This window comes from Citrobacter sp. RHBSTW-00029 (assembly GCF_014104295.1).
Classification (GTDB): Bacteria; Pseudomonadota; Gammaproteobacteria; order Enterobacterales; family Enterobacteriaceae; genus Citrobacter; species Citrobacter youngae.
The window spans coordinates 170450-228120 of sequence record NZ_JABXRT010000001.1 but is presented as its reverse complement, the minus strand read 5'-3'; the positions used below and the strand labels follow the sequence as shown (position 1 = coordinate 228120).

Below are 57671 nucleotides of genomic sequence, written 5' to 3'. Positions count from 1 at the left end.
ACGCCTCCACCGGTACTGCGCAGGCGGCATTGCCCCCGTCGATACTCAAGGTCGAGGTACATCAGCCGTTCGCGAAAATCCCGTCGCAGGGTACGGACTGACACACCAAACTCTGCAGCCAGCCGCGCCATGTTCAGCGTTTCACCGGCAACCAGGCGGCTGATTATCAGTGACAGCCTGACAGCCAGCCGGTCATGACGGCGCTCTGCCTGTGTCATCTTGAATCTCCGTAATAGTCAACTGACTGAATATGAAATGATTCTAAAGAGGGGGATGGACAGGGTATGGACATGGAATGAACTATTTTTTATCTGCCCCCGGAAGCAGGCCCGACGCGGCACACCGTGAAATGCGGTGATAAAACACTCAATCCAATGAGGGGGAAACGGACAGGGGGTGTCCTTTGTTTACATGGCGATAACACTCTCAGGACTGAAACCCACTCAGCATCGCTTCTGCCATCACCCAGAGAGCCCGGTTGAGCTTCACATCTCCGTCGATACCACGCACTGCGCGGGTATGTGTTCGCCCGCCTTTCGCACTCCGACCACTGAGCCCGCCCTTAATCAGGTTCTCCTGAATACGCTGATATGTGGTCCACAGATCATTGCTCTCATCCTGCCAGCGGCGTGGGGAGAGTATCTGAGGTGCTGTCACCGGCTGGTGGTCCTCACCGAAACGGTACGTCAGTGCAGCCTGTGCCAGAGCCTGTTGTGCAGGTGGCGGCAGCATCAGCGACTGCATGGCATCCCGCTTCTCTTCTACACGGTCAAAAATACCAAGTACTTCATACGCCCCCTCAATCACCTGACTCACGACATCTCCTTTGTGCGGCACACGCACCTCGCCAAACGACTCACCGCAGACAAGCCCGTTCTGGCATACCGCGCGGAATAATCCCGGCAGCATCTGATACGAGCTGGTGCCGTCATGAGAGTTGAGCAGAATGATTTCCGGGACTTGCTTGCCGGTAATCTGCCCCTCCCGACGCAGGCGCAGCATGTGCTTTGTGTGCTCGCGGCGACCTGGGTCACGCACCCGGGTCTGACAGGCAAAGAACGGCTGAAAACCCTCGCGTTGCAGGCTGTCCAGCAGGGAAATTGTAGGTATATACGTGTACCGCTCGCTGCGGGACGCATGTTTGTCTTCGCTGAACACACTGGGAACTGTGCGGAACAGCTCCTCACGGGTTAACGGACGGTCACGACGAATAAGGTTTGCTGCGCCAAAGCGCGAAGCCAGACGGGTCATAAGCAGACTCCTTGTTGATTCAGAAAACAGATAAAAGAAAGCCCTGTCGCACAGTGGCGACAGGGCTCTAGAAATACTGGAACAGAAAGGGTTAAGCTCTCAGAAGAAGAAATCCCAAACGGCGCGAACCGTGCTCACCACCATATCCCGCACACTGCGAATGAGCGATTTCACCGGCTCCGGCACAAAAGGCAGCGAAGCAACGGCATCAACAACCTCACCTGCAGCTTCACCAAAACGGTCCCGGGCCTGCGATTTTACGGGCTCGCTCCGTAATGTTTCGTGCAGTTGTGCACTGAGCGGACTGCTGGCACGGGCTGGCAGGCTGCGCATCATCGTTTCCACCAGTGACCCGAGCCCCCATCCCGTTCGTGCTGACACCGCGCACATTGGATTTGATGGTGTAAACAACTGTCGGATATCACTGAGCTTGCGGCTGAGATTGATTTTCTGGCGGGATGACGGAGAGCCGCAGGTGGCATCCCATTCATGGCAGGGCTCCAGCTTGTCGACCTGGTTGACCACAAACAGCACCTTGTGACGGTGAGAACCAATCACTTCGCGATAAAAACGCTCATCCACCGACAACGCCCTGTCATCGGCTTTAATCACCCACAGCACCAGGTCCAGTTGTGGCAACTGGCGCCGGTACAGTGCCTGATATTCCCGGTCACGGACCTCGCTTTCACCGACACCCGGCAGGTCCACCAGCACCATGCTGTGCCGTCCAACTCGCAGCCGACAGCGCTGGGGTGCACGGGTACAGGCAGATACATCACTGACCGGGGACACGTCTCCGGCAAACAGGGCATTACACAGCGACGATTTACCGACCCCGGTTTTGCCCATAATGCCAATCACTGGTTCGTAACTGGTTAACTGGTTCAGTTGCTGCAGAATGCGCTCAGATACCCAGTGCGGCAGACCGGACAGCGAGTGCTGCAGCGGCTCCGTACCTTCAGGATTATTCATTTCTATTCCTCTGAAAAAGAAAACAAAAATGGCAGAACCTTACGGTTCTGCCATTAATTGAGGTATGCTCAAGAGGATGATATATATCTGATTTATTTTAGATTGTTACCGCTAATGCGCTTGAACTCCTCTTCAATCATTTCCTGAAGAGCATCTGCTGTACTGAGATGTCTGTTGCGGGAGATAATTTTCAGCTTCTCCCGGGTTTTAAAGTCGATGAAAACCTGAAGAGAAATCTTATCTGATTTACTGTTTTTATATTTTCTCTGAGCTTTGGCACTATTGAAGGCCAACCTGAAAAGCTTTATGGAATTACTGTCAGTAAAGTGATTTGCGCACCAGATATCAAACGAAAGTTGGATACAGTTAAAAATTTCTCTTGTTCCAGAGAATACTGAATATTTATCCAGTGCAATGTTTGCTTTTTTAAGCTGATCCCATGTCCACTGACATTCATCATTATCTTCTGGTGAGACTTCCCTGAACGGGGTCTTTATCTTAAAGACTTGTATCCATGATTGTTTAATTCTTTCCAGCAGTTCGTTTCTTGCTCGTTGATCAGACATCAAATCGAGAATTCGAATAATCTGGATAAGTTGCCCTCTGGCATTCGAAGGATACTTGTTTTTTGACAGATAATCGGCAATGACAATACTAACGTGACTGTGACGAGATAGTTCCTTTAAAACACCAGAGGGATCTCGGGACAAATGATCCATAAGTGTATGCCAGCCGAAAAAACAAGCCCGTTCACTGCTTTCCAGCCATGAAAAACTCTCAAGTGGAAGAAGAGATTGCCTGCAATTTCGCCGCATATCCTCCAGCAGGCGAAACATTTCAGTATCTGTAAAAGTCGTAGGTAAATCACTCCAGTGCTTACGTATATGTCGGATGTAATCTTCGGGGGCACACCCCGGAGAAGGAGGAGGTAAATCTAACTTCCATTCATTCAAAAAATGTAAATAATAATTATTTACCCTTTCATTTTCGTCTTCTTTTGTCAAAATCCGGTGTTTCATACAATCCTCTGCTGCCTATTTTTAATACAAAATAATGTTATAATAACTAAATATTAGTAGTATAAAAAGATAATAAAAACGCAATGTAAAGGTAATTATTATTGTTTATAATTTTGCTGTATAGGCCTGTAATCACGGTTTTGAGTAGGGGTTCTTATCATAAATTACCAGCTGCACCTCTGTTCCTGGTGATATTGCCAGAGTTACTGCACTTCAGGTCTGCTATCGCATACGGCTTCTCAGGGACAGCGTCTTCTCTTTTTGTTTACGGTAATGCTTTGGTCGCTTATGGATATCTGGCTAAAGAGAAGTTAAAACACGGTCAGTACTACTACGGTGCCAGCGAAGTGTTCCCATTGAGTGGACTGGGCAGGCCTCGGGGTATCCGCTAAAGCCAACATTTTTTACAGCACCACCGGTATCTATGCCGGAGCGGGCAACAGAAATTCATAACCCGACTCCGATATCCATTTAGCTACCGGAGAATCCAACAATGACCATCAAACCTTCCCTGCTCGAAGATCAGTTTGTCGATATGGTGTTTATCACCCGCCTACTTGGGGTTAGTGATAAATGGATATACCGACTCATCAAGGAAGGGCTTTTCCCTAAACAGATAAAGCTGGGACGCAGCTCTCGCTGGTTGCAAAGCGAAGTGGAAGCCTGGCTTCAGGCCCGTATTGAAGAATCCCGCAAACAGTAGTAAGCCTCACTTCACCAAATAACATTCATCCAGGCCGTGCTTGCACTATCCGCACTCTGCGGAGGCTTACGGCTGCCTGAAATTTAAGAATCAAGGAAAATCACCTATGAAAAACATCCCATTGCTTAACCATTACCAGGCCTGGCTAAATGACTTTACTCGCATCAATTTGTGTCATGGTTTGTGTCAGCAGGAAATAGAGCACTGGCACAAGCTGGCGGTTACATCGTGCCGGTCGCCGGGTGGCGTAATTGTCGTCCCACAGTATCTGTTACAGGTCACTCAAACATCCCGCGAGGAAGAGTGTGCCGTTATTCCCCGTCTGAACAAACAAACTGATTATTCTCTGTTGCCTGGCGTGTTGCTCAGTGAATGTTACCGTCTTGGGAAAAGCAGACTGGCGGAACAATTACAAATGCTGTTCCGGCTGCATACACAACCGGGTTCTCGACAGGCGCTTACGCTGCTGTGCTGGTGTGAACTGGTCTCAGGCCGGGATCTAGATGAATGGTATACGCTGCACTTACCGCTTCCTGACACGTTGAAGCAATGGATGTCAGAAAAACAAGAATCATATCGGGGACTGAAAACGTTGACTGAGAATTATATTCGTGCCACCAGGCCAATGTGAGGTCTGGAAAATGCGAGTACAAAAATGTTATATCGCACAGCGTAGAACCGGCGAAATTGTGCCTGCCCGCCAGGTGAATATGGCAGAAAGTGAAGAGTGGCGCTGCCAACATTGTCAGTGCCCATTGATATTCCACCTCCCCACCAGAACTTCACCGTCATGGTTTGAACATGATATTCCACGGGGACAACCGGAAGTCCTTTTGCAGTGCCCCTGGTTGGCACCAGCAAGTGGGAAGTCTTCCACCATAGAGAAACTTCAGCAACTCGTGGCACAACTGCCTCCAGTCATTACAACAACCCAATGGCAGTGCACGATGTGCGGCCTGTCATACGGCGGTGAGAAACGCTGCCCTCAATGCAGAAAAGGGATATACAGTCGGGAGATACGAATTTAGTGATACGTACCAGGCAATCATGGGATTGATTGGTACACCAGAAAGTTATTATATGGGGGCATATAACTTCGGAGTAAAAATCAATCACTTTCCATCATCCGGCCCTTGGTGCTGGTGGATTGGTCATTAGTAGTCCACGACGGGTTGGTAATATTAATTAACCAACTGAAATATAAACAATATCATCTCAATGCCACACCCGTATACGGCTACTCATACACGATAGCCTTAATGGCTGGTCTTACCCCCCTTTAAATCCTTAATCCCTTTAACTGCCTATTACGGGTAAGGCTTTGCCCTGCCCGTAATTCATTACCCAAGGAAATTATATGTTTGACAATATCTGTCTCGATAGACGACACGCACCATTCAACACCACTTACCTGCAACGTATTCTACGCGTTATCGATAACGCGACTGCAGAACACGCACGCACAATGGCGGTACGGGTAGACCTGCGTCTTCCTGACAATATGCTCATTAACCGACAGGGCCTGATATCTCGCTTCATTGAATCCCTCGATGCGAAGATTGCTGCACGCTACAGAAGTAAGTTGAAACAGGGCACACGAACATATCCATGCCACCTTCGCGATGCCTGGGTTCGGGAGGTGGGTGAGATTAATCAGAAATCGCATTACCACATGGTGTTGTTCGTGAATAACGATACGTTCAATGGACTGGGAAGTTACAAAGAAGGCGGGACGGGCCTGGCGTCTCTGATACGAGAGGCCTGGTTGAGTGCTTTGCAGCTTAGTCACCGCCCAGAGCACTGGACGCTAGCCCGCTTTCCCGATAACCCACTTTATTACCTGGATATTAACTCCCACGGTTACAGCGAGGTATATGATCAACTGACGTTTCGCTTGAGTTACTTCGCTAAAGAGAGAACCAAATCCTACAGCCGTCAAGAGCGTTCTTTTGGCTGTAGTCAGTGTTAATACCTCTTGAGGCATCTATGGAAGAGGGGAATTGCTTCGTAGGCAATTCCAGAAATTAATGAATGCCATTCATAATCCCTATCCTCCCCCCTGTGCTTACAAGTCCGCTTTGAGCGATGAGCGGACCTAAAGATATAGCTTCAAACATGCGATGATGATTGATATCCAGCTAGGTTTCAGAAAGACCGACAGACTGCCGGTCCTGCGGGGAGATTACTTCAGCTCCAGCATACTTATCACATGGGCAATATCCGCGATATTGCCTGCTGACAACGGCTGCAAAGGACGAGGCAGGCAACCCATGTCGGTTAGCCCAAGCACACCAGCAGCTGTGGCAATAACATGAAGACTTCCACCATGTTTACGGAACAGCGCCCACAAAGGTTCAAGGTGGGCTGTCAGGGCAGTAACGCGTTGATGATCCTTTACCGCCGCGGCTTCAGTAATTTGTTTCGCCATCTCAGGGAACAGACCGCCACACACGGAGTACCAGACTTCACAACCAGCGTTTAATCCCAGCCCCGCATAAGCGTCGCCACTGATACCGATTGTTACACCAGGGCACAGATGTTGACGTAACGCATTCACCCGCTCAGTCGCTGCAGCGGGGCTATCCGGTACGCCAGGGATCTTGACCGAGCGAATCCCCTCAAGTGATGAGAGACGACCGTGGAGTTCATCCGTAAAGGTAAAATGCGTAGTGCCCGGATTATCATAGATACACACCGGTACAGACACGTGCCGAGTAACGGTCTCAAAGAGTGAGAATACTTCTTCGTCACGGAGTGGCTGGTAGCTGACCGCCGGGAGTAACAGAGCATTCGCGCCGGCTGCCTGCGCGTCATCTGCCAGATGCAGGATAGCATCGGTACTGACCGCTCCCACACATACCATCATTGGGATATCCCCGGCATGCTGTTTTGCCAGCGTTGCTACGCGCTTTCGCTGCTCCCGGGTCAGATAGGCGTAGCTTCCGGTTGACCCCAGGATGCCCATAGAATCAACCCGAGCTTCTGTCAGGCGGGAAAGAATATGGCTGAAACCCTTTTCATCCACGCCGCTGGCGGTGAGTGGGGTTAATGGAAACGCCGACAAACCTGTAAACATAAAAGTTTCTCCTGAATGATATTACTGCTGTTGTTCTTCGATGAGAGCAACCTCAAACCACAGACCGGGCATCATTTTTTCCAGGCCGTCGGTCAGCATCTTCCCGGCTTCGTGAAGTCTCTCCAGCGGCATCTGCGGCAGGCTTTCCAGAATAAACCACATTTGCTGAGCTTCCACACCTAAGCGGGTTCTGAGCCCCTGTCGCCAGTTCCAGCGACGGCAGGTCACGCCGATATCATCACACCAGATGATCTCGCCTTGTGAAGGATATTCAACGGCCTTTTCCCCCTCTTTGACTGTATCAAAAGGCTCTGTTCCTTTTGCTACAGCCAGACATGGTGAACCCTGATAGGCAGCGATATTCTCTCCACCCACCGGAACGGCGTAGCGGAGACTAACGGCATTATAAAGATCAACGATGGGATCAAGTGCTGGCATCGTTCCGTCACGTAATACGCGCTTGCGTAACGCATCCGCTGAGCAAGGGGTACGTTTAGGTTTAGCACCAAACTTTTGAAAAACCTCTGCCCATGCGGTCAGATGCGCTTCCGCCCACTCAGGCTCACCGGCCAGAACCGCTTCACAGGCTTCTCGCAGCGCTGTTTCTCCGATATCGGAGTTAAGCACTGGTGCAGCTTTTACGTAGACACTGAGTGCCCGAAAACCAGGCGCAATGCGATAAATTTCAGGGGCAATTGACGGAGAGACTGTTAACACGTGATAATCCTGTAATGACCAATTTATCCCATGATAATGACCGATGACCAAGAAAGTCAATTTAATGACCGATGCAGATTCTATCGTCAGCACCGTAAATGAAGCCGTATCTCAGCGGATTAAGCTGTATCGTAAGCAAAAGAAAATATCGCTCGATGAACTCTCCCGCCGGGCGGGCGTCAGCAAGGGCGCGCTGGTTGAGATTGAGGGATGCCGGGCAAATCCCAGCATAGCCCTGTTATGCCGCCTGGCTGCCGCGATGGGGGTTTCGGTAGCCGATTTTGTGGATGTCAGTTCCAAACCGACCGTGCATCTCATTGCTGAAGATGAGATCCCAGAATTGTGGGCTGGTGAAAAAGGAGGGAGAGCAAGGTTGCTCGCTGGTTCGGGCGGCCCTGATATGACCGAGCTCTGGATGTGGGAAATGCAACCGGGGGAAAAGTTTGCTTCGCCCGGCCACACGGAAGGGACGCTTGAGCTGTTTTATGTTCAGACAGGCACGCTCACGCTGGGTGTGAAGGACCACCTGTATCAGGTAAAAACCGGCTGTTCAGCAACAGCCAGAACGGACGTTCCTCATTTCTATGAAAACCAGGAGGAGGGACCATTGGTGTTCATCATGACAGTACATGAGAAAACATCCTGATTGTCGCCCGGCAAGCAATAGGGCTTGTTTTATCACAGGTAAGTTTGCATGGAGTGGTTCAGTGGATAATCAACATCTGAGTTTTGCCAAAAGCCAGTTTACTATCACAACCGATCCCGCTTTTTTTCAACTGGAAGCCATTCACGATTACCTCTCGCAATCGTCCTGGGCTCCAGGCATTGATGCCGAAACGGTCAGAATATCAATCCAGAACAGCCTTTGTTTTGCGCTTCTGGATGGAACAAGACAAATCGGCTTCGCCCGCCTTGTCACAGACTATGCCACTTTTGGTTATTTGTGTGACGTCTACGTATTAAACGATTATCAGAAAAGTGGTCTCGGCCGCTGGCTGATCGAATGCTGTCACGCCCATCCATTGATGTCACGCCTGCGACGGATAATGTTGGTCACTGACAGCGCGCCCTGGCTATACCAAAAACTGGGTTATAACCCATTGAACCGGAAAGATTTTGTCTGGCAGATCAATCGGCCCGACATTTATCGTAATGCCGGACAAAAATAAGAATACTTTTCAGAGAGTAATGATAAATGTTAATCCGTAGGGCCAGTTCCTCTGATGCTGAAGAGCTGGCTATTTTAGCCGAGCGAACCTTCAGAAAGACTTTCCAGGATGGTAATACTCAGGAGGATATGGATCTTCACTGCCATGCAAGCTATTCAACTAATATCCAGTTGAAAGAAATCCTCAGACAAGACTGGATTACATTAGTCTGCGAATACGAGAGCAAACTGATTGGGTACGCTCAACTAAGGTGGGAAGAGTTTCCTCCCTGTGTCAATAGCATCCATGCCGGAGAAATTCTGTGTCTGTATGTCGATGAGCCCTACCATGGTAAAGGATTTGCACAGGCACTGATGCAAAAGTGCTTTGCTGAATTTGAGGCAAAGGGATCGGATCCTGTCTGGTTAGGTGTCTGGGAACATAACCCAAGGGCCATCTCTTTTTACCGTAAGCTTGGGTTTACCGAGGTGGGTGAGCATATCTTTCAGGTTGGGTCAGACCCGCAGAGAGATATCATTATGAAACGCTCAACTTACGCTAGCTGAACACACATTTTGACGTCCGCTTTTGGCCCAAAGCGGACCGCCTGAAGCGTTGCGAGGTCTGCTATGAGCGAAAGGTGGACGCCCGCATAGCGTTAACAGGCGTCCGATATTTTGAAGTGGGCAGATTACTTAACACGCTTCCCCGTTTCGCCAATGACCTTCTCGCCATCCTCTTTGGTAAACGCTCCTTTCTGACGTTCCGGAAGAATATCCAGTACCTCTTCGGAAGGGCGACACAGTTTAGTTCCCAGTGGCGTCACCACAATCGGACGGTTAATCAGAATCGTATGTTGCAGCATAAAGTCGATTAGCTGGTCGTCAGTAAATTTATCTTCTACAAGACCCAGTACCTCATACGGCTCGACGTTCTTACGCAGCAAAGCACGGACGGAAATGCCCATATCCGCAATGAGTTTGACCAGCTCATCGCGTGAAGGTGGGTTTTCGAGGTAAAGAATAACGGTCGGTTCAGTACCGCTGTTTCGGATCATCTCCAACGTATTACGCGACGTGCCGCAGGCTGGATTGTGATAAATGGTGATGTTGCTCATATCAGTATCTCATTACAAAGTGAAAGAGAGACGTAGCGCCAGCGCGGCCAGCGTTACAAACAGCACAGGCAGAGTCATGACGATCCCGGTGCGGAAATAGTATCCCCAGGTGATGGTCATGTTCTTCTGTGAAAGGACATGCAGCCAGAGCAGCGTTGCCAGGCTACCAATCGGTGTAATTTTCGGTCCCAGATCGCAGCCAATCACGTTGGCATAAATCATCGCCTCTTTGATAACGCCTGTTGCGGTGCTGCCATCAATAGAGAGAGCGCCAACCAGCACGGTAGGCATATTGTTCATGATGGAAGACAGGAAAGCCGTCAGGAAGCCGGTACCAAACGTCGCGGCCCAAAGTCCTTTATCTGCCAGCACGTTCAGCACACCGGAGAGGTATTCTGTTAGTCCGGCATTACGCAGACCATAGACCACCAGATACATCCCCAGCGAGAATATGACGATCTGCCATGGCGCACCACGCAGCACTTTGCCAGTGTTAATGGCATGGCCTCGTTTCGCCACCGCAAACAGGATTACAGCGCCAACAGCCGCAATCGCGCTAACGGGAATACCGAGCGGCTCAAGAACGAAAAAGCCAACCAGAAGAAGGATCAACACGATCCAGCCGGTTCTGAAGGTTGCCAGATCTTTAATCGCTTTTGCCGGTGCTTTCAGGAGAGCCAGGTCGTAAGTAGGCGGAATATCTTTGCGGAAGAACAGATGCAGCATAACCAGCGTGGCAAAAATGGCTGCAATATCAACCGGCACCATTACCGACGCATATTTGGTGAATCCCAGACCAAAGAAGTCCACCGAGACGATATTCACCAGGTTCGACACGATAAGCGGCAGACTGGCTGTATCGGCAATAAACCCGGCGGCCATGACAAATGCCAGCGTAGTACCTTTACTGAACCCTAATGCCAGCAGCATGGCGATGACTATCGGCGTCAGAATAAGTGCCGCACCATCGTTGGCAAACAGTGCCGCTACCGCTGCGCCGAGCAGGACGATCCAGGTAAAGAGCAAACGACCACGACCATTCCCCCAACGAGATACGTGCAGCGCTGCCCATTCGAAAAAACCTGATTCATCAAGCAGCAGGCTGATGATAATCACGGCAATAAAGGTCGCTGTCGCGTTCCAGACGATATTCCACACCACCGGAATATCGCTTACATGCACAACACCAGATATCAGAGCCAGCCCCGCACCCAGCATCGCACTCCAGCCAATCCCTAATCCCTTCGGTTGCCAGATAACCAACACGATGGTCAGGACAAAAATAGCGCCTGCCAGTAACATAAAACCTCCTGACAGGGCGACTTTGTCGCCCTGTATATGCCAAAAAATTAACTCATCAACTCTCTGAGCTTTTCAATACCGGCGGGCTCTGACGCCAGCACCGGAACAAGCGCTATACGGTCAGCGTGCTGATTCTTAACAGCCTCAATCTGAGGCACTTCCTGCCGGGCACGCTGGCAAAGCAACGGAGAACACGTATCCGCAATGGAAAGGCTGTTATTGATAATCCAGCCCCACGGATGAATCCCCGTTCTTTCAAGGTCAGTCTGCAGGTTAGCCGCTTCCAGTACCGGTGTGGTTTCAGGCAAAGTGACCATCAGGACTTTGGTGCGTTCCGGGTCCTGAAGCTGCATCATCGGAGTGGAAAAATGACCTTTATTCCCCATCTTCTTGGCAATCTCACGGTGATAAGCCCCGGTAGCATCAAGCAGTAATAGCGTATGCCCGGTAGGTGCCGTATCCATGACCACAAACCGTTTGCCTGCTTCACGGATTACGCGTGAGAACGCCTGGAACACCGCAATCTCTTCCGTGCAAGGAGAACGTAAATCCTCTTCGAGCAGCCGTTTCCCTGCCTCATCCAGATTCCTGCCTTTCGTCTCAAGAACATGCTGCCGATAGCGTTCAGTTTCATCGTGAGGGTTAATTCGGCTGACCTGCAGATTTTTAAGACTTCCATTGAGCGTTGCACTGAGATGTGCAGCGGGATCTGAGGTGGTGAGATGGACATCAAATCCCATATCCGCCAGCCTGACGGCGATGGCAGCAGCCATCGTGGTTTTACCTACGCCACCTTTGCCCATCAGCATAATCAAACCGTGTTCACTGCGAGCGATATCATCAACCAGGACAGAGAGCGATAAGTTTTCAGGCGTGTACAGGACGTTCGTTGCAGGCAGCGGTAATGCTCTTGCACTGGTGTCCAGTAGTCCCTTCAATGCAGACACGCCAACCATGTTGACTGGCTGGAGTAATAAGGTATCTGTCGATAGCTCAGATAAACCGGCAGGAAGATTTGCCAGTGCTTCCTGTTCCCGTTGCCATATCGCAGCGGCAAGGGCGTCATGTTCAGCTTCTGCTTTAGGCAGCACACCATTAATAACCAGGTACTGGTTTTTCAGGCCAATTGCAGCCAGTTCTTCATGAGTGCGGGCGACTTCCTGCAGCGTAGATTTTTGCAGTCGTGCAACCAGAACCAGGCGGGTACGTTCAGGATCGGATAGCGCCTCTACTGCATGAGCATACTGCTCACGCTGCTTTTCCAGCCCGGCCATTGGGCCAAGACAGGAAGCACCATCTGGATTACTTTCAATGAAGCTACTCCAGGCACAGGGAAGCTGGAGAAGGCGAATCGTGTGGCCCGTCGGCGCTGTATCAAAAATGATGTGATCAAAGCGGGTCAGCAGAGAAGCGTCGGTCAGTAAGCCAGTAAACTCATCGAACGCCGCAATCTCAGTCGTACAGGCTCCTGAAAGCTGTTCGCTGATACTGTTAACAACGTCATCAGGCAGAAGACCTTTGATAGGATCAACGATTCTGGAGCGGTATTGTTGGGCGGCTTCCTGCGGGTCAATCTCCAGAGCAGAAAGCCCAGGAACTGCCGTCACAGGGCGAATGGTGTTACCGATAGCCTGGTCGAATACCTGGCCGACATTCGAGGCAGGATCGGTACTGACCAGCAAAACCCGCTTACCCTGTTCGGCAAGGCGGATAGCCGTCGCGCAGGAAATGGAAGTTTTTCCTACGCCTCCCTTACCGGTAAAAAACAGATAAGGCGGGATGTTCTGTAAGAATTTCATATGTCCTCCTGACATATCAGCAACAGGAAGTATTACCACCACAGCAGCTGGTGGGAGCTAACCCTACCCTCTCCAGCGGTATACCAAACCAGCGAGCTATCTCAGCACGTTTTGGGTACCGCCCTGCCATCACCGTTTCACCGTCCAACAGCAGTAGCGGAAGCCCTTCTGCTCCAGATGCTTCGAGGAATACTTTCGCTTTCTCATTATGAACAAAGCTCATGGGCTGCTGCGCCAGGTTGTAACGTTCAACCTGTACGCCACGTCCTTTCAGCCACTGCACATCAGCAGAGAAATCAACCAGAACCTGATCGATATCTGAGCCACATACGCCGGTACTGCAGCACATTACCGGGTCAAACACCGTTAACGTTTTCATCTTTAACACCTCATATCCGGAAAAGCATATATGTGCAGGCAAAATTTTTAGAGGCAAACAGCCTTACCGCTGCCAGAGCAGTTGGTTGATGCGAGCTTACGGGCGATGGCCTGTACGTCGTCCTGTTGGCTTAACCAAGCCTGCTCAATCACCTGAGCGGCCCAGGAAGGAATATGCGGGGATAAGCGGTAGTGAACCCACTTGCCCTGCTTGCGATCCAGCAATAGTCCACTTTCCCGGAGCATTGCCAAATGACGGGAGATCTTTGGCTGCGACTGATCCAGCGCCGTACAGAGATCGCACACGCACAACTCTCCCATTTCCCTGAGCAGTAACACGATGCCCAAGCGGGTTTCATCGGAGAGATTTTTGAAGAGTCGTAGGGAAGTTAGTAGCATCTGTCCTCCGGTTGATTTAATAACAGGATACTCTGTAGGTTTACAATCGCAACAATACATTCGAAAAAACATATGTAACTGTTGTCGTGGAACATTTTATCCTGATATCAGAAACTTGGTTAACTTATTGATATTCATATTTTTATACGTTTCCTTAAAGGGTGTAACTCCCATTCTGAATGCAAATAAAATATTTGGGGATTCAAGAAATGTTGATAGAACAAACTTCTTATGGCGTTACGCCGATGCTAAACTGAACTAAAGGTTTTACTTGTATGGGTATTGAATCGCCACGGAAAATCTAGACACTTCCGAGCCGTTGATAATACTGGTTTTCATATTCTGTCGGTGACATCTGATCGCTAGAACCATGCCGACGCTTACTGTTATAAAACATTTCGATGTAATCAAAAATATCGCTGCGGGCTTCTTCCCGCGTTCCGTAGATCTTTTTCTTTATCCGTTCGCGTTTCAACAACTGGAAAAAGCTTTCTGCAACCGCATTATCATGGCAGTTACCGCGACGGCTCATGCTGCCCTCCAGGCCGTGTGATTTCAGGAACGACTGCCACTCATGGCTTGTGTACTGACTGCCCTGATCCGAATGAACCAGCACCTGTTTTTGGGGATTACGCCGCCATACAGCCATCAGCAGTGCGTTCAGGACAATGTCCTTTGTCATCCGGGATTGCATGGACCAGCCGATAATTTTGCGTGAGAACAGATCAACAACAACGGCAAGATACAGCCAGCCTTCGTGGGTCCTGATGTAGGTTATGTCCGTTACCCAACGCTCATCCGGAGCATCCGGATTGAACTGTCGCTGGAGCCTGTTGGGCGACACGATACTGGCCTCGCCTTTACGTGCCCGCGGGCTCCGGTATCCGACCTGAGCCTTTATCCCGACACGTTTCATCAGTCGCCAGACCCGGTTCACTCCGCACTGTTGCCCGCTGTCCCGCAGATCCAGATGGATTTTGCGATAACCATAGACGCATCCCGATTCCAGCCAGAACTGTTTAATCTGTCCTGTCAGTCTCAGGTCTGCCTGATGGCGTTGTGAATGCGGCTGCTGAAGCCAGGCGTAAAAACCACTAGGATGAACATCCAGCACCCGACAGAGCAGGCGAACAGGCCAGCAACAGGAGTTGTCACGGATAAAGGCGTACCTCAGTCGGACAGCTTTGCGAAGTACGCCGCTGTGAGTTCAACAGGTGGATGCAACACATTGGTTAAAACGCTCTGCGGGTGATTCATAGTCTAGCGTTTTTCTTGGCCTCTCGTTGAGCTGCCTGGCAACACTGTTTAGTCTTTGCTGGCTGTGAACTGATAAGTCAGTTCCTTTTGGAAAATACTGTCTGAGTAATCTGTTTGTATTTTCATTTGAGCCGCGTTGCCAGGGAGATTGAGGATCGCAGAAGTAAACCTGAATATCTGTGGCTACGGTCGTGGGGGCAGTCCAATGGGAAAAAAACGCTCCCGGACGGGAGCATAAGCCAGTGACTTCGGCGTCAAATGAGGGTCTAACAAGTGGAGCTGCGGGTTAATTCTGGGTGATCTGGCTGCGATGCTTTTCAGCCTGCTGCTGATGAATAACGGAAGATTGACCATTATTCGCCTTCTCATGCATAACAGCGGCTTTCTCATGCTCGTTCATTTCGGAAAATGATTTTGCTGTTTCGTTAGAAGCTGCTGGCTTGGATTTCATCATTTTTTTATGCATTTCAGCCATGTCCTGATGGGCAGCAGAATTGCCGTTTTGCATCATTTCATGGGACATTGCGGCCTGATCGTGACCGCTCATATCCATCATTTTCATGCTCTCCCCCTGAACTGCACTTTTTTCAGCGGATGATTGCATCTGATGGGCAGGCGCTTGGGCATTATTTACCTGGTCATGCATGTTCATTGTCTCTGCAGCCCAGGCAGATGAAGCGACAGCCATCATGGCAATAAAGGATACAAGGATCTTTTTCATGGTTGGGTCTCCGGTGTTTTCATACCCGAACAATCAATGCTTATAACAGAGAAAGCATTTGATCTCAGGGCTGGTTGATCATCACGCCAGGAACCGGGCGATTGAATTATCACGCTGTCCTGATTTATGGCTGATTATAAAAAACCGACTCTGTTTATCGCGTGACTGAACGATGACATTTTTGTCACCTTCCGGGTTTCTCCTGAATAACGGTATTAATCCATTAACAGACGCACACTGAACACAATTTCCCGCCCCTGCTGTTCTGCTGACAGCTCGCCGCCGTGAGCATGAATGATCGACCTTGTAATTGATAATCCCAGCCCCGCGCCTTCCGTGTTGTAGAACCTTGATGAGTCTGCGCGATAGAACCGGTCAAACAAACGTTCCAGATTAGCGGGAACCTGGCCGGACATCGTATTCGTAATCATCACGTTCACACAGTCACTGTCACGCTCAAGGTGTATCGCTGTACAGGTGTTATCGGGAGAATACTTGATTGCATTGGAAAGCAGGTTACTGAAAGCACGTCGGAGCATATCGCTGTCTCCGGTAACAACGCCCTCTCCTTCAACCGTGATTGTCTTTCCTGTTTCGTCTGCCAGGGGCTCGAACAACTCACGTAATTCATTCAGTTCGGCTGCCAGATCCACATCATGTTTATCCAGCCGCAGCAGACCATGCTCTGAACGTGCCAGAAAAAGCATGTCACTGGTCATTCGTGACAACCTTTTCAGTTCTTCCAGGTTAGCGAATAAAATTTCGCGGTAATGCGAAACATCCCTTTCCTTAGCCAGTGCAAACTGCGTCTGCATCATCAGATTACTGACTGGTGTGCGCAGCTCATGCGCGATGTCAGACGAGAAATCTGACAGTTTCCGGAATGCCCCCTCCAGGCGATCAAACATATTATTGAACTCCTGCATGGTCTCAGAGATTTCCGGCGGAGCCAGATCGGGATTTAGACGCTGATCCAGGCTGTGTACAGTCATGGAGGAAGCCAGACTGGTCATTTCCCGTAACGGTTTCAGACCAATACGTGTGGTCAGCCAGCCCAGAAAAACAGAAATAAAGACCAGACCGATATTGAACCAGAACAGCCAGGTACTGAGTTTGTCCATAAACAGGGTGTGATACCCAGTATCCGTGGCAACCGTAATGATGACATGTTTGCTTTTACCCTGTTCCGGCGTCACGGCAACCCGCCGCGAGATACTGCGGTACACGGTGTTATTTTCTTCCGTCTGGATCATATAGTCGAGAATATCACCCGACTTATTAAGCAGGACCGCTGGAACAACAGAATTTTTGGCATAGAGTTCAACAATTTTTTCATTTTCCATGTTTTTTATAGAAATGAATAAACCATTGTGCCCTACCATCGCATCGTTTATTTTTTCTGATAATGACTTAATATCCGTTTTGTTCCGGAACGTCTCTGTTTTAAGAAACTCTTCGGTGAGCTGAAGTTTACCTGTCAGAAAATCGCGGTCCTGATTATCGAAATAGCCATTAAGGGTGCTAATCAGGATAAAACTTGATAACCACCATACCGTAAGCATCACCGCAGAAAAAATCAGGCTCAGGCGTGTGGTCAGGGAAATTTTGAACCTCACTCTTCTCTGATCTCCAGGACATATCCGGCACCGCGAACGGTATGGATCAGTTTTGGCTCAAAGTCATCATCAATTTTACTTCTCAGACGTCTCACGGCGACATCAATCACATTCGTATCACTGTCAAAATTCATGTTCCAGACCAGGGACGAGATAAGACTCCTGGGTAACACTTCTCCGGTGCGTTGCAGCAGCAACTCAAGCAGAACGTATTCTTTACCGGTGAGATGGATCTTCTTCCCCGAACGGATCACGGTCCGGCGCACCATATCAACGGTCATATCGGCGATGGTGCAGACTGTTGCGGCCTGCGAGCGTGCCCGGCGCAGCAGGGTTCTTACACGTGCAACCAGCTCCGTAAAATCAAAGGGCTTAATCAGGTAGTCATCTGCGCCAAGCTCCAGTCCTTTCACTTTGTCCCGCACGTTGTCCTTTGCGGTTAAAAACAGGACCGGTTCTTCGTGCCCGGACTCCCTCAGTGCGCTGATGATTTGCCACCCGTCGAGGAAAGGCAGCATCACGTCCAGTATTATCAAATCATACTGTCCCTTCGACGCGGCCCCGAGACCATCGCGGCCATTATTAAAGAGATCGGCCTGATAGCCTTCCTCAACCAGTCCCTGCTGCAGGTAACGACCTGTTTTTTGTTCGTCTTCAACGATTAAAATACGCTGCATGGTCAACTCGCTGATATGAAAGTAAAAATCTCACGCATGAGCTTTGGCTGTCCCCTAGCTGACCTGAGACGGAGCAAGCATTCCGAGCCACGCTACGGCGCCCAGAATGATAATCGCAACAACGAATTCTGTCAGGATGCTGTTTCGCATCAGGGCAACGCTGCGATCATAATTCCCTTCCCTGACCATAACTTCAAGCCGGGGACCCAGGTGAAACCGGTTTGCTGCAGCCAGAAGAAGCATCAGAACAAACAGAGCCGTCTTGGCAAGCAATATCCTCCCCCAGGAACTGTTGAATAAGGGAGTTAAGTTACCCTCAGCAATATACAGATAGTTGACCAGCGCACTCAGGATCAGGGCTACAACAATCACCGTTCCTGCCGTGGCAAATTTTGCCAGGGAGTCAGATATCACAATGACGCTCTGTGCATTATGCTCGTTTCTGCGCATCAGCAGGATAGCAAATGCAACCAGAGCACCTGTCCAGGCACCTGCAGCGCCGAGATGGGTCAGATCGCTCAGTAAATGGAGATAGTAATGCAGACCGTCATGCATAACGGCGTGTCCTCCCCAGGCAAGTGTAGCCAGCGCCACGCCCCCACTCATCGTCATCAGCAGGCAGGACAATACTCTCTTATTAGTGTAAAGGAACAAAGCACCGAGTGTGGTAAACAGGGCACAGAGCCTGACAATCCAGCTAATACCCACATCAGTTTCTTCTATCACCATCTCGATAACATGGATGGATAATTCTCTGAGGTCAGTTACTCCACTCATGGCATTAGATACCAGGAGCATATTAATGCCAGTAAGAATGATGCCTGTAACAACAGCAAAGGTTATAAACGACCTGAAATTAGTCAGGTTATAGGTTTCATGTCTGACACCGCTTATTCCATATATCTGAAAAAATGGCAATCCAAATATTACCATCAAATCCAGATAAAGAAGAAAACGAATAACAATCATAATCAGGTCGTTCATAATATTACTTCACTGTAAAGGTGTAATTACCGGTAATAGGGTGCGTATCTGAAGAAACCGCGCGCCAGTCAACACGATAAGTGCCAGCGGGTAAAGGCTCTCGCGGAATAATGACCATCGATTTAGGGTCAGCGCCTGGCGCCACTTTTGCCGCGACCGGCATCGGAGAATGTGATGACATGCCTTTCATACCCGTCATCGTTAATTTTGCACCTGAGAATTTCACGGTCAGATTTTCCGAGAAATTAAGCTGAATCTTTTCCGGGGCCGCTACGGCTGAATCTGCCTGTGGCACAGAGCTTTTTAATTCCGGATGGGCCATAGCAGAGAAAGCAACGCCCATAACGAGGCCACCTGTAAGAATGGCTTTATTTAAAATCGACATTTTATTTACCTGTTTAGTTGAGTGTTTTATATCAGTGCGTTAAAACCAGATTCTGGCTCCCGCCAGGAATACTACCTGATGGTCTTTCTCACCTTCTCTTTTCGCCATATCGGATGTTTTCCCGTAAAGTTGATTCCAGGAAACGCCTATATAGGGTGCAAACTCACGGCGTATTTCATAGCGCAGCCGGAGCCCCAGCTCTGTGTCAGTCAGTCCCCTGCCGCGACCCCGCGATTCATCATCCTGACTGTAGAAATTCACCTCATAGGATGGCTGGAGTATGAGCCGGTTAGTCAGTAAAACGTCGTATTCTCCTCCCAGACGAAGGGCTGCTTTTCCGCCATTACTGACAAAACCCGTAATTTCAGACTCAAAATTATAGAGTGCCAGCCCCTGAAAACCGACAGCAGCCCAGGTCCGGGCAGAAGCAGGTCTGAAATCCTGCCTGACACCCGCAACCAAATCCCACCATGGGCCAACCGCATGTCCCCAGAGTAACTGCGCTTCAGCCGCCTCCGTTTCCCCATTGCTTCGTTCACCTTCACTCTTTAGCCAAATCCGATCTGTGTCGCCTCCAATCCAGCTGTTAACACTCCAGCTGAAATTGTTGGTGTTATCCGACCGTTGCCATTCCAGTTGATCCAGCAGAACCAGATAATTAATCGCACTGTCGTGAATCGCATGCCCCTGTAAATTGCCGAATGCAGCCTTCCGGTCGGCATCGGTAACAGGCGGAATTGGCGTTCTGCTCTCAGTTACAATGGGCTCCATTGACGTCATCTCAGTGAAATTCTCATCTGCTGGCATCTGCATGGCAGACATGTCGTGCCCGGCGTGGGGATCTGCAGAGACGGAGCCCGCCGCAATAGAAAGCTGTGAGGTAAAGAAACCGGCGACCAGAACAGGTATGGCCTTCAAATTTCTCTTCATTCGCATCATTCCTCCACCCGGACTTCACGAAACATTCCCATTTCCATGTGATAGAGCAAATGGCAGTGATACGCCCAGCGGCCAAGCGCATCTGCTGTCACTCTGTAACTGCGTTTTGTACCAGGGGGAACATCTATTGTGTGTTTACGAACCATGAAATTACCGTTTTCATCTTCCAGATCGCTCCACATACCATGCAGGTGAATGGGGTGAGTCATCATGGTATCGTTGATCAGCGTGATCCTGAGCCGCTCACCGTATTTCAGCAGCACCGGTGCGGCATCTGAAAACTTGATTCCGTTAAATGACCAGGCAAACTTTTCCATGTGGCCGGTTAAATGCAGTTCTATGGTACGGCCAGGTTCACGTCCGTCAGGATCCTCAAAGCGGCTTTTCAAATCCGCGTACGTGAGAACCTTTCTTCCGTTATTTCGAAGACCAATACCCGGATCATTTAATTTCGGAGAGACGCTCATCGCCTGCATATCAACCAGTGGGTTATCCGTTTCTGACGCAGGATGACTTTGCATACCCGGCATTCCGGCCATCCGGGAATGATCCATACCGGCCATGCTGCTGTGATCCATGGGCGCGGAGGATGTCCCGCTATCCGGAAGGTCAGCACCGTCCATAGACATCATCTCTCCGCTGTTATCCATGCCTCCCATCTGGCTGTGGTCCATTCCTGCCATATCATGTCCCATTCCCCCCATACCCATATCTTCCATGGTCAACAGAGAACGGGGATCGAGGGGGGGAACGGCAGCACTTAACCCCTCTCTCGTGGCCAGTGTCCCTCGAGCGTAACCGGTCCTGTCCATGGATTGTGCGAAGATGGTATAGGCCTCACCCTGAGGCTCCACAATGACATCATAGGTTTCGGCAACGGCAATCCTGAATTCGTCAACGGTAACCGGGTTTACATACTGGCCATCTGCAGCCACGACCGTCATTTTCAGCCCGGGGATACGGATATCGAAATAGGTCATTGCCGAGCCGTTGATAAACCGTAAGCGTATCTTTTCACCGGGACGGAACAGTCCGGTCCAGTTTTTCAGCGGGGCCTGCCCGTTCATGAGATAGGTGTAGGTGTAGCCACTGACATCCGCGAGGTCAGTCGGATTCATTTTCATTTCAGCCCACATTTTCCGATCGGCAATGGTGGCTGACAGCCCCCTGGTATTCACGTCGCGGAAAAAAGAGCCAACGGTTGGTTTATTGAAATTGTAGTAATCCGACTGTTTTTTTAATTTTTTCAGCAGGCTGTGAGGATTTTCATCGGTCCAGTCAGACAACATGACCACATGCTCACGATCGTAAGCAAACGGTTCTGGCTCCCTGGCATCGATGATAATGGCACCGTATACCCCCTCCTGTTCCTGCAGACCGGAATGGCTGTGGTACCAGTAAGTCCCGTTCTGCTTAACCTTAAAGGTGTAAACGTAGGTATCATCAGGCTCTATGCCCATAAAACTCAGCCCCGGAACACCATCCATATTGGCCGGAAGAATAATGCCGTGCCAGTGAATGGACGTCTGTTCATTAAGACGGTTTTTGACCTTCAGGGTAATGGTGTCACCTTCTTTCCAGCGAAGAACGGGCCCCGGCAGGCCTCCATTGATTGTTTTGGCCTGACGCTCACTGCCCGTGATATTGACGGCCGTTTCACCAATGGTCAGGTCAAACTGAGTACCCTGCAGGGATGCGGCAACTGGCAGGCTCAGACTGGAACGCGCATTGAAACTCCATACGCCAAGACTTCCGGCTACGCCAGAGAGGGTTAACCCCTTCAGGAAAGTTCGTCGAGACGTTTTCAACAGCATGCGCATTCCCTTATTTAAAGTATGGTTACTGACAGAATTCGAGAACCGATTTAAATTAAATTACTGGTTCATCCACTTACAATGAAATGAATCTAGCACACCTTAAGAAACAAATTCATTACAATCGTGTAATGTACATAGCTGTATTACATTTACGTCATCTTCCCCACAGGTTGATTATTTTTATATATGATCATAAGGACATCTTTTATGTACCTCAGAAGGTAATTACACATGAATATATTAATCACGACCACTGCGTTTACAGCTTTATTTTGTGGGGCAGCTTTTGCTCAGTCCAGTGATATTGCCCATGAAGCACATCGATTTGTTAATAATGCCTCAGCCGTCAGTCATGTGAATTCCTCGACGCATGAAAACTTACCGGACAGGGTTAATAAAAACAACACACCCTCATTCTCTGAAATGAATGAACATGAAAGGGCCATTGTTGCTCATTCATTTATGAACAACAGCGCGTCCTATGCGCATCAGAAAATGATTGAGGAACATAAAAAAATGCTGTCCGGCAGTGATGCAAATTCAAAGACCTCGTCTTCTTCTTTTAACGAACTGAATGCCGGAGAAAAAGCCGCTCTCGTGCATGAGCAGGTCAATAATGCCGGTGCGGAAGCACATCAGACGCAGGCAAGAAAGCTTCGCGGGCTGTATTCGACCAGGTAACTGCAGGCGGGTTAGTGCTTAGCGTCAGGTGCGCAGCAGGGCTTTACTGACGGGTTACGTAGCAGGACATGAGCCCCATATTGCTCTGCCGTAACCTGTTTCAGTCCCGTTAATCATCACCGTCGGGCTGGTCATACAGTTCCCAGAGCTTCAGGAGCAAACGGGAAACAAGATATGTTACAAAAATGACGACCATCAACGGTGCTCCCGATTAACTGACAGATGACACGCCTCCTGAAAACCCCTAGCATACGCCGCAGTGTTCATGCTAACGGCGAATTCCAGTAAATGTATTCTACCGATGTCGTAAAAGAAAATGCCTACCTTTCAGCCACCCGCTCGGGGCTGGAATCGAACGAGATCGCTACTCTTCAGCGCTCCTTGCCTTCCCGGTTTAATCTGCGGCATTTGAAAAAAAATGAATCATTAAAACTCGTACTGCAAAAGAAAGCGGGAAAATCACGTGTCGTGGCCTATAAATTTACGTCCGGTTCATTTAATTACACGGCGTATCGTATATCAGATAAAAAGTTCTATAACCTTTCCGATACTTCCGGGAAAGGCAGTCTCGATTATCCGTTACCGGCCACAGCAAGACTCAGTTCGCCTTTCAATCCTGCAAGACTTAACCCGGTATCGGGAAAAGTGAGTCCCCATAATGGCATTGATTATTCCATGCCCATGAACACGAAAATAGTCAGCGTCATCGACGGAAAAATCACCCGGGCCGAATACAACAGTACCATGGGATATTTTGTTGAAGTAACGGGAAAAGCCGGTGTTAAAACTCGCTATCTCCACCTCAATAAAATACTCGTTACTAAAGGGGCCAGGGTTACACGGGGAGGTGCTATTGCGTTATCCGGTAACAGCGGACGTTCATCCGGTCCTCATCTGCATTACGAGCTGGTCATCAATAACAACCCTGTTAACTCTCTGGCGTTCCGGGCAGCGGCACCCGCTGATAACAAACTCGAACAGCATGCCTTTGCGCATGCCAGAGACTACGAACGATACCTGGACTGATAACGGGACCGCGACGCGGCCCCGTCTGCCGGATTAATTTTTTTTATCGTTTTCACTTCCGTGATGTTGATGATCTCCATGCCCTCCGTGGCCGTGGAAAAGATGCATTAGCGGGCAGACCAGCAATAACAGATATGGCCAGTAACCTGCCACATGTGACCAGTGTTCGCGCAGGAGGGCAAATGCCGCGATCGCGGCGACAGCAATAAGCGCATAGGTGGTACTTTTCATACTGGACTCCTTCTGTTCGTAACTGACCCTTCACTCAGTGTTATTTCCCGAGCCTGACACTTTTCAGACGCAACGCATTCACAATGACGCTGACGGAGGAAAGAGCCATGGCCGCCGCCGCAATAACTGGCGACAGCAGTATTCCATACACAGGATAAAGCAGACCTGCAGCCACAGGCACGCCAAGTGCGTTGTAGATAAATGCAAAAAACAGATTCTGACGGATATTTTTCATGGTGATCTCTGACAGATGACGGGCCCTGTTCAGTATCATCAAGTCGCCTTTGAGAAGGGTGACTCCGGCACTTTCAATTGCCACATCTGTACCCGTTCCCATGGCTATACCCACGTCAGCCGCTGCCAGCGCCGGGGCATCATTCACACCGTCTCCGGCCATCGCAACCACATGGCCAGACTCTTTCAGTCGGGTTATCACTGCTTTTTTGCCATCCGGCAGAATTCCGGCTTCAACCTCATCTATTCCCAGTTTCCGTGCGACTGCTTCAGCAGTAAGCTGGTTATCCCCGGTGAGCATAACAATGCGGATCCCCGCCTGACGCAAAGCTTTAAGCGCATCCGGCGTGGTTGTTTTCACGGGATCCGAGATAGCTATCAGGCCTGCAAGGTCCCCGTCTGTGGCCACATAGATAACGGTAGCGCCTTCCATCCGCAACGTATCCGCAACGGCCTTTTGATTATCAATAACGATACTGTTTTCCTGCATAGCCAGTTCATTACCAATAACAACCCGTTGACCTTCGACATCGCCTGAGACACCTTTACCCGACGGTGCATCGAAATGAGTGACTGCGGGTATTGCGATCCCCTTTTCCTGTGCTGCTTTAACTACTGCCATACCCAGCGGATGCTGCGAGCCTTTTTCCACTGCGGCTGTTACACGCAAAAGAGATGTTTCCCCACCCGGATTGAGACTGATAATCCCTGTCACCGTAGGCGAACCTTCCGTGAGCGTGCCTGTTTTGTCGACAACCAGCGTGTCCACTTTTTCAAGACGCTCAAGGGCTTCGGCATTCCTGATTAACACCCCGGCCTGGGCTCCTTTGCCCACCCCCACCATTATCGACATCGGCGTGGCCAGCCCCAGCGCGCAGGGACAGGCAATAATCAGGACCGACACAGCCGCAATGAGACCGTGCGCCATCCTGGGCTCGGGCCCCCAGACAGACCAGATCACGAAAGCAACAACCGCGATAAGTATCACCAGAGGAACAAACCAGCCTGAAACGCTGTCAGCCATTCTCTGGATGGGGGCACGCGAACGCTGTGCATCAGCGACCATCTGAACAATTCGTGAGAGCATTGTTTCATCACCGACTTTCTCTGCACGGATGATGAGACTCCCTGTCTGATTAATGGTCCCCCCGATGACAGGGTCACCCTCCGTTTTGGTAACCGGCATAGATTCCCCGGTCACCATCGATTCATCAACGGTTGTTTTGCCTTCGATCACAATACCGTCGACCGGAATACTCTCTCCTGGTCTGATGCGGAGCTTATCGCCAGGCAGAACATCTTCCGCATTAATATCCGTTTCATGACCGTCATGATCCAGCCGCCTGGCGGTTTTGGGGGCAAGATTCAGTAGTGCAGTAATGGCACCTGAGGTTTGTTCCCGTGCCCGCAGCTCAAGAACCTGCCCCAGCAGAACAAGCACCGTAATAACTGCTGCGGCTTCAAAATAAACGGCCACCAGGCCATCCATGTTTCTGAACGATGCAGGAAACCAGGAGGGGAAGACGGTTGCAATGACGCTGTACACCCAGGCTACGCCGGTGCCCATTGCAACAAGGGTAAACATATTCAGGGAGCGGTTACGTAACGACATTCCGGCCCGGGCGAAGAATGGCCAGCCACACCACAACACGACAGGAGAGGCCAGAAGCAGCTGCAGCCATGTGTTGTGCTGTGGCGGTACTGTATTCCTCAAGGCGGGAAACAGATGAGATCCCATTTCGAGTACCAGAACCGGAAACGCCAGCAACAACCCCAGCCAGAAGCGTCTTGTCATGTCGCGAAGTTCATCACTTGGCCCCGTGGATGCCGTAGCTACGAGCGGCTCCAGTGCCATTCCACAGACAGGACAGCTTCCGGGACCACTGCGGCGTATCTCCGGGTGCATCGGACATGTCCACACACCTTCAGAATTCTCTTTCTCCGCCTGGTGGTGAGGCTGTTTTATCTGATCAGGGCTGACTTCGTGATGATCGTGGTGATGGTGATGGTGATGGGAATGTTCACTGGCATCTTCGGTAAGATAACGATCGGGATGGGCTTTAAATTTACTCTCACAGCTGGCGGAGCAGAAATAAAGTTGATGGTCCTGGTATCGAATGCTGCTGTGCGCCCTGTCGGGCAGGATGTCCATCCCGCACACGGGATCTCTCACCTTATGCAATACGTGGCCCTCGTCCGGGGATAATGTCTGCTCAGAAGCAGTCTGGTTGTTGTGTTGCACTGCATTGTCATTTTTCACAGTAACTCTCCTTATGCATACCGAAGCATCTTCTGTCTTCAGGGTATGTCATGGATGCGATTACCACGAATGCCGCCGGCATAAGAGTGCCTGCTGCCGGCGTCCCGTTATCAGCCGTTCCGCTGACTATTCGATTCGCTGGAAGACTTTTTTACTTCCATCCGGTGAGAATGCGATAACATCGTAAGCCTCTTTTCGGGCTCCCATCTCCATTCCAGGACTTCCTGCTGGCATACCGGGGGCGGCGAGACCGTATATACCTGAACCAGACTGCATTGCCTTATGTATCGTTGTCGCAGGCACATGGCCTTCAATGATCAAATTACCGGCAACCGCGGTATGACAACTTCGCAGTCCTGCAGGAATAGCATGCTTTTCTTTCAGGGCTGACAGCGCCTGATCATTCATGACGTGAGTTCGTACTTCAAACCCGTCTTTTTCCATCGCCTTGCCCCACAGGGAACAACAGCCACAGTTTTCAGATTTGTACATATCAATCACTTTTTCACTCGCCATCGCGGGCAGTGAAAGGCCGAGAGCCAGCGCCATCAGAACCACTTTTTTCATACTCACCTCTGTATATTATCGATTTAAACCCTGACGTCAGGGTGAATCAGTAAAGAAGGACACCCACAGGGGGTGCCCTTTCAGGTTCAGGACACGCTTTTTTTATGTCTGCGCAGCCAGATTAATTTGTAGGCGGCAGGAATAATGAACAGGGACAGCAGCGGAGCCGTGATCATCCCACCAATCATGGGTGCCGCGATACGGCTCATGACTTCTGAACCTGCACCGGTTCCCCAGAGTATTGGCAGCAGACCCGCAATGATCACCGCCACGGTCATGGCTTTCGGCCGGACACGCAGTACGGCACCATGATAGAGAGCTTCATCAAGGCCTTCCGGTGTGAACGTCTCTTTACGGGACAATTCCGGGTGCGCTTCAATGGCATGACGCAGATACATCAGCATGACCACGCCAAACTCTGCTGCCACCCCGGCCAGAGCGATAAACCCCGTTCCGGTTGCGACAGACATATGGAAGCCCTGCCAGTACAGGAACCATATCCCGCCAACCAGGGCGAACGGCAGGCTCATCAGGATCAGCAGGGCTTCATCAACCCGGCGGAATGCCAGATACAACAGGATGAAGATGATCATCACCGTCATCGGCACCATCAGCTTCAGTTTCTTGTTGGCATGCTCAAGCAGTTCAAACTGTCCGGAGAATGACACGCTGGTACCCGGTCTCAGTTTCACTTTCTGACTGATCGCCGTTTTAATGTCATTAACCACCGACACCATATCCCTGCCGCGCGCGTCAATGTAAATCCAGCTGGCTGGACGGGCATTTTCCGTTTTCAGCATAGTCGGCCCGGAAACGACCTTAATATCCGCAACATCGCCCAGCGTGATCTGCTGCTTCATCGGGGTCAGGATCGGCATCTGTTTCAGGGCCTGCGGGCTGTTCCGGTAATCCTGCGGATAGCGGATATTAATCGGGTACCGGGCCACGCCTTCAACCGTCTCACCCACCATAGCCCCACCGATGGCTGATGAGATGAACAGCTGCACATCGCCCACCGTCATTCCGTAGCGGGAGGCTTTTTCCCGGTTGATATCCACATCAATGTAGCGCCCGCCTTCCAGTCGCTCTGCGAGAGCAGACACTACGCCGGGTACGGTTTTGGCGACCGCTTCGATACTCTGCGCCGTTGCATCGATATCGGACAGAACCGTTCCGGACACCTTGATACCTATCGGGCTTTTGATCCCGGTTGAGAGCATATCAATACGGTTACGGATTGGCGGCACCCAGAGGTTTGCCAGCCCCGGTAAACGGACGGTCCTGTCGAGTTCTTCAATAATCTTGTCAATCGTCATGCCTGGACGCCACTGATCCTCAGGTTTGAGCTGGATCGTGGTTTCAACCATTTCGAGCGGTGCGGAATCCGTGGCGGTCTCTGCTTTACCGGTCTTGCCAAATACAGAGGCCACTTCAGGAACGCTTTTGATTAACTTGTCCGTCGTCTGCAGGAGCGCTGCAGCTTCAGCCGGAGAGACACCCGGCAGGGTCGACGGCATATACAACAGGTCGCCCTCGTTAATCTTCGGCAGAAACTCACCGCCCACCTGGCTCAGCGGCCAGATAACGGTGAAAATGGACAAGGCCGCAACCAGCAGGGTTGTTTTTGGCCAGTGGAGAACCCGCAACAGCAATGGATGATACGCTTTGATCAGTACCCGGTTCAGGGGGTTACTGGTCTCTGCAGGAATTTTCCCCCGGATCCAGAATCCCATCAGAATCGGAATGACGATGATGGCCAGCGCGGCCGCGCCCGCCATGGAGTACGTTTTCGTGAATGCCAGCGGGCCAAACAGACGTCCTTCCTGACCTTCCAGGGTAAAGATAGGAATAAAGGACAGGGTGATGATCAGCAGGCTGATAAACAGTGCGGGTCCCACTTCAACGGAGGCATCGGTAATCACCTTCCAGCGGGTGGCGTTGTCAATCTGCTCACCAGGATGCTGATGATCCCACTCCTCAAGCCGCTTATGCGCATTCTCAATCATCACAATGGCGGCATCCACCATCGCACCGACGGCAATCGCTATCCCTCCCAGCGACATGATATTGGCGTTCAGTCCCTGGAAGTGCATGACGATAAAGGCGATACACAGACCAAGCGGCAGAGAGATAATCGCCACCAGGGCAGAACGTACGTGCCACAGGAACAGGGCACAGACGATGGCCACCACGATAAACTCTTCCAGAAGTTTGGAACTGAGGTTATCAATCGCCCGGTCGATGAGCTGGCTGCGATCGTAGGTGGTCACGATTTCAACGCCTTCCGGCAGGCTGGCCTTCAGCGTCTCAAGTTTATCCCTCACTGCCGTGATAACGTCGCGTGCATTTTTACCCGACCGCAGGATCACCACGCCGCCAGCGACTTCGCCCTGGCCGTTCAGCTCGGCAATACCACGCCGCATTTCAGGCCCGGTCTGCACGCGGGCAACATCCCGCAGATAAACCGGCACGCCGTTCTCGCCTGTTTTCAGGACGATGTTATTAAAATCATCAATGCTCTGAAGATAACCGCTGGCACGGACCATATACTCAGCTTCGGCCATTTCAACGGATGAGCCACCGGCCTCCTGGTTAGACGATTCAAGGGCCTGTTTCACTTCGGGCAGGCTGATACCATACTGAGACAGTTTTACCGGATTGACCTGAATCTGGTACTGTTTCACCACGCCGCCAACCGAAGCGACCTCAGCCACGTTCGGGATGGTTTTCAGCTCAAATTTCAGGAACCAGTCCTGCAGAGAACGCAGTTCTGAAAGGTCGTGTTTTCCGCTGCGATCGACAAGGGCATATTCAAATATCCAGCCCACCCCCGTGGCGTCCGGACCGATTTCAGAACTCACACCGGCGGGCAGTTTTCCCTGTACCTGGTTCAGGTACTCCAGCACGCGGGAACGGGCCCAGTACAGATCGGTGCCGTCTTCAAAAATGACATACACATACGAATCACCGAACTGTGAAAAACCACGCACGGTTTTTGCGCCAGGCACGGACAGCATGGTGGTGGTAAGTGGATAGGTGACCTGGTTTTCTACAATCTGCGGGGCCTGGCCGGGATAGCTGGTTTTGATAATGACCTGCACATCTGACAGGTCAGGCAAGGCATCGACAGGCGTGTTAATAATCGTCCATGTGCCCCAGATGCTGAGAAACAGGGCCCCCATCATGACCAGGAAACGGTTGGCGACAGAGCGCCGGATAATCCATTCAATCATCGTCGTCTCCTCAGTGCCCTGAATGCATATTTACAGGCTGGTCAGACATTGCTGGCATACTGCTTTCTGTTTTTTCAGGGTGGCGCATACGTTCCAGTGCGCCCGTAATATTGGCTTCAGAGTCAATGAGGAACAGGCCACTGACCACCACGGTATCGCCTTCATTCAGGCCGGAGCCGATGCCGGACTGTTGCTGTGACTCATGCAGAACGTGGATCTGTTTCGGCACAAACTTGCCTTCATCATCAACAGTAATCACGCGCTGTTCTTTGCCGGTATCGATAACGGCCTGGCTTGGTATCAGCAGCATCTCCTGGCTTCTGGTATTCAGTTTCAGATAGGCATTCATGCCCGGCTTGAGAAACTCATCCTTATTAGAAACCTGGAGACGGACCTGAAGCGTACGGGTTGTCTGATCCACGCTGGGAAGAATATTCCATTTTTCGACATGGAATGTTTTATCCGGATAAGCCGGTACCGAAATTTCAAACTGCGACGTATCTTTCAGCAGATAGGCGATAGATTCTGGCACTGCAGCGCTGATCCAGACCGGGTCCATTCCCTGAATCTGAGCCACCACCTTATCTTTCGAAATATTCATGCCGGTGCGCAGGTCAAATGCAGTAATGACACCATCAATAGGTGCTTTAATGGTAAAACGGGTCTGAATGCTCCGGGTAGAACGCAGTCTCTGAATATCCTCTTCCGGCATACCTGCCAGGCGAAGCCGTTCCAGAACGCCTTTAATTTGCGTGGAAGTACCACCGGTGCTGGATAACAGAAGGAATTCACTCTGTGCTTCCACCCAGTCCGGAATGGTAATATCGATAAGTGGCGTCCCCTTCTTCACATGATCGCCAATCGTCATGGGGTAGACTTTTTCGACAAACCCGTCAGAACGCGCCTGCACAATAACAAACTGATACTCGTTATAGCTGACATTAGCCGGGATTGTCTGAGAATAATTCAGCATTCCTCGCGTGACTTTTTGCGTTTTTAATCCCAGATTCTGAACCTGGGTTGGGTCGATACGGATCCCGCCACTGCTTTTATCGCCACTGTCATCAGCATATTTTGGCACCAGGTCCATATCCATAAAGGGCGATTTTCCGGGTTTATCAAATTTGGTATCCGGTTTCATTGGGTCATACCAGAAAAGCACCTTTCGTTCCGGTGCCTTTTGTTCTGTTTTTTCTGTCTTTTGTGCTGAGTTTACATACTGCCAGGCAGTAACCGATATCAGCCCCCCTGCTATGAGGCTGCTGATAATTATTGCAGCATATTTTATCTTTAAAGAAGCCATACAATTTTCCGCTAAAAAATCAAAACACCTGGCATATGCACCTGACGGTTAACTCACACATATACCTATGTGAATGTACAGGCGCACAGGATGTAATCGCTCCGGACAGCCAATCAGGACTGCGTCACGTTAATGCTTTTAAGTAAAGAAATATTACCCTGCTGAATAAACGAGAAATCGACATGGTTGCCGGTTTTCAGGGCATTGATAGCGTCGTCTGCATTAACAAAAGTGAAGCGCATGGTCATTGCAGGCCAGCCCACCGCAGGGATTGCTTCGTGCGAAATGGTGATCTTTTTACTATTTATATCAATTTCTTTAACGACACCGGTGCCCTTGATAACCTGCTGTACCGAAGCATCACTGGCAGTATTCATATCGCCATGCTGATGTGTTTCAGCATGAAGACCGGCAGAAAACATGACAGAGAAGGCACCAAATAAAACGGCTTTAAGTGAATTACGCATTTTAAATTTCCTGATTAATGAAATAAATTTACTCTACCCAACCGCCACCCAGTGCGGTAAACAGATTAATTTCGTTAACCTGCCGGGAATAGGTAAGATCGAGAATGGTTTGCTGCGTAGCGAAGAGAGAACGCTCTGCATCCAGCACTTCAATGTAACTGACAGCACCACTGGAATATAATCCTCTGGCACGCTGGAGAGTTATCTGAAGTGAATCAAGATAACGCTGCTGTGACTCAAGTTGCTGGCTAAGGCTGTCGCGCAGCGCAAGCGTGTCGGAAACATCCTTAAAGGCTGACTGAATTTTTTGTTCGTAATTAACCACCGACTGTTGCTGGCGAATTTCAGCCAGCTTCAGATTGGCTTTATTCCTGCCAGCATTAAATATAGGAATTTCAATTTTAGGGATAAAATTCCACATTCCACTTCCTGACGTAAACAGGCTGGACAGCTCCGTACTGCTTGCGGAAAGACCACTGGTCAGGGTAATTGAGGGGAAAAAGGCCGCTCGCGCTGCGCCAATATTGGCATCAGCCGCTTTCAGCTGATATTCCGCTTCCATAATATCCGGTCGCTGCAGCAAAATTTGTGAAGACAGATTTGGTGGCAATTTTACTGGGGCTATCTCCCCGCCTTTCATCCCTTTTTCTGACGGAAGTGCGCGGTACGTTCCCAGCACCAGTTGCAGGGCATTGTTTGCCTGAGCCAGATCGCCTTCTCGTTTGGCTATTTCGGCGCGGGTACTTTCGATTTGTCCTCGCGCCTGTTCAAGTGCCAGAACGTTCGTACTCCCGGTCACGAGCTGCTGCTCAACGAAAGCATAGGACTGTTGATAATTTTTCAGCGTTTCCCGCGCAATACGAAGTTGTTCGTACGCCAGTTGCTGGCTGAAATAGCTTTGTGAAACGTTGGATACCAGCAGGATGTGTACGGCCCGACGGGCTTCTTCGCTGGCAAAGTAGTTCTGGCGATCAGCATCACTCATGTTCTTAAGTTTGCCGAAAAAATCGAGCTCATAACTGAACTCCAGACCTGCGTCGTACTCCTGTGTGGTCGGCTTGTCACCTTTCAGACCACCGCTGTATGTGATCCCGGATGAGGCATTCAGCTGGGGATAACGATCTGCATCCGTGACGTTGAACTGGGCCCGGGCCTCTTCAACCTTCAGTGCAGCCATTCTCAAATCACGGTTATTAGTCAGGGCTTCAGTAATCAGCCGGGTGACCTGGGGATCGACAAAAAAGTTACGCCAGCCCGTATCCTGATAGCCATTCACCGCTGGCGTCAGGCTGTTACGGGACAGTGAAAACTGCTGGGGTACCGGTGCTGCCGGACGCTGATATTCAGGCGCCAGAGAGACACAACCAGCCAGAATGAAGATTGTGCTGATGCTGAGTAGTTTTAATTTGAACATATTGCTTCTCGTCCAGGCAGACCTGGTAAATGGTTCAAATGAAGTTCAGAGTATTACCAGGGTTACTTTACAGAATGCACTCTGTTTGTCGGGTGACAGAATAATGACAATGTTGTCATTTTTACGGTAATTCGTTGATTACGATCGTGTGCGCAATAGAATGACATTAGCAGCCAGACGGGGAGCAAGATGAAAATATTGATCGTCGAAGACGAAATTAAAACAGGTGAATATCTCAGCAAAGGGCTTACAGAGGCAGGGTTCGTAGTGGATCACGCTGATAATGGTCTTACCGGATATCATCTCGCCATGACAGCCGAGTATGATTTAGTCATTCTGGACATCATGCTGCCTGATGTGAACGGCTGGGATATCATCCGCATGCTGCGCACTGCCGGAAAGGGTATGCCGGTCTTACTACTGACGGCCCTCGGCACGATCGAACACAGGGTCAAAGGACTGGAACTGGGTGCGGACGATTATCTGGTTAAACCCTTTGCGTTTGCCGAACTGCTGGCCCGGGTGAGAACCCTTCTGAGGCGGGGAAACGCGATGATCACGGAAAGCCAGTTTAGGGTGGCTGATCTCTCGATGGATCTCGTATCCAGAAAAGTCAGTCGCGCCGGAAACCGCATTGTGCTCACCAGTAAAGAGTTCAGCCTGCTGGAATTTTTCATTCGCCATCAGGGCGAGGTTCTTCCCCGTTCCCTGATTGCCTCTCAGGTCTGGGACATGAATTTTGACAGCGACACTAACGCGATTGATGTCGCCGTAAAGCGACTCCGCGCTAAAATAGACAACGATTACGGGACAAAGCTGATCCAGACTGTCCGGGGCGTGGGCTATATGCTGGAGGCCCCGGATGCATAGCAAACCTTCCAGGCGCCCTTTCTCACTCGCCCTGCGGCTGACCTTTTTTATCAGCCTGTCCACGATACTGGCTTTTATCGCCTTCACCTGGTTTATGCTGCATTCTGTTGAAAATCATTTTGCCGAGCAGGATGTCAGCGATCTTCAACAAATCAGCACTACCCTGAACCGTATACTGCAGTCCCCGGTGGATCCGGATGAAAAAAAAGTAAGCAAAATAAAGGAGTCGATTGCCAGCTACCGCAACGTTGCCCTTTTGCTCCTCAATCCCAGGGGGGAAGTGCTCTTTAGTTCAGCGCAGGGGGCGGCACTACACCCGGCCGTGAATTCCGCAGATTTTAGCGAGCACAGCCGCGCACGGGATGTCTTTCTCTGGACGGTGGAGGATCCTGCGAGACCGATGGATACCGGGTCTGAAATGAAGATGGAAACATACCGGATTATCGCCTCCTCTGGCCAGGCGATATTTCAGGGCAAACAGCAGAATTATGTCATGCTGACTGGCCTCTCCATTAATTTCCATCTCCATTACCTCGATGCGCTGAAAAAAAATCTGATTGCGATCGCCGTCGTGATAAGCCTGCTGATTGTTCTGATCATTCGCATCGCTGTCCGTCAGGGGCACCTGCCCCTTCGTAATGTCAGCAATGCCATTAAAAACATCACCTCCGAGAATCTTGATGCGCGGCTGGAACCGACACGCGTTCCCATTGAGCTGGAGCAACTGGTTATCTCGTTCAATCATATGATTGGAAAGATTGAGGACGTCTTTACCCGCCAGGCCAATTTCTCTGCCGATATCGCGCATGAGATCAGAACGCCCATCACCAATCTGGTGACGCAGACTGAAATCGCACTGAGTCAGGATCGAACCCAGAAGGAACTTGAGGATGTCCTCTACTCCAGTCTTGAAGAGTATAACCGGATGACCAAAATGGTCAGCGACATGCTGTTTCTGGCACAGGCGGACAATAACCAGCTTATACCTGACAGGGTCCGTTTTGACCTCAGAGCAGAAGTCATGAAAGTCTTCGAGTTTTTCGAAGCCTGGGCCGAAGAACGCAATATCACGCTCAAATTTAACGGGATGCCCTGCCTGGTTGAGGGAGATCCACAAATGTTCAGAAGAGCGATCAATAATCTGTTATCCAATGCCCTGCGTTATACCCCGGAGGGACAGGCCATCACCGTCTCAATAAGAAAGCAGGAGAGCTTTTTTGACCTTGTGATTGAAAATCCAGGGAAACCGATCCCTGAAGAACATTTATCAAGGCTGTTTGACCGTTTTTATCGGGTGGATCCATCCAGACAACGAAAAGGAGAAGGCAGCGGCATCGGCCTTGCGATTGTGAAGTCAATCGTGGAAGCACATCACGGAAGAGTGCAGGTGGAATCAGACGTACGCTCCACGCGTTTTATCTTATCCGTGCCCAGACTGGAGAAAATGATCCCGGAAACCCAATGCTGAAAATAAAGATGTAAATGACAAAGATGTCATTAGCCTGTCATGCAGCAAACAGAAGCCATTCGATATAATTAGTGCAACTTATCAGGAAGGCTGGATTGCTTCATCAATACCCGGCGTCAGAGTACGCCAGGAAATGAATATCCAGCCCTCTTCCGGAGAAATAAACGCTGCCGAACTTGTTTCAGTTATGGAACTGAAAACACCGGTTGTACTTCCCCGGACATCACTAATTCAGAAATGGAGAGTTATCATGAAAAATATCGTATTAGCATCTTTGCTGGGCTTTGGTTTAATTTCATCGGCCTGGGCCACTGAAACCGTGAATATCCATGATCGCGTCAACAATGCACAGGCTCCTGCTCACCAGATGCAGTCTGCTGCGGCTCCTGTCGGGATCCAGGGGACTGCTCCTCGTATGACCGGTATGGACCAGCATGAACAGGCCATTATTGCTCATGAAACCATGACGAACGGCTCGGCGGATGCGCACCAGAAAATGGTGGAAAGTCATCAGAAGATGATGGGAAATAACACGGTATCCACGACCGTCCCGTCAACGTCTTACGCGGCGATGAATGAGCATGAAAGAGCAGCGGTTGCCCATGAATTCATGAATAACGGGCAATCCGGCCCACATCAGGCCATGGCCGAAGCGCACCGCCGCATGATCAATGCAGGCTGAATGCGACGGTAGTATCCGTGCTGTTACCTTTTCCCTGATAGATTTTCCTGAAACAACGTTGCTACATTTTTGCCCCCCGTCAGGGGGCTTTTTTGTCTGACTCAGCTACACTTAACCGGTACCTGTCTGAAAGGAATTATTATAGGGGTCTGACGCTCAGTGGAACGAAAACTCACGTTAAGCGATTGTGGCTGAGAAAAACCAAAGGATCCGGCGAGGATCCTTTGGTGTGCTGACATGACCAGTTTCTTTTGGGATATTTTTTCCCTGCATGAAGTCCTTTATGTCCTGATCATAATGCCATTAAAAATTCTATGCTATGGCTTCGCTATTTTAGACATTCCCTAACAGCTTTGTCTAAATCCGCCACATAAATTGGGGTAGGATGCCCAGATTTCATTTTCCATATAGTATATCCTCCCTTTGTTGCTTTGCCGCGCAGCTCTGTCTGCTTTCCTTCTGTGATTGACCTGCTCCCCGTTGATTAGTACACCCCGATGTTAGTAATGTCTTCATAAGCCACATGAGGACATCCCCATGAAGAAGCGTTTTTCCGACGAACAGATCATCAGTATTCTCCGCGAAGCCGAAGCTGGGGTACCCGCCCGTGAACTCTGCCGCAAGCATGCCATTTCCGATGCCACGTTTTACATCTGGCGTAAGAAGTATGGCGGTATGGAGGTGCCTGAAGTTAAGCGCCTGAAGTCGCTTGAGGAAGAGAACGCCAGACTCAAGAAGCTGCTTGCCGAAGCCATGCTGGATAAAGAGGCGCTTCAGGTGGCTCTTGGGCGAAAGTACTGACGACAGACCAGAAGCGGGAAGCCGTGATGTTGATGTGTGATGCGACCGGTCTGTCGCAACGTCGTGCCTGCAGGCTTACAGGTTTATCCCTGTCGACCTGCCGCTATGAGGCTCACCGTCCGGCTGCTGATGCGCATTTATCAGGGCGCATCACTGAGCTGGCACTGGAGCGCAGGCGTTTTGGCTACCGTCGTATTTGGCAGTTGCTGCGCCGTGAAGGGCTTCATGTTAATCATAAGCGCGTGTACCGGCTTTATCACCTCAGTGGCCTGGGCGTAAAACGCAGAAGACGTCGTAAAGGGCTGGCAACAGAACGTCTGCCGCTGCTCCGTCCGGCGGCGCCCAATCTGACCTGGTCGATGGATTTCGTCATGGACGCACTTTCCACCGGTCGCAGGATCAAGTGTCTTACCTGCGTCGATGATTTCACAAAGGAATGCCTGACGGTCACTGTTGCCTTTGGGATTTCAGGCGTTCAGGTCACGCGTATTCTGGACAGCATTGCACTGTTTCGAGGCTATCCGGCGACGATAAGAACTGACCAGGGGCCGGAGTTCACTTGCCGTGCACTGGATCAATGGGCCTTTGAGCATGGTGTTGAGTTGCGCTTAATCCAGCCGGGCAAGCCAACGCAGAACGGATTTATTGAGAGCTTTAACGGACGATTTCGCGATGAATGTTTGAATGAGCACTGGTTCAGCGATATCGTTCATGCCAGGAAAATTATTAATGACTGGCGGCAGGATTATAACGAATGCCGCCCGCACTCCACGCTGAATTATCAGACACCGTCTGAATTTGCAGCGGGCTGGAGAAAGGGTCATTCTGAGAATGAAGATTCCGACGTTACTAACTGAGTGTTGTATCTAATCGTGGGGGCAGGTCAGCCTGACCGTACTGCTGAATTCAAATCAATGATTAGATTGCCATACCACTGCATCATCTCCCTCCTTCCCTCTAGATACTGAGCATGGTTATACGTTCCACGAATTGAGTTCTTATCGACGTGAGCCAGTTGTAGCTCGATCCAAGCTGAGTTAAATCCCTGCTCATGCAAAATAGTACTCATCGTGTGGCGGAATCCATGCCCCGTAACACGCCCGGCATAGCCGATACGCCTGACCAGCACAGTCAATGCCATATCACTCATCGGTTTCTTTGGATTATTACGTCCTGGGAACAGCAACGTTCCCGCTCCCGTCATGGGTTTAAGCTGATTAAGCAAGTCAATTACCTGGCTTGATAACGGAACCAGATGAGGGCGGCGCATTTTCATGCGCTCTGCTGGCACGTTCCAAACCTTCCGCTCAAAATCAAACTCCTGCCACTCCGCTTGCCTCAATTCCCCAGGCCTTACTCCAGTCAAAATAAGTAATTGCATCGCTATTTTAACAAGTACACTACCTGCGTAGGTGTTCAGAGTTTGAAGAAACTCTGGCAATTCATCCTGGGTCAAAAAAGCATAGTGCTCTTTCTCATGGGGAGCTACTGCGCTGGCTAGATCAGGAGCTGGATTGTACTCAGCCCTGCCAGTCACAACGGCATACTTCCAGACCTCTCCACAACGCTGGCGAACCTTACGGACCTTCTCAGTTGCTCCTCGAACTTCTATCTTTGAAAGAACAGCAAGCAACTCCATCGGTTTGATATCTTTGATTGGCCGGTGACCGATATAAGGGAACACATCCTTTTCAAAGGTTCTCAACATTTCTTCGCGGTAGGAGACAGACCAGCGGTCATAGCGACGCTGATACCACTCCCGCGTGATAGCCTCAAAAGAGTTTTCTGCATCTTGTTGACGACTAAGTTTCTCAATTTTCCGTTCAAGAGAAGGATCGTTGCCAGCCGCTAATGTCCTTTTTGCATCCTCACGCTTATTTCTGGCTTCAGCTAAAGAAACATCGGGGTAAACGCCAATAGCGAGCAGCTTCTCTTTACCTAGCGAACGGTATTTGAGACGCCAGTATCTTTTACCGTTGGGATTAACCAGCAGGTAAAGACCACCACCATCAGCGAGTTTGTAGGGCTTATCTTTAGGTTTTGCAGTTTCAACCTGACGAGCTGTCAGCTTCATTGGGGGTACCTCTCAGCAGGGGGTACAATTATACCCCCATCCATACCCCCACATTGAGCTTGACCCTGGGGGAGTACAATTGAGTTCAATAGACTAATAGAATGCTATAACTGCTGATTTATCAAGGGAAAATTGAGTTTGGTAGACTTCAGAAGACTTGAGTTTGGAGCGGGCGAAGGGAATCGAACTAAATCGCTTTCTTATGTAATCGAAAGTGCCTAAGCCCATTGCTGGTGCGGTGAATATACATCACCACATGGGGTAACGCTATGGGTAGTAACAAGAAGAACCAGTATCTGTACAAACATGAAACAGGCCTTTGGATGTTTCAAATATCAGTCCCTAGGCATATGCGCCACTTAACCGATGGACGAAAGCTATTCAAGAAAAGCACAGGGCAGCGAGACGTTCTGAAAGCGAGAGTAATTCGAGACCGCTTAGTTGTTGAGTGGAACCACGTAAAGGAAAAGCACGCAATTGATACCGGAGCGGTATTATTAAATCGCGCTATCCACGCCATACAACAACTAGGAGAATCATCACAGGCGTTTTCAGGCCAAAGGGTTATGCTACAGGCCGTTACGAATGAGTATCTTGCCGAGTACAAACAATCTCGAAGCCTCAGCACAATAAGCAAACATGCCCTAGCCTCTCGTTTATTTCTCAAGTATCTAAACGTTGCTGATACTGAACTAACAGGCATCAGCCGCACCGAGGTAACGGGATTTATTCGAGCGCTCAAGCCTAAGAAATCCACGCAGACTATCCAGAATTATTTATCAGGATTAAACACGGTGTACGAGTACGCCCGCCGTTGCTACGACAATATACCAGCGGCCTCCCCATTTACCGGGCATAGACTAGAGGCCAAGAGAACAATAAAAAGTTATGAAGCATTCGCCCCGGATGAAATAAATGTCCTACTTAATAACGCCTCAGACGATCTACGGGACGTTATTTTAATCGGGCTTTACTCAGGTATGCGGCTAGATGAAATCGCCTCTCTACGGATCTCTGACGCCTCAGAAATCGAGGGTGTCATGTGCTTTAGCGTGAGAGCAGCTAAAACAAAAGCAGGTGTACGGGTTGTACCAATGCACCCAGCGTTACAAAGCGTCGTTACTAGATGCAAACAATTGAACCAGCAAGGCGAGCTAGGCGAGTACCTGTTACCGCAGTCAAACTTGATAAAGCGGCTCGATGGTAAAAGGGGGCCGTGGTACAGCCAGCAATTCACCCGCCTACGGGATAAGGTTTTACCCAATGCCACAGACAGACAATGCTTTCATAGTCTGCGCGGAATGTTCATTACTGCCTTAGACCGCGCTGGCGTACCGGAGGATAGGATTGCACAAATTGTTGGTCATGAAAGGGGCAAGACTGAATCATTCAAAACTTACAGCTCTGGTGCACTTCTATCAGAATTAGCCGATTATGTGTCACTGGTACAAGCGATTTACCATGTGGAAGCTCCCCAAAGATGATCGATTAAACCGATCGATTAACGAGTATTGATCTATCAAACCAATTACCAATACCCTAGCACTGCTGGCAGAATGGAGTAAAATCAAGCTGCCACCTAAAAGATAGAGGCGAGATTGTTTAAGCCACAATGAAATTCACTCAACAACTCAAATAAATAAAAAGGTAAAGGATGGGTATACTATTTAAATTATTCGGACCATCAAAATCCGATTACAAAACATTACTACCATTTCAGCAATGGTTTTTAAATTATCATGACTCCAATGATTTTATGAAATCTCGACTAGGCACTTCTTTATTAGTACAATCATTCTCCATTGTAAATGAACTCCAACCAACTCTACCCCTGTATGCTCCTCTGCTAATGAAATATAAAAGAACCACATCCAAAGATATAATAGATAAAATACTCCTACCAGAATTGGAACTACTAAGTAGTGTTGACTTTGATAATTACATGATTGAACCTGCTCGTGTTGTTGGTGCAGCTCTTCTTATACAAATTTATGAAAGAGATCCCAGTTTATTTTCAAACTGGTAGGTGAGCAAAGTATTAATGCACAGTGGTTGCCGCCTAGATTACGGAACATAACGGCACAACTGTACCTGTATAATAACAATCCCATTCAGCAAGGGGCTAGTATGTTCAAGGTATCCATAATTAAAGGGCGGGCTATCTCAATAGTAGCCCAACTTATCGCACTGGGCTTTGTAGTAAGCATTCTATTTGTATTCTCTCGCGCTCCAATGAATGATGAAGCATCATATTATATTGGAAGCGGCACTGATAATATTTCTTTACGTGAGGTTAATATTAAACGCTTTAACGGCTGGTACTATAGTCTCGGTTGCTTATTAGAAGTTAACGGGCATCTCGTCACCGCCTCCCCTGACTCTTGCAATCAGTTACTAAATGAAACGATAACTTTATTCGATAAATACTACCCAACCAAGCCGAGGGAGTTTATTATTTACGGTCGAAATATTGGGCGGTGCAGTGACTTAACAACGCCCCGCTGCCCCGCCCTAGAAGATAATAAATAAATCTATCCATGACATGCGAATTGCCCGTGTGAGATTGTACGGGCTAATTGAACCTCATGGGTGAGTTGCTCAAGGTTCTTCCCATGCTTACGCCACCGCTTCCCGTCACTTTGTACTTGAGCACAATAAACCCCATTTGTTTTATTAACACTAATTCCCTTGGGTAGATTATTACCTGTAATACATTTACGTGCATTCTGGTTGTTCTGCGCTCTGGTAGCTAATCGCAGATTCAGGATATTGTTATTACCTCTATCCCCGTCTATATGGTCGATACAATGCCCAGCAGGAATAGTACCGTTGATAACAGACCAGATAATACGATGTACAGCGTACTTCTTTCCTTTTAATTGAACAGACCAATAACCATCTTTACCGAGAGTCCCAGCACAAGCACCGATTTTAACTCTCTGGGATAGGGCACGCTTCCAAGTTAAACCGCTCGGAGATTCTGTATCGACTGCGAAGCAATTAACTATAATATCATTCCCCTTATCATTACTTATAATAAGACACTCCTTAAAACACATTGAGTTTATATTGAGCAACAAAAAACAAACCAACAATAGAAATCAATATCAGTAAACCTATGAGGAACACCCTGCAATCTAAAACCATGTTAACCGCTCATAAATTTAAAAACACTGAACACCCATATTATGGAGCATTACTTTCATGAACGATTAACATGTACAAGAAGCAGAGCAAGGTTAAATTTTTTTTGATTGAGACTTAACAGCACGGTAATAGTATAGGGGGGGGTATTGGTGACAGCAGTATCGTACCACATTATACCAACTGATGATTTGAGTTAGAGGCACGATTGCTATTACCAACGTATAAGACGATATACCGGTACAAGTTTGATTGAATTTTAAATCAATGGAGTATATTATTTTTGAAGTTAAAATACGTTGCGGCGATATGTAGCCCCTTAATCGGCGCTCCGACCATTGAACCTAGATACTTTTTTAACGTCTTTTTTCTGCACTTGCTCTTTATCAGTCTCAACAATTCGCGTTAGCAACTGAATCTCACGCTCAAGCTCCAAGTGCTTCAAAGCAGCGCGAACCTCAGCAGCAGGGAATGTTTCTAGCAAGGGATTAACGTCCCACAAGCCCTCGCCTATTTCTTGAATATCCCAGCCTGTTTGTACTGACACTTCATAATCTAACGGGTGCAAGTGCTGGCCTCTGAACGTCTCAGCCACATCAGGAGGCCATGACGATATCACTGTGGGTAATCCCGCAACACAAGTCGGGACGTGAACACCAAGCGAACTGGACACGCGATAACGAATACCGGATGGAGAATCATTGGCTAAGCAAAGCGACTCGTGAAGCGCTGGTACCTGCGTAGGCAGCGCCTTTTGTTTTGTGTACAGCATCAAACCTCCTTTTTGATTCGCTGGACAGATTCCAGACTCAGCAGAATCCGAACGGCGGCGGGAGCAGTCCACCGCCTCCCGTTCACCATGACTCGATAATCCCGCCCACCCGTTCTATTTAAACCGCCTGCTGGGTCGCCTTCCCGCTTATTCGCTTTACCTTTCCCAGAGCGTGCTCGCCACGCCAGCCCCGACGGTGCATCGCTACACAGCTTTAAAATGCGGTTAAGGGCAATAGCTTCTTGTAATGAACAACCAAGATCACCGTTCATGGCCTTTCTCCTATAGTGTTTTCGATATAATTCAAGATTTCCCGATACTCGGGATTGTTCATAAACTCAGCGTGTCGTTTCTGGTTAGGCTGGAGATACTGCACTCCCTGAGAACGTCCACCCTTGCCCGGCTGAAACAGCACGCCACGCTCTAGCAGCCACTGACCGCACTGGACACGCACCAGCATTAACTCGCCCCTGAACCAATCGAGGTACTGCTTCGCCTGCACGCGCTCCTGATACCGCTCTGAGGCCACCTCATCGGGGATATACCGGTACTCGGGATTCAGGATGTAAGGCGATTCGAGAAGAACAAACACCGCCTTGCTACGTTTAATACAGCAACCACGGCAAGCCAGATTCCGGGTGTACTGCTCGACACCCCCACATTTCACACACCGGAAGTCACCACTAGTGAAGAGTTTCTGCTTATCCATAATGGCGTTGTATCGAGCGGGGTTATGCTGCTGAATGCTGCTGAGCCGTTGTTGGTACTCGGGATAGCCAAGTCGCATTAACTGCAACTCTCGGTTCGTTGGGTGCTGCCCGTTTTGGAGTGGTGCAGGGGCTGCGCGGCCCCTACCGTTCTGTTTAGCGTTTGGCTTATTCGCTCCGTTAATCTGCTGGTACATGCTGCTCAGCCTCTACCGCTTGTTGAATTAGGTCGGGGAACATGCCGGTAATAACGGGGCGGGAACGTTGTAACGCTTTGTCGAACTCTAGCTTGTGCTTACGCTCCTGAATAGCGGTAGCCTTTGCACCATCTGAACACTGCACCGGGTGCCAGCCGTTTGCCCACACGTTCAGCGTCCAACCGTTTCCAGAAGGAATAACTGCCACTTGATTGCCGATTGTTTCAGTTGGGAGGATAGACACCGTTACCGCTGACGCATTTGGGATACTAGCTAATGCATCAGCCTTGGTTTGCCAATCAGGAGAATCAGCAAGGAAACGCACGTCTTGTCCTGCTAGATTCTGGGCAAACTTGTAGTTGCCCTTCTGGACATGCTCGGTGAGCGCTGCCATCTCATCTGGAGAGAACTGTTTCTGTAACTGCTCGCGTTGCATAAATGCCAGTAAAGCCCGTTTCAGTTCTTCGCCTACAGCATCGGAATTAGCCTGTGCTTTTGCTGCTGCACGCTGCGTAAGGGTTGCGCTGCGATATCGGTTCGCCTGATTAACCAGAGCGGTATGTACCGCCTGAACCAGATAAAGAATATCGGCCTCAGTCTGGATACGTGCGTTAATCAATGCCGATTTCAACGGTTGCACAACGCTACTCGAGTTTTCGAACATCCACGAACTGACACCCTCTGGGAAAGCTGGCTCAGGCTGGATCGCTGGAAGCTCTGCGTGCTGCTGTGCGGCTTGGATTCGCTGGAAAAGGGCTAAGGTACTGCTGGTACAAAGCGCCTCTGAGAATGGCACAGAGGCCGTTTCTGAGGGCTTCTCAGCATAAGGAGACGGTAGTACTACGGTACCGGCTGGAGTGTTAACAGATGTGTTTACGGATGTATTTACTGCTTTGTTAACTGAATTAATCATTATTGGTTTCCTTATGGAATAGGTAATATTTAGACGTGCAGCATCACCCGAGAAATTAAGCGGGTCTGTATCTGCACTATTTATTTATAGATTACGTCTAAATCACTTCTTGTTTAAATCGGTTTGGTAAAGGTCTGGTGTACACATTATAAATTTACACTTCAAACTTAATACTATTCGTTGGGGAGGTATCGGCTAATTTCTTGTAGTTTTCCTGCGTCATCAGTTGATAATTCATCTGCTGTGCTGCTACCCGTTTTAGCGTACTGAGTGATCATCCTGATATCTGCGGGTGTTGGATTAACCGAATCAAGCATCTCATCGAACTCAGCCATTAACCGCTCTCGTTTCTTTCCAGTTGCGGAGCGGAGTTCTCTGCCCAACTCTGGAATACGTTGGCGCTGAGATGGACTAAATGCAGTGCGCTTCGATTTAACATCGAAAGTATTTTGGTATCCAGTCCCGACTCGTGAGTGTTTGCCAGTTGGGAAGGTGCTATTAAAACTATTTGAATTATTCATTCTGACTCCTTTGTTATTACGATAAGTATTTACCTGTGTGGGTAAACAGATTTCTTGATTTACTTTGTGGGATGGTGCAGTTCTCACCATGTATAATATGCGGTGATTTATTGAGACACTTCTTAGAAGTGTTGTTGAGTATGACATGACAGGGAGAGGTGTAGCTATATACTTACTTTAGTAAGTAAGACTTTTTGGGGTTTATGGGGGTGCCAAAGGGTGCCAAATCTGACACCCCTCCGATTACAGACCGTGTGCCTTAATCCAGTTACGTACGGTGCTCTGTGACGTTCCGGTAGCAGTGCTGATAGCTTTGTAGCCTAAACCCTGTTTACGCAGCTCAAGTACCCGTTGCTCTGGTGTCTGTCCTGAGTCCTCAATAGCGTGGCGCTTCTCGGTGTTAGCCTTGAATGCCTCCAGCTCTTTCAGGCGGGACTCCATATCACCCAGGCGCTTCTCATGCTCATCCAGCTTACGCACTACCATAGCCGCGTTCTGTAAGCTCAGCAGGCCACTCGACAATGTATCGGCATCCATACGAATAGGGTTTCCCTGCTTTTGTGCGGTAACTACAGCCGGATGGCTTGCATTGGCTTTGAGGGCTTTCTTCATACGTTTACGCTGCTGAGGTCTATTCATCACGGGCTTAACATCCTTTCCGGGTAACAGATCACGCACGATTTGTACCGATGGTCGAGTCTCGCCAGTGCAGTAAACGTCTAGTGAGGTTCTTACTGCGTGGGTGACTTGGGATTGGTTTAGGCTAATACGATTGGGGTTCTGCATGGCAATACGTCGTATAGCGCTCTCTGCGCGTAGCTTCTCAGCTATCGCAGCCTTTAAATCATCTCGTCCGTGCTGCGCCCTGTAGCGTTCGTACAGCGCCTTCATTGATGGGGCTTGAAGGTCGTTAGCCGTTGGGACGTAACCCCTCTTGAATGCGCCCCACATAATGCGGTCAGTGTTTTTTAAATCGGTGGGAGTGTCGTCGAACTGGTTTGGCAGATCATCGGTCTGAAACATATTTCTCCTTTGGTTACGGTGCGGGGTGTGGTGCTGGGATTAAGTCTGAGGTTGCACCAGTGGATTTACCCCGAGCACACGTGCCACGGAGAGTTACAGGAGGGTGTGAAAGCGTTTTGTGCGGACTTCGCCTCCTTCCCTAGAGAGTGATATTCTAATTACCATCGTTTGTAAGACAGGATTTCTACAACCCTAGTCGGTACTCGCTTCCTTCCCCTTACAAGTGTGGTTCTAATTACCACATAGTAAATTCAATTACTTACAGAAGCTTAAGTTAAGGCAGCAGAATTGGATAAACCATTTAGATGTGTTTATTCCAGTGCCGTTTAACCGTTGCAATCCCGATACCTAGTTGTTTTGCTGCCGCTGACTGACTCAGACCACCCTCCCTACATCGCTGTACACTCACAGTCGTGTCCTTAGCCTCGGGCCTGCCCAACTTAACGCCCTGAGCTTTCGCACGCCTTAGCCCTTCCTGAGTGCGCTCCCGGATACGGTCTTTCTCGAACTCAGCAAAGGCAGAAAACATCCGTAACATTAATTTACCCTCGGAGCTGGATAGGTCTGACACAGGCAAATCAAGTGATACCACTTTAACGCCCTTCTGCATGAGCATTTCAATAGTCTGCTGCACATCGATATTGTCACGGCCTAAGCGATCCAACTTCAACACAACAAGAACATCCCCGCTCTCTAGCTTATGCTCTACCAGTGACTTAAAACCATCACGCTGCATAGCAGGCACGCCACCGGATACTTGCTCTTGCACTACTCGGGCATCAGGTATCTCGTAGCCCGCATTATGAATAGCAAGCAATTGATTCTCGGTTGTCTGCTCGGTGGTTGAAACTCGACAATATGCAAATGTTCTCATCGTGTATGCTCCCTTGACTGGTATCAATTAACGGTATCATCGTATGTATTGGAATCACTTAATGTCAATGGCTATTTTAATGATGCCAATCATGATACCTAATTCTAGTATCACTTAACGAACGATTGTCGATACCAGACCAGCACCTACGATTAGCCGCATAAAAATCCATAACAATCCTAGCTATTGATACCGCGAAGCCTTTCAGGAAAAGGGCAAAGAGAACTATTAACACAACTGGTGTAGTGCAATCACATAATCGCTATAAACTACCGGAATAAAAAGAGAGTAAACTTCTTTAAAATCAACAAGTAAATAGTTCCACACTATACAGAGAGAGAAGCAAACCTCTTCACAAATTGAAGAATGCCGCAGGTTGATACAGGAAGCTGCACCGCATATCTGTGCTGTCACCAATAGACCCCCTACACTACGCTGCACCCTATAACCCCTCAGGTGCACCGCACATAACAAACGGCACTGTACCCACGCACGAACAACCTCGCTCAGAAGCTGAACAAGCGTCTGTACGTGAATTCTGATAGACCAGCAAGGTGAATCCCCAGCAGAACACACAGAGCGTTTGTAGTAGCGTTCCACAGCCACCCAGATCCGAAAGGCACACGGGGGAAAGGCTTCCTTTGGGTGGGGGACACCCCCTCGCCTGAATACAGTACTTTTCAGTCGTGGCCTTTTTGGTACTTTAGTAAATATCGAGAAGCCTTGAGAATTAACTCATTACAAGATTTCAGACAATACAAGCCATAAAGCCCGTTGGTGGTAAGACAACGTGCGGAGCGTAGCGACTTCATCGGGGGTTATGTCAGACAGTGAAGTTTATCAGGATCGCCGTGTACCCTTTCGGGAGCGTGGCTGAGACGCTGGCAGAGCTTGCATATGGTTTGCAAGTACCGTAACCACCATAAAACCTGTTTATTCCCTGCAACGTCATCTCGACGTGTGGCATGTGGGAGCATCGGCAAAAATGCGCTTCACTGAAAGCTGTAGGAGTTATGCCGGGTGCTCGGCTTTTTGTTCGTTGTTGGACTATCGCGGTAAGAACGTAGAACCACCGCCAGCTATTTGATATGCTCCCTAACCACATACCAGATCGCAGCAGCAATGAGTAATACCGTGGGTACCAAGATGGATAACCCGGTTTACATCCGCTTTTAGCATACTGATTCTAAAAGATATTTTAGATAGCATTAGCTGGAGCGGGCGAAGGGAATCGAACCCTCGTATAGAGCTTGGGAAGCTCTCGTTCTACCATTGAACTACGCCCGCGAAGAGGTGCGTGGGCCATTATAGACCTTACGCACCCTCTGACAAGCCCAAACTATGCTAACTGCTGATAAAATAGCCTGTTAGCACTTAGGTTTACTCCCCTGCGGCGGTAAATAACGTAGCGGATCAATCGCCGTTGCGCGATAGCGAATCTGGAAGTGCAGGCGTACAGATGCCGCATCAGTGCTACCCATGGTGGCAATTTTCTGCCCGGCCTTCACGCTCTGCCCGTTGTTCACCAGTAGCGTATCATTATGCGCATAAGCGGTAATGTAATCCTCACTGTGCTTAATCATGATGAGGTTGCCATAGCCCCGCAGCTGGTTGCCGACATAAACTACCTTCCCTGCTCCCGCCGCATAAACCGGTGTGCCGCGCGCAGCTGAGATATCAATACCCTTGTTGCCGCCATCCGCCGTTGAATAAGGCAGGATCACTTTACCGCTGGCAGGCCACAACCAGCAGCGTTGCCCCACCGGCGGCCAAGATGACTGCGGCACGGATGAAGATGGTCTGACAGTTGCCGTTTTAGTCGAGGATTTCTTGGTTGTTTTGCCAGAGCTTGAACTGGTTTTCGCGCCGCCGCTGACCTTCAGCTTTTGCCCTACTTCGATGGTATAGGGTGGTGAAATGTTATTCAGACGGGCAATCTCTTTCACGCTGGTGCCGGTGGCGCGCGAAATACGGTATAGCGTATCTCCCCGCTTCACGGTATACACGGAGCCGGAATAACTTCCTGTATCAGACGACTTACTCCCGGAACAGCCCGCTAACAGCAGACCGGCACACAGCAGCATCACGATACCCAAGCCATTTTTCTTCAGGCGTCCTGCACTCAAAACAATACCTCGCAACATTTTCAGACGCTTTATCATAGCAGCCAGAAACCGGATGCCAAATCATATCGCGTAACGAAGCGTCGGCTCTGGCATTTCACACCCTCTGTTAATCAATATGACTTAATTAAGCATATAATGTAGGCGCTTAAGATTGAGGGTGGACGCAATGCGACAGGAACATGTCATTTTATTGAACGAACAGGGCCAACCCTGTGGAACGCTGGAAAAGTATGCGGCGCATACCGCCACAACGCCCCTGCACTCCGCTTTCTCATGCTGGATATTTAACGAGCAGGGGCAACTACTGGTCACCCGCCGGTCGCTGCATAAAAAAGCCTGGCCGGGTGTCTGGACAAACTCGGTGTGCGGTCATCCACAATCAGGGGAAACAACTGAAGACGCCATTATCCGTCGCGCCCGCTTCGAGCTGGGAGCTGACATTCGCGCACTCACGCCCGTATACGCTGATTTTCGCTATTGTGCCGCAGATCCCAGTGGAATTGTGGAAAATGAAGTTTGTCCGGTATACGCCGCACAGCTAATCAGCACGCTGCAGCCGAATGCGGAGGAAGTGATGGATTATCGGTGGAGCAATCTTGAGGATGTGTTATGCGGGATTGACGCTACACCGTGGGCCTTCAGCCCGTGGATGGTAATGCAGGTTTCAGACGATAAGGCGCGAAAATTGTTGCGCGCATTTTCCAGCGGTCATTAATTGCCGGATGACAACGCAAACGCGTTTTATCCGGCCTACGAATCGTCTTCCGCGTAGGCCGGATAAGGCATCAGCCGCCATCCGGCAGTTCACATCTTACTTAACCGGACGCATTGCCGGGAACAGGATCACGTCGCGGATGGTGTGGCTGTTAGTGAACAGCATAACCATACGGTCGATACCAATACCCAGGCCCGCAGTCGGCGGCAGACCGTGTTCCAGAGCGGTAACGTAGTCTTCGTCGTAGAACATCGCTTCGTCATCACCCGCATCTTTGGCGTTAACCTGATCCTGGAAACGCTGCGCCTGATCTTCGGCATCGTTCAGCTCGCTGAAGCCGTTACCGATTTCACGTCCGCCGATGAAGAATTCGAAGCGATCGGTGATTTCCGGGTTTTCGTCATTACGACGCGCCAGCGGAGAAACTTCTGCCGGGTACTCGGTAATGAAGGTCGGTTGAATCAGGTGCGCTTCTGCAACTTCTTCAAAGATCTCGGTCACGATACGACCCAGACCCCAGCTCTTCTCAACTTTGATGCCGATAGATTCAGCAATCGCTTTTGCAGAGTCGAAGTTATCCAGATCGGCCATGTTGGTTTCCGGACGGTATTTCTGAATCGCTTCGCGCATGGTCAGTTTTTCAAACGGCTTACCAAAGTCGAAGACTTCTTCGCCGTAAGGCACTTCAGTCGTTCCCAGAACGTTCTGCGCCAACGTACGGAACAGAGATTCAGTCAGTTCAATGAGATCTTTGTAGTCCGCATAAGCCATGTAGAGTTCCATCATGGTGAACTCTGGGTTATGGCGAACTGAGATGCCTTCGTTACGGAAGTTACGGTTAATTTCGAATACGCGTTCGAAGCCGCCAACCACCAGACGCTTGAGGTACAGTTCCGGCGCGATACGCAGGTACATGTCCAGATCCAGCGCGTTATGATGGGTGATAAACGGGCGCGCTGCCGCACCGCCAGGGATCACCTGCATCATCGGGGTTTCTACTTCCATAAAGCCGCGAGCAACCATGAACTGACGGATGCCAGCCATAATCTGTGAACGCACTTTAAAGGTATTGCGGGATTCATCGTTAGAGATGAGATCCAGATAACGTTGACGATAGCGCGCTTCCTGATCCTGCAGGCCGTGGAATTTGTCCGGCAGCGGGCGCAGCGCTTTGGTCAGCAGACGCAGTTCGGTGCAGTGGATAGACAGCTCACCGGTCTTGGTCTTGAACAACTTACCTTTCGCGCCGAGGATATCGCCCAGATCCCATTTTTTGAACTGCTCGTTGTAGACGCCTTCCGGCAGGTCGTCGCGAGCAACGTACAGCTGAATACGGCCGCCAACGTCCTGCAGCGTAACGAATGATGCTTTACCCATAATACGACGGGTCATCATACGGCCAGCAACGGATACCTCAATGTTCAGCGCTTCCAGCTCTTCGTTTTCTTTTGCGTCGAAGTCAGCATGCAGTTGGTCTGAGGTATGATCGCGACGGAAATCGTTCGGGAACGGGATCCCCTGCTCACGCAGGCTCGCCAGCTTCTCACGGCGCGTTTTCAGTTCATTGTTAAGGTCGGCTACCGCGTCAGCGCCCTGTACGTGTTGTTCAGACATGTTGGTTCCTCATAACCCTGCTTTCAAACTTGCTTCGATAAATTGATCCAGGCTGCCATCCAGCACCGCCTGCGTGTTACGGGTTTCAACCCCGGTACGCAGATCTTTGATGCGGGAGTCATCAAGGACATAAGAACGAATCTGGCTACCCCAGCCGATATCTGACTTGGTGTCTTCCATCGCCTGTTTCTCGGCATTCTTCTTCTGCATTTCCAGTTCATAAAGCTTCGCTTTCATCTGCTTCATGGCCTGGTCTTTGTTCTTGTGCTGGGAACGGTCGTTCTGGCACTGCGTCACAATCCCAGTCGGGATGTGGGTAATACGCACCGCAGATTCCGTACGGTTAACGTGCTGACCGCCTGCACCGGAGGCACGGTAAACGTCGATACGCAGGTCCGCCGGGTTGATATCGATATCAATATCATCGTCAACTTCCGGATAAACAAACGCCGAACTGAACGACGTATGGCGACGTCCGCCGGAGTCGAACGGACTCTTACGAACCAGACGGTGTACGCCGGTTTCAGTACGCAGCCAACCGTACGCATATTCACCAGCAATTCTGATGGTCACGGATTTAATACCCGCGACTTCACCTTCAGACTCTTCAATAATTTCGGTCTTAAAGCCGCGCGCTTCAGCCCAACGCAGATACATACGCATCAGCATGCTTGCCCAGTCCTGCGCTTCCGTACCGCCAGAACCTGCCTGAATATCGAGATAGCAATCCGCGCTGTCATATTCACCGGAGAACATACGACGGAATTCCAGCTGGGCCAGCTTATCTTCCAGCGTATCGAGTTCTGCTACGGCTTCGTTAAAGGTTTCTTCGTCGTCGGCTTCTACAGCCAGATCCAGCAGGCCGGAGACATCTTCCAGGCCCTGGCTCATCTGATCGAGCGTATCAACGATGGCCTCAAGGGAGGAACGCTCTTTGCCCAGCGCCTGAGCGCGTTCGGGTTCGTTCCACACGTCCGGCTGTTCCAGCTCGGCGTTTACTTCTTCCAGACGCTCTTTCTTGGCATCATAGTCAAAGATACCCCCTAAGAACGTCAGAGCGCTCCGTGAGGTCCTGAATGCGGTTATTTACCGGATTAATTTCAAACATTGTCTGATTTCTTTTATTGGACTAGTCAAAATGCGGTGATAAGAGCGGGATTGTAACTAATCCACGCCCTTTTTTATAGCGATTAGTGACGCTAAAGTGGCCAGATATTGTCGATTATAATCTGCAAGCTGCGGTTGCCGCGAAACTCGTTAATATCCAGTTTGTAGGCAAGCTGAACTTCGCGCACGCCGTTGTCCGGCCAGCAGGTGGTATCGACATTAAACGCAATACCGTCCAGCAGCGGACCACCGCCCACGGGCTCGACCATCACCTTCAGATGACGCTCACCGACCAGACGCTGCTGGAGCAAACGGAAATGCCCGTCAAACAGCGGTTCCGGGAACATTTGCCCCCACGGTCCAGCATCGCGCAGCATTTGTGCGATCTCCATGGTCATCTCCGCCGCGCTCAGTGGGCCGTCTGATACCACTTCGCCCTGCAGTAAGGCGGGATCCAGCCACTCGGTTACCAGTTCGCCGAAACGCTGCTGGAAACGCTCAAACTGCGCCTCTTCCAGCGATAAACCTGCCGCCATGGCGTGACCGCCAAACTTGAGGATCATGCCCGGATAAAGGGTGTCCAGGCGCTCCAGCGCATCGCGCATGTGCAGCCCCTGAATCGAACGCCCGGACCCTTTGAGAGTACCGTCACCTGCCGGGGCAAACGCTATCACTGGGCGATGGAATCGCTCTTTAATACGCGATGCCAGAATCCCCACAACACCCTGATGCCACTCGGGATGATACATTGCCAGGCCGCCCGGTAGTGTATCGCTACTGCGTTCCAGCTTTTCACACAGGGTTAGTGCTTCGGCCTGCATGCCCTGCTCGATCTCTTTGCGCGTCTGGTTGAGCGCATCAAGCTCATTGGCCAGCACACGCGCTTCGCCAATGCTGTCACACAGCAACAGCGCCACACCAACGGACATATCGTCCAGACGGCCCGCCGCATTCAGCCGTGGCCCGAGGGCAAAACCTAAATCACTGGCTGCCAGCTTTAGGGGGTCGCGATTGGAAATCTCCAGCAGCGCTTTAATACCAGGGCGACACTTTCCGGCGCGGATACGGCTTAAGCCTTGCCACGTCAGAATACGGTTATTGGCATCCAGCGGGACCACGTCCGCCACCGTGCCAAGTGCAACCAGATCGAGCAAATCCGCCAGGTTCGGCGGTGCAATACCGCGTTCATCAAACCAGCCTTTGTCACGCAAAAAGGTGCGCAGCGCCAGCATCAAGTAGAAGGCCACACCAACGCCTGCCAGCGATTTCGACGGGAATTCACAGTCGTGCAGATTAGGATTGATGATCGCCTCTGCACCCGGCAGCGTGTCACCGGGCAGGTGGTGATCGGTCACAACGACCGGGATCTCCAACGTTCTGGCATGTTCGACACCCGCGTGAGACGAGATGCCGTTGTCTACGGTGACAATCAGCTGAGCGCCCCGGGCATGGGCCTGATCAACGACTTCCGGGCTTAAACCATAACCGTCTTCAAAACGATTTGGCACCAGGTAGTCAACGTTACTGCAGCCCAACGCGCGCATCGCCAGGATGCTTAGCGCCGTGCTGGTCGCGCCATCAGCGTCAAAATCGCCGACAACGATGATGCGAGTTCCCGTTCGAAAGGCGTTGTAGAGGATCTCAACTGCTTTTTCGACGCCGTTCAAATGCTGCCACGGCAGCATGCCTTTCACGCTACGCTCAAGCTCCTGCGCGCTGCGCACGCCACGGCTGGCGTACAAACGGCGCAGCAGTGGCGGCAAATCGGCAGGTAGCTCGGCGGTCTCGTCGGCCTCACGCCGACGAAGTTGTATCTGTTGTTTCACGCGAATTATTTACCGCTGGTTTGTTTTGCATGTGCATCGAGGAATTCTTTCATCTCTTTCGGGCCCTGATAACCAGGTACGACATAGCCATTGCTCAGCACAATCGCCGGCGTACCGCTGACGCCAAACTGTACGCCCAGCGCATAGTGGTTAGCGATATCCACATCACAGGTCGCCGCTTTTACACCCTTGCCAGTCATCGCGTCGTCAAAGGCTTTGTTTTTATCCTTCGCACACCAGATAGACTTCATGTCCTGCTCAGCCTGGCTGTCCAGCCCCTGACGTGGGAAAGCCAGATAGCGTACGGTGATCCCCAACGCATTGTAGTCTTTCATCTCTTCATGCAGCTTGTGGCAGTAACCGCAAGTGATGTCGGTGAAAACGGTAATGACGTGTTTTTCCTGCGGCGCTTTGTAGATGATCATCTCTTTTTCCAGCGCGTTCAGATGCTTCATCAGCAGTTGGTTGGTGACGTTTACCGGACTTGTGCCGCTCACGTCATACATCGGTCCCTGAATAATATGTTTACCGTCTTCGGTAACGTACAACACGCCGCTATTGGTCAGTACGGTTTTCATGCCCGCAACCGGAGCGGACTGAATCTCGGTGCTCTGCACACCCAGCTTTGCTAATGACTGGCGAATTGCCGCGTCGTCTGCATGTACCATGCCGGAAAACGCCGTCGCCAGCAGAGTGAACATCATAAAACGTTTTTTCATAGCCTATCCTTTCCTGTCAGCACTCACGCTCGCGGGTGATGCTGTTGATGTAGTTGCCGCAAGCGCTCCGTTGCGACATGAGTATAAATCTGCGTTGTCGAGAGGTCGCTATGCCCCAGTAGCATCTGCACCACGCGCAGGTCTGCGCCATGGTTAAGCAGATGTGTGGCAAACGCGTGCCGCAGGACGTGCGGTGACAGCTTTTCGCTGTCGATTCCCGCCAACACAGCATAGTATTTGATGCGATGCCAGAAAGTCTGACGGGTCATCTGCTGCGCACGCTGGCTGGGAAACAGTACGTCAATCGATACGCCGTTGAGCAACCACGGACGACCGTGTTCCAGGTATGTTTCCAGCCAGTACACGGCTTCTTCGCCCAACGGCACAAGCCGCTCTTTGTTGCCTTTACCAATCACCCGCACAACGCCCTGGCGCAGACTAATATCGCTCATCGTCAGCCCCACCAACTCTGATACGCGCAACCCCGTAGCGTACAAAACCTCCAGCATCGCTTTGTCGCGTAGCTCAAGCGGTTGGTCAATAAGCGGGGCCTGCAGCAGCCGTTCTACCTGCGCTTCGCTGAGATCTTTTGGCAAACGCTGCGGAAGTTTAGGTGAAGCAAGCGAGGCGCTTGGATCGTCTTCGCGAAATTTTTCGCCGTAAAGATGCTGAAAAAAACGCCGCATGGCACTGAGCAAACGAGCTGAACTGGTGGCTTTATACCCGCCATCCATCCGCTCAGCCAGCAATGCCTGCAAATCATCGCTCTGCGCCGTCGCCAGTGAAATGCCACGATGGTGCAACCATTCAACAAGCATTGTCAGATCGCGACGATACGCACTTAACGTGTTCTCTGCCAGATTTCGTTCCAGCCACAGTGCATCAAGAAACTGCTCGATGCGCGCCAGATCCTGTTCCACTCGCGCCCCTTATTCCACTCTCATTTTTGATGCATTATGCCTCATTGTGCCGGGATTGCGGCGATTCTGTTACACTACCCGCAACGCTACAGCAGAATTGAGATGTTTACGTCATGAACATGGGTCTTTTTTACGGTTCCAGCACCTGCTACACCGAAATGGCAGCAGAAAAAATCCGCGATATCCTGGGTCCCGAACTGGTGACACTGCACAATCTCAAGGATGATTCCCCGGCTCTAATGGAGCAGTATGACGTGCTCATTTTGGGTATTCCAACCTGGGATTTCGGTGAAATTCAGGAAGACTGGGAAGCGGTCTGGGATCAACTGGACAACCTCAACCTGGAAGGCAAGATTGTCGCGCTTTACGGCATGGGCGATCAACTGGGGTACGGTGAGTGGTTCCTTGATGCACTGGGTATGCTGCATGATAAACTGGTCACCAAAGGCGTTAAGTTTGTCGGTTACTGGCCAACAGAAGGTTATGAATTCACCAGTGATAAACCCGTGATTGCCGATGGGCAGTTGTTTGTCGGTTTAGCTCTGGATGAAACGAACCAGTACGACCTCAGCGATGAACGTATCCAGGCATGGTGTGAGCAAATTCTCGGTGAAATGGCCGAACACTGGTCCTGATAGCCAGTTTGCCGGATGACGGCGTGAATGCCTTCTCCGGCTTACATAGCGCGCTAAACCGTAGCTGCTCGCCATCAGTCATTCGCCGGCGTTAACCCTGCTTTACCTGTTGCAGCATTAACCGCCGCAAATCCCGCCACTCAGCGTCATCCATGCTGTCCGCTGCCAGCCACAAATGCTGACGTTTTCCCGCATCTGAACGCAAACGCAGCATCATGCCCGTTTTAATCATCCAGGGTGCACAAACGATAGACCACTCTTGCCCCTGCC

58 protein-coding genes, 1 tRNA gene and 2 pseudogenes (2 of these 61 running past the window's edge) are annotated in these 57671 nt (G+C 50.2%); 18 read left to right on the top strand and 43 right to left on the bottom strand.

Going from position 1 to position 57671, the window contains the following annotated elements:
• The 4 genes from HV041_RS01165 to HV041_RS24950 form a co-directional block, all read right to left on the bottom strand.
• Positions 1 to 218: the 5' portion of a DeoR family transcriptional regulator gene (locus HV041_RS01165; RefSeq protein WP_049002974.1), read on the bottom strand. Its footprint begins 496 nt before the window's first position; only the first 218 of its 714 coding nucleotides appear in the window; it begins with the start codon at positions 216 to 218; its stop codon lies off the left edge, out of view.
• Between the two features lie 208 nt (positions 219 to 426).
• Positions 427 to 1251, bottom strand: coding sequence for a DUF932 domain-containing protein (locus HV041_RS01160; RefSeq protein ID WP_101743252.1), 825 nt, complete (start codon positions 1249 to 1251; stop codon positions 427 to 429).
• A gap of 99 nt (positions 1252 to 1350) precedes the next feature.
• Entirely contained in the window at positions 1351 to 2223 is an 873-nt protein-coding gene (locus HV041_RS01155; RefSeq protein WP_049003186.1) for a GTPase family protein, read from the bottom strand.
• Between the two features lie 92 nt (positions 2224 to 2315).
• A complete protein-coding gene (locus tag HV041_RS24950; RefSeq protein WP_065241382.1) occupies positions 2316 to 3242 on the bottom strand; it encodes a hypothetical protein in 927 nt (308 codons plus the stop codon).
• A 493-nt stretch (positions 3243 to 3735) separates the two neighbouring features.
• Here HV041_RS24950 and HV041_RS01145 point away from each other — a divergent pair, with 493 nt between their 5' ends.
• The 4 genes from HV041_RS01145 to HV041_RS01130 all read left to right on the top strand — a co-directional run bounded on the left by HV041_RS01145 (position 3736) and on the right by HV041_RS01130 (position 5914).
• The gene (locus HV041_RS01145; protein ID WP_049003182.1) at positions 3736 to 3945 is read left to right on the top strand and encodes a helix-turn-helix domain-containing protein; all 210 of its coding nucleotides are present in this window, start codon (positions 3736 to 3738) and stop codon (positions 3943 to 3945) included.
• 106 nt (positions 3946 to 4051) lie between these two features.
• Positions 4052 to 4576 (top strand): secretoglobin family protein, encoded by a 525-nt coding sequence (locus HV041_RS01140; protein WP_175329888.1) that lies wholly within the window; start codon positions 4052 to 4054, stop codon positions 4574 to 4576.
• A gap of 10 nt (positions 4577 to 4586) precedes the next feature.
• A complete protein-coding gene (locus HV041_RS01135; protein WP_182294036.1) occupies positions 4587 to 4973 on the top strand; it encodes a putative zinc ribbon protein in 387 nt (128 codons plus the stop codon).
• Positions 4974 to 5302: 329 nt separating this feature from the next.
• Complete coding sequence (locus HV041_RS01130) at positions 5303 to 5914, top strand: inovirus Gp2 family protein (protein ID WP_048998200.1); 612 nt, start codon at positions 5303 to 5305, stop codon at positions 5912 to 5914.
• Positions 5915 to 6127: 213 nt separating this feature from the next.
• On the opposite strand, the gene HV041_RS01125 is transcribed toward HV041_RS01130, so the two are convergent.
• Both HV041_RS01125 and HV041_RS01120 read right to left on the bottom strand, forming a co-directional pair.
• The gene (locus tag HV041_RS01125) at positions 6128 to 7021 is read right to left on the bottom strand and encodes a dihydrodipicolinate synthase family protein (protein ID WP_175329889.1); all 894 of its coding nucleotides are present in this window, start codon (positions 7019 to 7021) and stop codon (positions 6128 to 6130) included.
• A gap of 21 nt (positions 7022 to 7042) precedes the next feature.
• Positions 7043 to 7738 carry a B3/4 domain-containing protein gene (locus HV041_RS01120; RefSeq protein WP_048998202.1) on the bottom strand — a complete coding sequence of 232 codons (696 nt, stop codon included), beginning with the start codon at positions 7736 to 7738 and terminating at the stop codon, positions 7043 to 7045.
• A 43-nt stretch (positions 7739 to 7781) separates the two neighbouring features.
• On the opposite strand from HV041_RS01120, the gene HV041_RS01115 reads away from it, so the two are divergent.
• The 3 genes from HV041_RS01115 (at position 7782) to HV041_RS01105 (ending at position 9452) form a co-directional block, all read left to right on the top strand.
• The gene (locus HV041_RS01115; RefSeq protein ID WP_048998203.1) at positions 7782 to 8384 is read left to right on the top strand and encodes a helix-turn-helix domain-containing protein; all 603 of its coding nucleotides are present in this window, start codon (positions 7782 to 7784) and stop codon (positions 8382 to 8384) included.
• Positions 8385 to 8445: 61 nt separating this feature from the next.
• Entirely contained in the window at positions 8446 to 8907 is a 462-nt protein-coding gene (locus HV041_RS01110; RefSeq protein WP_048998204.1) for a GNAT family N-acetyltransferase, read from the top strand.
• 26 nt (positions 8908 to 8933) lie between these two features.
• On the top strand, positions 8934 to 9452 hold the full coding sequence (locus tag HV041_RS01105) for a GNAT family N-acetyltransferase (RefSeq protein WP_035897605.1): 519 nt from the start codon (positions 8934 to 8936) through the stop codon (positions 9450 to 9452).
• Positions 9453 to 9577: 125 nt separating this feature from the next.
• Here HV041_RS01105 and arsC read toward each other — a convergent pair whose 3' ends face one another.
• The 14 genes and pseudogenes from arsC to pcoA all read right to left on the bottom strand — a co-directional run bounded on the left by arsC (position 9578) and on the right by pcoA (position 22274).
• Positions 9578 to 10003 (bottom strand): glutaredoxin-dependent arsenate reductase, encoded by a 426-nt coding sequence (gene arsC, locus HV041_RS01100; protein WP_048998205.1) that lies wholly within the window; start codon positions 10001 to 10003, stop codon positions 9578 to 9580.
• A 12-nt stretch (positions 10004 to 10015) separates the two neighbouring features.
• Positions 10016 to 11305: an arsenite efflux transporter membrane subunit ArsB gene (arsB, locus tag HV041_RS01095; protein ID WP_049014746.1), complete on the bottom strand. Its 1290-nt coding sequence runs from the start codon at positions 11303 to 11305 to the stop codon at positions 10016 to 10018.
• Positions 11306 to 11352: 47 nt separating this feature from the next.
• Positions 11353 to 13104: an arsenite efflux transporter ATPase subunit ArsA gene (gene arsA, locus HV041_RS01090; RefSeq protein ID WP_181562021.1), complete on the bottom strand. Its 1752-nt coding sequence runs from the start codon at positions 13102 to 13104 to the stop codon at positions 11353 to 11355.
• 16 nt (positions 13105 to 13120) lie between these two features.
• Positions 13121 to 13483, bottom strand: coding sequence for an arsenite efflux transporter metallochaperone ArsD (gene arsD, locus HV041_RS01085; protein ID WP_048998181.1), 363 nt, complete (start codon positions 13481 to 13483; stop codon positions 13121 to 13123).
• Positions 13484 to 13530: 47 nt separating this feature from the next.
• Positions 13531 to 13881 (bottom strand): As(III)-sensing metalloregulatory transcriptional repressor ArsR, encoded by a 351-nt coding sequence (gene arsR / locus HV041_RS01080; RefSeq protein WP_049025755.1) that lies wholly within the window; start codon positions 13879 to 13881, stop codon positions 13531 to 13533.
• Positions 13882 to 14182: 301 nt separating this feature from the next.
• Positions 14183 to 15076 (bottom strand): annotated as a pseudogene (locus tag HV041_RS01075) (IS3 family transposase); the annotation flags it as partial.
• Between the two features lie 12 nt (positions 15077 to 15088).
• Positions 15089 to 15340: pseudogene (locus tag HV041_RS01070) on the bottom strand (IS30 family transposase); the annotation flags it as partial.
• A gap of 84 nt (positions 15341 to 15424) precedes the next feature.
• Entirely contained in the window at positions 15425 to 15859 is a 435-nt protein-coding gene (gene pcoE / locus HV041_RS01065) for a copper resistance system metallochaperone PcoE (RefSeq protein WP_038633679.1), read from the bottom strand.
• A gap of 215 nt (positions 15860 to 16074) precedes the next feature.
• Positions 16075 to 17475 (bottom strand): copper resistance membrane spanning protein PcoS, encoded by a 1401-nt coding sequence (gene pcoS / locus HV041_RS01060; RefSeq protein WP_009654301.1) that lies wholly within the window; start codon positions 17473 to 17475, stop codon positions 16075 to 16077.
• Positions 17472 to 18152, bottom strand: coding sequence for a copper response regulator transcription factor PcoR (pcoR, locus tag HV041_RS01055; RefSeq protein ID WP_001188930.1), 681 nt, complete (start codon positions 18150 to 18152; stop codon positions 17472 to 17474). The genes pcoS and pcoR overlap by 4 nt, the downstream gene beginning before the upstream one ends.
• Positions 18153 to 18206: 54 nt before the next feature.
• Positions 18207 to 19085 (bottom strand): copper resistance inner membrane protein PcoD, encoded by an 879-nt coding sequence (gene pcoD, locus HV041_RS01050; RefSeq protein ID WP_229692861.1) that lies wholly within the window; start codon positions 19083 to 19085, stop codon positions 18207 to 18209.
• A gap of 55 nt (positions 19086 to 19140) precedes the next feature.
• Complete coding sequence (pcoC, locus tag HV041_RS01045; protein ID WP_000025662.1) at positions 19141 to 19521, bottom strand: copper resistance system metallochaperone PcoC; 381 nt, start codon at positions 19519 to 19521, stop codon at positions 19141 to 19143.
• Positions 19522 to 19560: 39 nt separating this feature from the next.
• Positions 19561 to 20451 carry a copper resistance outer membrane transporter PcoB gene (gene pcoB, locus HV041_RS01040; RefSeq protein ID WP_171861965.1) on the bottom strand — a complete coding sequence of 297 codons (891 nt, stop codon included), beginning with the start codon at positions 20449 to 20451 and terminating at the stop codon, positions 19561 to 19563.
• A 5-nt stretch (positions 20452 to 20456) separates the two neighbouring features.
• On the bottom strand, positions 20457 to 22274 hold the full coding sequence (gene pcoA, locus HV041_RS01035) for a multicopper oxidase PcoA (protein WP_049002685.1): 1818 nt from the start codon (positions 22272 to 22274) through the stop codon (positions 20457 to 20459).
• Positions 22275 to 22508: 234 nt separating this feature from the next.
• Here pcoA and HV041_RS01030 point away from each other — a divergent pair, with 234 nt between their 5' ends.
• Both HV041_RS01030 and HV041_RS01025 read left to right on the top strand, forming a co-directional pair.
• A complete protein-coding gene (locus tag HV041_RS01030; protein WP_001023257.1) occupies positions 22509 to 22958 on the top strand; it encodes a copper resistance protein in 450 nt (149 codons plus the stop codon).
• A 288-nt stretch (positions 22959 to 23246) separates the two neighbouring features.
• Positions 23247 to 23984: a peptidoglycan DD-metalloendopeptidase family protein gene (locus HV041_RS01025; protein WP_000287501.1), complete on the top strand. Its 738-nt coding sequence runs from the start codon at positions 23247 to 23249 to the stop codon at positions 23982 to 23984.
• A gap of 33 nt (positions 23985 to 24017) precedes the next feature.
• Here the strand turns inward: HV041_RS01025 and HV041_RS01020 are convergent, their stop codons facing one another.
• The 7 genes from HV041_RS01020 to silC all read right to left on the bottom strand — a co-directional run bounded on the left by HV041_RS01020 (position 24018) and on the right by silC (position 33693).
• Complete coding sequence (locus HV041_RS01020) at positions 24018 to 24215, bottom strand: DUF2933 domain-containing protein (RefSeq protein ID WP_000843494.1); 198 nt, start codon at positions 24213 to 24215, stop codon at positions 24018 to 24020.
• 40 nt (positions 24216 to 24255) lie between these two features.
• Entirely contained in the window at positions 24256 to 26709 is a 2454-nt protein-coding gene (silP, locus tag HV041_RS01015; RefSeq protein ID WP_038633697.1) for an Ag(+)-translocating P-type ATPase SilP, read from the bottom strand.
• A 126-nt stretch (positions 26710 to 26835) separates the two neighbouring features.
• Positions 26836 to 27276 carry a DUF411 domain-containing protein gene (locus tag HV041_RS01010; protein WP_175329892.1) on the bottom strand — a complete coding sequence of 147 codons (441 nt, stop codon included), beginning with the start codon at positions 27274 to 27276 and terminating at the stop codon, positions 26836 to 26838.
• A gap of 86 nt (positions 27277 to 27362) precedes the next feature.
• Positions 27363 to 30509 carry a Cu(+)/Ag(+) efflux RND transporter permease subunit SilA gene (silA, locus tag HV041_RS01005; RefSeq protein WP_032620969.1) on the bottom strand — a complete coding sequence of 1049 codons (3147 nt, stop codon included), beginning with the start codon at positions 30507 to 30509 and terminating at the stop codon, positions 27363 to 27365.
• A 10-nt stretch (positions 30510 to 30519) separates the two neighbouring features.
• On the bottom strand, positions 30520 to 31812 hold the full coding sequence (silB, locus tag HV041_RS01000) for a Cu(+)/Ag(+) efflux RND transporter periplasmic adaptor subunit SilB (protein WP_000157620.1): 1293 nt from the start codon (positions 31810 to 31812) through the stop codon (positions 30520 to 30522).
• Positions 31813 to 31925: 113 nt separating this feature from the next.
• Positions 31926 to 32279 (bottom strand): cation efflux system protein CusF, encoded by a 354-nt coding sequence (gene cusF / locus HV041_RS00995; RefSeq protein ID WP_008786772.1) that lies wholly within the window; start codon positions 32277 to 32279, stop codon positions 31926 to 31928.
• 28 nt (positions 32280 to 32307) lie between these two features.
• Entirely contained in the window at positions 32308 to 33693 is a 1386-nt protein-coding gene (silC, locus tag HV041_RS00990) for a Cu(+)/Ag(+) efflux RND transporter outer membrane channel SilC (protein WP_038633711.1), read from the bottom strand.
• 189 nt (positions 33694 to 33882) lie between these two features.
• On the opposite strand from silC, the gene silR reads away from it, so the two are divergent.
• From silR to HV041_RS00970, 4 genes are all read left to right on the top strand, one after another.
• On the top strand, positions 33883 to 34563 hold the full coding sequence (silR, locus tag HV041_RS00985) for a copper/silver response regulator transcription factor SilR (RefSeq protein WP_038633715.1): 681 nt from the start codon (positions 33883 to 33885) through the stop codon (positions 34561 to 34563).
• A complete protein-coding gene (silS, locus tag HV041_RS00980) occupies positions 34556 to 36031 on the top strand; it encodes a copper/silver sensor histidine kinase SilS (RefSeq protein ID WP_032433718.1) in 1476 nt (491 codons plus the stop codon). The genes silR and silS overlap by 8 nt, the downstream gene beginning before the upstream one ends.
• A 250-nt stretch (positions 36032 to 36281) precedes the next feature.
• Complete coding sequence (silE, locus tag HV041_RS00975) at positions 36282 to 36713, top strand: silver-binding protein SilE (protein ID WP_000790483.1); 432 nt, start codon at positions 36282 to 36284, stop codon at positions 36711 to 36713.
• A gap of 537 nt (positions 36714 to 37250) precedes the next feature.
• A protein-coding gene (locus HV041_RS00970; protein WP_096147877.1) for an IS3-like element ISSen4 family transposase occupies positions 37251 to 38371 on the top strand; the annotation gives its coding sequence in 2 pieces (ribosomal slippage) (positions 37251 to 37509 and positions 37509 to 38371; 1122 coding nt in all).
• Positions 38372 to 38397: 26 nt separating this feature from the next.
• Here HV041_RS00970 and HV041_RS00965 read toward each other — a convergent pair.
• Entirely contained in the window at positions 38398 to 39588 is a 1191-nt protein-coding gene (locus HV041_RS00965; RefSeq protein WP_048998164.1) for a tyrosine-type recombinase/integrase, read from the bottom strand.
• 269 nt (positions 39589 to 39857) lie between these two features.
• On the opposite strand from HV041_RS00965, the gene HV041_RS00960 reads away from it, so the two are divergent.
• The 3 genes from HV041_RS00960 (at position 39858) to HV041_RS00950 (ending at position 42117) form a co-directional block, all read left to right on the top strand.
• The gene (locus HV041_RS00960; RefSeq protein WP_174602903.1) at positions 39858 to 41072 is read left to right on the top strand and encodes a site-specific integrase; all 1215 of its coding nucleotides are present in this window, start codon (positions 39858 to 39860) and stop codon (positions 41070 to 41072) included.
• 170 nt (positions 41073 to 41242) lie between these two features.
• Positions 41243 to 41614, top strand: coding sequence for a hypothetical protein (locus HV041_RS00955; RefSeq protein WP_155849805.1), 372 nt, complete (start codon positions 41243 to 41245; stop codon positions 41612 to 41614).
• A gap of 101 nt (positions 41615 to 41715) precedes the next feature.
• The gene (locus tag HV041_RS00950) at positions 41716 to 42117 is read left to right on the top strand and encodes a hypothetical protein (protein WP_016154329.1); all 402 of its coding nucleotides are present in this window, start codon (positions 41716 to 41718) and stop codon (positions 42115 to 42117) included.
• A 2-nt stretch (positions 42118 to 42119) separates the two neighbouring features.
• Here the strand turns inward: HV041_RS00950 and HV041_RS00945 are convergent, their stop codons facing one another.
• From HV041_RS00945 to actS, 9 genes are all read right to left on the bottom strand, one after another.
• The gene (locus tag HV041_RS00945) at positions 42120 to 42647 is read right to left on the bottom strand and encodes an HNH endonuclease (protein WP_174602905.1); all 528 of its coding nucleotides are present in this window, start codon (positions 42645 to 42647) and stop codon (positions 42120 to 42122) included.
• A gap of 404 nt (positions 42648 to 43051) precedes the next feature.
• Positions 43052 to 43504, bottom strand: a complete 453-nt coding sequence (locus HV041_RS00940) for a hypothetical protein (RefSeq protein ID WP_161623267.1) — start codon at positions 43502 to 43504, stop codon at positions 43052 to 43054.
• A 268-nt stretch (positions 43505 to 43772) separates the two neighbouring features.
• Positions 43773 to 44291, bottom strand: a complete 519-nt coding sequence (locus HV041_RS00935) for a hypothetical protein (RefSeq protein ID WP_016154333.1) — start codon at positions 44289 to 44291, stop codon at positions 43773 to 43775.
• 100 nt (positions 44292 to 44391) lie between these two features.
• Positions 44392 to 45321, bottom strand: coding sequence for a hypothetical protein (locus tag HV041_RS00930; protein ID WP_182294035.1), 930 nt, complete (start codon positions 45319 to 45321; stop codon positions 44392 to 44394).
• Between the two features lie 173 nt (positions 45322 to 45494).
• Positions 45495 to 45842: a hypothetical protein gene (locus HV041_RS00925; RefSeq protein ID WP_137362210.1), complete on the bottom strand. Its 348-nt coding sequence runs from the start codon at positions 45840 to 45842 to the stop codon at positions 45495 to 45497.
• Between the two features lie 243 nt (positions 45843 to 46085).
• On the bottom strand, positions 46086 to 46481 hold the full coding sequence (locus tag HV041_RS24945; protein WP_233471464.1) for a helix-turn-helix domain-containing protein: 396 nt from the start codon (positions 46479 to 46481) through the stop codon (positions 46086 to 46088).
• Between the two features lie 685 nt (positions 46482 to 47166).
• Positions 47167 to 47739 (bottom strand): recombinase family protein, encoded by a 573-nt coding sequence (locus HV041_RS00915; protein ID WP_016154337.1) that lies wholly within the window; start codon positions 47737 to 47739, stop codon positions 47167 to 47169.
• A 1213-nt stretch (positions 47740 to 48952) separates the two neighbouring features.
• Positions 48953 to 49026, bottom strand: a tRNA-Gly gene (locus tag HV041_RS00910).
• 80 nt (positions 49027 to 49106) lie between these two features.
• Positions 49107 to 49865, bottom strand: a complete 759-nt coding sequence (gene actS / locus HV041_RS00905; protein ID WP_121585503.1) for an amidase activator ActS — start codon at positions 49863 to 49865, stop codon at positions 49107 to 49109.
• 166 nt (positions 49866 to 50031) lie between these two features.
• Between actS and idi the strand changes: the two genes are divergently transcribed.
• A complete protein-coding gene (gene idi / locus HV041_RS00900) occupies positions 50032 to 50580 on the top strand; it encodes an isopentenyl-diphosphate Delta-isomerase (protein ID WP_048213161.1) in 549 nt (182 codons plus the stop codon).
• A gap of 96 nt (positions 50581 to 50676) precedes the next feature.
• On the opposite strand, the gene lysS is transcribed toward idi, so the two are convergent.
• From lysS to xerD, 5 genes are all read right to left on the bottom strand, one after another.
• Complete coding sequence (gene lysS / locus HV041_RS00895; RefSeq protein ID WP_003026911.1) at positions 50677 to 52194, bottom strand: lysine--tRNA ligase; 1518 nt, start codon at positions 52192 to 52194, stop codon at positions 50677 to 50679.
• 9 nt (positions 52195 to 52203) lie between these two features.
• A protein-coding gene (gene prfB, locus HV041_RS00890; protein WP_121585020.1) for a peptide chain release factor 2 occupies positions 52204 to 53302 on the bottom strand; the annotation gives its coding sequence in 2 pieces (ribosomal slippage) (positions 52204 to 53226 and positions 53228 to 53302; 1098 coding nt in all).
• A 91-nt stretch (positions 53303 to 53393) separates the two neighbouring features.
• On the bottom strand, positions 53394 to 55127 hold the full coding sequence (gene recJ, locus HV041_RS00885; RefSeq protein ID WP_121585021.1) for a single-stranded-DNA-specific exonuclease RecJ: 1734 nt from the start codon (positions 55125 to 55127) through the stop codon (positions 53394 to 53396).
• A gap of 5 nt (positions 55128 to 55132) precedes the next feature.
• Positions 55133 to 55846, bottom strand: a complete 714-nt coding sequence (gene dsbC / locus HV041_RS00880) for a bifunctional protein-disulfide isomerase/oxidoreductase DsbC (protein WP_121585022.1) — start codon at positions 55844 to 55846, stop codon at positions 55133 to 55135.
• Positions 55847 to 55869: 23 nt separating this feature from the next.
• On the bottom strand, positions 55870 to 56766 hold the full coding sequence (gene xerD, locus HV041_RS00875) for a site-specific tyrosine recombinase XerD (protein ID WP_165712742.1): 897 nt from the start codon (positions 56764 to 56766) through the stop codon (positions 55870 to 55872).
• Positions 56767 to 56879: 113 nt separating this feature from the next.
• On the opposite strand from xerD, the gene fldB reads away from it, so the two are divergent.
• Entirely contained in the window at positions 56880 to 57401 is a 522-nt protein-coding gene (fldB, locus tag HV041_RS00870) for a flavodoxin FldB (protein ID WP_048213164.1), read from the top strand.
• A 91-nt stretch (positions 57402 to 57492) separates the two neighbouring features.
• Here the strand turns inward: fldB and HV041_RS00865 are convergent, their stop codons facing one another.
• Positions 57493 to 57671, bottom strand: partial view of a protein YgfX gene (locus HV041_RS00865; protein WP_048213165.1) — the end only. Its footprint extends 229 nt past the window's final position; only the last 179 of its 408 coding nucleotides appear in the window; its start codon lies beyond the right edge, outside the window — the gene reads right to left on this strand; the stop codon is at positions 57493 to 57495.

Bases quoted from the DNA above. Each gene is read 5' to 3' on its own strand.
- HV041_RS01020 (WP_000843494.1), bottom strand. From the start codon at position 24,215: ATGAAAAGTACCACCTATGCGCTTATTGCTGTCGCCGCGATCGCGGCA.
- fldB (WP_048213164.1), top strand. From the start codon at position 56,880: ATGAACATGGGTCTTTTTTACGGTTCCAGCACCTGCTACACCGAAATG.
- HV041_RS01130 (WP_048998200.1), top strand. From the start codon at position 5,303: ATGTTTGACAATATCTGTCTCGATAGACGACACGCACCATTCAACACC.
- HV041_RS01105 (WP_035897605.1), top strand. From the start codon at position 8,934: ATGTTAATCCGTAGGGCCAGTTCCTCTGATGCTGAAGAGCTGGCTATT.
- idi (WP_048213161.1), top strand. From the start codon at position 50,032: ATGCGACAGGAACATGTCATTTTATTGAACGAACAGGGCCAACCCTGT.
- HV041_RS00950 (WP_016154329.1), top strand. From the start codon at position 41,716: ATGTTCAAGGTATCCATAATTAAAGGGCGGGCTATCTCAATAGTAGCC.
- pcoC (WP_000025662.1), bottom strand. From the start codon at position 19,521: ATGTCGATTTTAAATAAAGCCATTCTTACAGGTGGCCTCGTTATGGGC.
- silR (WP_038633715.1), top strand. From the start codon at position 33,883: ATGAAAATATTGATCGTCGAAGACGAAATTAAAACAGGTGAATATCTC.
- pcoB (WP_171861965.1), bottom strand. From the start codon at position 20,451: ATGAAGAGAAATTTGAAGGCCATACCTGTTCTGGTCGCCGGTTTCTTT.
- HV041_RS01115 (WP_048998203.1), top strand. From the start codon at position 7,782: ATGACCAAGAAAGTCAATTTAATGACCGATGCAGATTCTATCGTCAGC.
- arsA (WP_181562021.1), bottom strand. From the start codon at position 13,104: ATGAAATTCTTACAGAACATCCCGCCTTATCTGTTTTTTACCGGTAAG.
- pcoE (WP_038633679.1), bottom strand. From the start codon at position 15,859: ATGAAAAAGATCCTTGTATCCTTTATTGCCATGATGGCTGTCGCTTCA.
- HV041_RS01145 (WP_049003182.1), top strand. From the start codon at position 3,736: ATGACCATCAAACCTTCCCTGCTCGAAGATCAGTTTGTCGATATGGTG.
- silC (WP_038633711.1), bottom strand. From the start codon at position 33,693: ATGTTCAAATTAAAACTACTCAGCATCAGCACAATCTTCATTCTGGCT.
- HV041_RS01155 (WP_049003186.1), bottom strand. From the start codon at position 2,223: ATGAATAATCCTGAAGGTACGGAGCCGCTGCAGCACTCGCTGTCCGGT.
- HV041_RS01030 (WP_001023257.1), top strand. From the start codon at position 22,509: ATGAATATATTAATCACGACCACTGCGTTTACAGCTTTATTTTGTGGG.
- arsC (WP_048998205.1), bottom strand. From the start codon at position 10,003: ATGAGCAACATCACCATTTATCACAATCCAGCCTGCGGCACGTCGCGT.
- lysS (WP_003026911.1), bottom strand. From the start codon at position 52,194: ATGTCTGAACAACACGTACAGGGCGCTGACGCGGTAGCCGACCTTAAC.
- pcoA (WP_049002685.1), bottom strand. From the start codon at position 22,274: ATGCTGTTGAAAACGTCTCGACGAACTTTCCTGAAGGGGTTAACCCTC.
- HV041_RS01025 (WP_000287501.1), top strand. From the start codon at position 23,247: ATGTATTCTACCGATGTCGTAAAAGAAAATGCCTACCTTTCAGCCACC.
- arsB (WP_049014746.1), bottom strand. From the start codon at position 11,305: ATGTTACTGGCAGGCGCTATTTTTGTCCTGACCATCGTGTTGGTTATC.
- silE (WP_000790483.1), top strand. From the start codon at position 36,282: ATGAAAAATATCGTATTAGCATCTTTGCTGGGCTTTGGTTTAATTTCA.
- cusF (WP_008786772.1), bottom strand. From the start codon at position 32,279: ATGCGTAATTCACTTAAAGCCGTTTTATTTGGTGCCTTCTCTGTCATG.
- HV041_RS00915 (WP_016154337.1), bottom strand. From the start codon at position 47,739: ATGAGAACATTTGCATATTGTCGAGTTTCAACCACCGAGCAGACAACC.
- HV041_RS01140 (WP_175329888.1), top strand. From the start codon at position 4,052: ATGAAAAACATCCCATTGCTTAACCATTACCAGGCCTGGCTAAATGAC.
- HV041_RS24945 (WP_233471464.1), bottom strand. From the start codon at position 46,481: ATGAATAGACCTCAGCAGCGTAAACGTATGAAGAAAGCCCTCAAAGCC.
- HV041_RS00965 (WP_048998164.1), bottom strand. From the start codon at position 39,588: ATGAAGCTGACAGCTCGTCAGGTTGAAACTGCAAAACCTAAAGATAAG.
- HV041_RS00955 (WP_155849805.1), top strand. From the start codon at position 41,243: ATGGGTATACTATTTAAATTATTCGGACCATCAAAATCCGATTACAAA.
- HV041_RS00930 (WP_182294035.1), bottom strand. From the start codon at position 45,321: ATGATTAATTCAGTTAACAAAGCAGTAAATACATCCGTAAACACATCT.
- silB (WP_000157620.1), bottom strand. From the start codon at position 31,812: ATGGCTTCTTTAAAGATAAAATATGCTGCAATAATTATCAGCAGCCTC.
- HV041_RS01010 (WP_175329892.1), bottom strand. From the start codon at position 27,276: ATGAAAAAAGTGGTTCTGATGGCGCTGGCTCTCGGCCTTTCACTGCCC.
- arsR (WP_049025755.1), bottom strand. From the start codon at position 13,881: ATGCTACTAACTTCCCTACGACTCTTCAAAAATCTCTCCGATGAAACC.
- HV041_RS24950 (WP_065241382.1), bottom strand. From the start codon at position 3,242: ATGAAACACCGGATTTTGACAAAAGAAGACGAAAATGAAAGGGTAAAT.
- HV041_RS00935 (WP_016154333.1), bottom strand. From the start codon at position 44,291: ATGCGACTTGGCTATCCCGAGTACCAACAACGGCTCAGCAGCATTCAG.
- arsD (WP_048998181.1), bottom strand. From the start codon at position 13,483: ATGAAAACGTTAACGGTGTTTGACCCGGTAATGTGCTGCAGTACCGGC.
- HV041_RS00945 (WP_174602905.1), bottom strand. From the start codon at position 42,647: ATGTGTTTTAAGGAGTGTCTTATTATAAGTAATGATAAGGGGAATGAT.
- HV041_RS00940 (WP_161623267.1), bottom strand. From the start codon at position 43,504: ATGCTGTACACAAAACAAAAGGCGCTGCCTACGCAGGTACCAGCGCTT.
- HV041_RS01125 (WP_175329889.1), bottom strand. From the start codon at position 7,021: ATGTTTACAGGTTTGTCGGCGTTTCCATTAACCCCACTCACCGCCAGC.
- dsbC (WP_121585022.1), bottom strand. From the start codon at position 55,846: ATGAAAAAACGTTTTATGATGTTCACTCTGCTGGCGACGGCGTTTTCC.
- pcoD (WP_229692861.1), bottom strand. From the start codon at position 19,085: ATGGTAATATTTGGATTGCCATTTTTTCAGATATATGGAATAAGCGGT.
- silA (WP_032620969.1), bottom strand. From the start codon at position 30,509: ATGATTGAATGGATTATCCGGCGCTCTGTCGCCAACCGTTTCCTGGTC.
- silS (WP_032433718.1), top strand. From the start codon at position 34,556: ATGCATAGCAAACCTTCCAGGCGCCCTTTCTCACTCGCCCTGCGGCTG.
- HV041_RS01135 (WP_182294036.1), top strand. From the start codon at position 4,587: ATGCGAGTACAAAAATGTTATATCGCACAGCGTAGAACCGGCGAAATT.
- pcoR (WP_001188930.1), bottom strand. From the start codon at position 18,152: ATGCAGCGTATTTTAATCGTTGAAGACGAACAAAAAACAGGTCGTTAC.
- HV041_RS00960 (WP_174602903.1), top strand. From the start codon at position 39,858: ATGGGTAGTAACAAGAAGAACCAGTATCTGTACAAACATGAAACAGGC.
- HV041_RS01160 (WP_101743252.1), bottom strand. From the start codon at position 1,251: ATGACCCGTCTGGCTTCGCGCTTTGGCGCAGCAAACCTTATTCGTCGT.
- HV041_RS00925 (WP_137362210.1), bottom strand. From the start codon at position 45,842: ATGAATAATTCAAATAGTTTTAATAGCACCTTCCCAACTGGCAAACAC.